This is a genomic window from Saccharopolyspora ipomoeae (assembly GCF_029952525.1).
Classification (GTDB): Bacteria; Actinomycetota; Actinomycetes; order Mycobacteriales; family Pseudonocardiaceae; genus Saccharopolyspora; species Saccharopolyspora ipomoeae.
This window is the reverse complement of record NZ_JASAOF010000017.1, coordinates 57,672-115,342: the sequence shown is the minus strand read 5'-3', so window position 1 is coordinate 115,342 and position 57,671 is coordinate 57,672. Positions and strand designations below refer to the sequence as shown.

Annotated in this window: 32 protein-coding genes and 1 pseudogene (2 of these 33 cut by a window edge); 16 read left to right on the top strand and 17 right to left on the bottom strand. The window is 71.7% G+C overall.

Features of this window, described 5'->3' with window-relative positions; all coding sequences use genetic code 11:
- The 5 genes from QFW96_RS22390 to QFW96_RS22375 form a co-directional block, all read right to left on the bottom strand.
- On the bottom strand, window positions 1–1,134 hold the 5' portion of the coding sequence (locus QFW96_RS22390; RefSeq protein WP_281457673.1) for an MFS transporter. It extends 414 nt beyond the left edge of the window; 1,134 of the gene's 1,548 nt are visible here — the first part of the coding sequence; its start codon is at window positions 1,132–1,134; its stop codon lies beyond the left edge, outside the window.
- A 6-nt stretch (window positions 1,135–1,140) separates the two neighbouring features.
- Window positions 1,141–2,319, bottom strand: coding sequence for an MFS transporter (locus tag QFW96_RS22385; protein WP_281457672.1), 1,179 nt, complete (start codon window positions 2,317–2,319; stop codon window positions 1,141–1,143).
- A gap of 160 nt (window positions 2,320–2,479) precedes the next feature.
- Complete coding sequence (locus QFW96_RS30240) at window positions 2,480–2,563, bottom strand: SapB/AmfS family lanthipeptide (protein WP_139274061.1); 84 nt, start codon at window positions 2,561–2,563, stop codon at window positions 2,480–2,482.
- Between the two features lie 306 nt (window positions 2,564–2,869).
- On the bottom strand, window positions 2,870–5,464 hold the full coding sequence (gene lanKC / locus QFW96_RS22380; protein WP_281457671.1) for a class III lanthionine synthetase LanKC: 2,595 nt from the start codon (window positions 5,462–5,464) through the stop codon (window positions 2,870–2,872).
- Window positions 5,465–5,486: 22 nt separating this feature from the next.
- Complete coding sequence (locus tag QFW96_RS22375; protein ID WP_281457670.1) at window positions 5,487–6,152, bottom strand: GNAT family N-acetyltransferase; 666 nt, start codon at window positions 6,150–6,152, stop codon at window positions 5,487–5,489.
- A gap of 557 nt (window positions 6,153–6,709) precedes the next feature.
- On the opposite strand from QFW96_RS22375, the gene QFW96_RS22370 reads away from it, so the two are divergent.
- From QFW96_RS22370 to fabI, 6 genes are read left to right on the top strand one after another with little or no spacing between them, the layout of a single operon-like run.
- Window positions 6,710–7,651, top strand: coding sequence for a ribonucleotide-diphosphate reductase subunit beta (locus QFW96_RS22370; RefSeq protein ID WP_281457669.1), 942 nt, complete (start codon window positions 6,710–6,712; stop codon window positions 7,649–7,651).
- Between the two features lie 49 nt (window positions 7,652–7,700).
- A complete protein-coding gene (locus tag QFW96_RS22365; protein WP_281457668.1) occupies window positions 7,701–10,376 on the top strand; it encodes an aldehyde dehydrogenase family protein in 2,676 nt (891 codons plus the stop codon).
- Entirely contained in the window at window positions 10,369–11,994 is a 1,626-nt protein-coding gene (locus tag QFW96_RS22360) for a thiamine pyrophosphate-binding protein (protein WP_281457667.1), read from the top strand. The genes QFW96_RS22365 and QFW96_RS22360 overlap by 8 nt, the downstream gene beginning before the upstream one ends.
- The gene (gene fabF / locus QFW96_RS22355) at window positions 11,991–13,253 is read left to right on the top strand and encodes a beta-ketoacyl-ACP synthase II (protein WP_281457666.1); all 1,263 of its coding nucleotides are present in this window, start codon (window positions 11,991–11,993) and stop codon (window positions 13,251–13,253) included. Before QFW96_RS22360 ends, fabF begins: the two co-directional genes overlap by 4 nt.
- A 3-nt stretch (window positions 13,254–13,256) precedes the next feature.
- A complete protein-coding gene (locus tag QFW96_RS22350) occupies window positions 13,257–13,952 on the top strand; it encodes an SDR family oxidoreductase (protein WP_281457665.1) in 696 nt (231 codons plus the stop codon).
- 26 nt (window positions 13,953–13,978) lie between these two features.
- On the top strand, window positions 13,979–14,743 hold the full coding sequence (gene fabI / locus QFW96_RS22345) for an enoyl-ACP reductase FabI (RefSeq protein WP_281457664.1): 765 nt from the start codon (window positions 13,979–13,981) through the stop codon (window positions 14,741–14,743).
- A gap of 52 nt (window positions 14,744–14,795) precedes the next feature.
- On the opposite strand, the gene scpC is transcribed toward fabI, so the two are convergent.
- From scpC to QFW96_RS22315, 6 genes and pseudogenes are all read right to left on the bottom strand, one after another.
- Entirely contained in the window at window positions 14,796–16,304 is a 1,509-nt protein-coding gene (gene scpC / locus QFW96_RS22340) for a succinyl-CoA:acetate CoA-transferase ScpC (RefSeq protein ID WP_281457663.1), read from the bottom strand.
- Between the two features lie 431 nt (window positions 16,305–16,735).
- Complete coding sequence (locus QFW96_RS22335) at window positions 16,736–17,125, bottom strand: hypothetical protein (RefSeq protein WP_281457662.1); 390 nt, start codon at window positions 17,123–17,125, stop codon at window positions 16,736–16,738.
- A gap of 146 nt (window positions 17,126–17,271) precedes the next feature.
- Window positions 17,272–17,685: a ribonuclease domain-containing protein gene (locus tag QFW96_RS22330; protein ID WP_281457661.1), complete on the bottom strand. Its 414-nt coding sequence runs from the start codon at window positions 17,683–17,685 to the stop codon at window positions 17,272–17,274.
- Between the two features lie 140 nt (window positions 17,686–17,825).
- Complete coding sequence (locus tag QFW96_RS22325; RefSeq protein WP_281457660.1) at window positions 17,826–18,023, bottom strand: hypothetical protein; 198 nt, start codon at window positions 18,021–18,023, stop codon at window positions 17,826–17,828.
- Between the two features lie 3 nt (window positions 18,024–18,026).
- Window positions 18,027–18,721, bottom strand: a pseudogene (locus QFW96_RS22320) (enoyl-CoA hydratase/isomerase family protein).
- Between the two features lie 59 nt (window positions 18,722–18,780).
- Window positions 18,781–19,704 (bottom strand): SMP-30/gluconolactonase/LRE family protein, encoded by a 924-nt coding sequence (locus QFW96_RS22315; RefSeq protein WP_281457659.1) that lies wholly within the window; start codon window positions 19,702–19,704, stop codon window positions 18,781–18,783.
- A 263-nt stretch (window positions 19,705–19,967) separates the two neighbouring features.
- Here QFW96_RS22315 and QFW96_RS22310 point away from each other — a divergent pair, with 263 nt between their 5' ends.
- Complete coding sequence (locus tag QFW96_RS22310; protein WP_281457658.1) at window positions 19,968–20,288, top strand: nucleotide pyrophosphohydrolase; 321 nt, start codon at window positions 19,968–19,970, stop codon at window positions 20,286–20,288.
- Window positions 20,289–20,393: 105 nt separating this feature from the next.
- Here the strand turns inward: QFW96_RS22310 and QFW96_RS22305 are convergent, their stop codons facing one another.
- Window positions 20,394–21,434 (bottom strand): NAD(P)-dependent alcohol dehydrogenase, encoded by a 1,041-nt coding sequence (locus QFW96_RS22305; protein ID WP_281457657.1) that lies wholly within the window; start codon window positions 21,432–21,434, stop codon window positions 20,394–20,396.
- A gap of 340 nt (window positions 21,435–21,774) precedes the next feature.
- On the opposite strand from QFW96_RS22305, the gene QFW96_RS22300 reads away from it, so the two are divergent.
- The 4 genes from QFW96_RS22300 (at window position 21,775) to QFW96_RS22285 (ending at window position 25,143) form a co-directional block, all read left to right on the top strand.
- Window positions 21,775–22,188 (top strand): hypothetical protein, encoded by a 414-nt coding sequence (locus QFW96_RS22300; RefSeq protein WP_281457656.1) that lies wholly within the window; start codon window positions 21,775–21,777, stop codon window positions 22,186–22,188.
- Between the two features lie 236 nt (window positions 22,189–22,424).
- Window positions 22,425–23,006, top strand: a complete 582-nt coding sequence (locus tag QFW96_RS22295; protein ID WP_281457655.1) for a hypothetical protein — start codon at window positions 22,425–22,427, stop codon at window positions 23,004–23,006.
- A gap of 199 nt (window positions 23,007–23,205) precedes the next feature.
- Window positions 23,206–23,736: a hypothetical protein gene (locus QFW96_RS22290; protein WP_281457654.1), complete on the top strand. Its 531-nt coding sequence runs from the start codon at window positions 23,206–23,208 to the stop codon at window positions 23,734–23,736.
- 78 nt (window positions 23,737–23,814) lie between these two features.
- Window positions 23,815–25,143 carry an HNH endonuclease signature motif containing protein gene (locus tag QFW96_RS22285; RefSeq protein ID WP_343231401.1) on the top strand — a complete coding sequence of 443 codons (1,329 nt, stop codon included), beginning with the start codon at window positions 23,815–23,817 and terminating at the stop codon, window positions 25,141–25,143.
- A 118-nt stretch (window positions 25,144–25,261) separates the two neighbouring features.
- On the opposite strand, the gene QFW96_RS22280 is transcribed toward QFW96_RS22285, so the two are convergent.
- Window positions 25,262–26,665: an MFS transporter gene (locus QFW96_RS22280; RefSeq protein ID WP_281457652.1), complete on the bottom strand. Its 1,404-nt coding sequence runs from the start codon at window positions 26,663–26,665 to the stop codon at window positions 25,262–25,264.
- Between the two features lie 270 nt (window positions 26,666–26,935).
- Between QFW96_RS22280 and tatA the strand changes: the two genes are divergently transcribed.
- The 4 genes from tatA to QFW96_RS22260 all read left to right on the top strand — a co-directional run bounded on the left by tatA (window position 26,936) and on the right by QFW96_RS22260 (window position 34,733).
- On the top strand, window positions 26,936–27,142 hold the full coding sequence (gene tatA, locus QFW96_RS22275) for a Sec-independent protein translocase subunit TatA (protein ID WP_281457651.1): 207 nt from the start codon (window positions 26,936–26,938) through the stop codon (window positions 27,140–27,142).
- A gap of 955 nt (window positions 27,143–28,097) precedes the next feature.
- Window positions 28,098–28,793 carry a LuxR C-terminal-related transcriptional regulator gene (locus QFW96_RS22270; protein ID WP_281457650.1) on the top strand — a complete coding sequence of 232 codons (696 nt, stop codon included), beginning with the start codon at window positions 28,098–28,100 and terminating at the stop codon, window positions 28,791–28,793.
- Window positions 28,794–29,052: 259 nt separating this feature from the next.
- The gene (locus tag QFW96_RS22265; protein ID WP_281457649.1) at window positions 29,053–31,941 is read left to right on the top strand and encodes an ATP-binding protein; all 2,889 of its coding nucleotides are present in this window, start codon (window positions 29,053–29,055) and stop codon (window positions 31,939–31,941) included.
- Window positions 31,938–34,733 (top strand): ATP-binding protein, encoded by a 2,796-nt coding sequence (locus QFW96_RS22260; protein ID WP_281457648.1) that lies wholly within the window; start codon window positions 31,938–31,940, stop codon window positions 34,731–34,733. Before QFW96_RS22265 ends, QFW96_RS22260 begins: the two co-directional genes overlap by 4 nt.
- 12 nt (window positions 34,734–34,745) lie before the next feature.
- On the opposite strand, the gene QFW96_RS22255 is transcribed toward QFW96_RS22260, so the two are convergent.
- The 4 genes from QFW96_RS22255 to QFW96_RS22240 form a co-directional block, all read right to left on the bottom strand.
- On the bottom strand, window positions 34,746–35,153 hold the full coding sequence (locus tag QFW96_RS22255) for a DoxX family protein (RefSeq protein WP_281457647.1): 408 nt from the start codon (window positions 35,151–35,153) through the stop codon (window positions 34,746–34,748).
- Window positions 35,146–35,952 (bottom strand): thioesterase II family protein, encoded by an 807-nt coding sequence (locus tag QFW96_RS22250; RefSeq protein ID WP_281457646.1) that lies wholly within the window; start codon window positions 35,950–35,952, stop codon window positions 35,146–35,148. The genes QFW96_RS22255 and QFW96_RS22250 overlap by 8 nt, the downstream gene beginning before the upstream one ends.
- A gap of 102 nt (window positions 35,953–36,054) precedes the next feature.
- Window positions 36,055–37,911 carry an ABC transporter ATP-binding protein gene (locus QFW96_RS22245; protein WP_281457645.1) on the bottom strand — a complete coding sequence of 619 codons (1,857 nt, stop codon included), beginning with the start codon at window positions 37,909–37,911 and terminating at the stop codon, window positions 36,055–36,057.
- Window positions 37,895–39,676 (bottom strand): ABC transporter ATP-binding protein, encoded by a 1,782-nt coding sequence (locus QFW96_RS22240; RefSeq protein ID WP_281457644.1) that lies wholly within the window; start codon window positions 39,674–39,676, stop codon window positions 37,895–37,897. The genes QFW96_RS22245 and QFW96_RS22240 overlap by 17 nt, the downstream gene beginning before the upstream one ends.
- A 232-nt stretch (window positions 39,677–39,908) precedes the next feature.
- Here QFW96_RS22240 and QFW96_RS22235 point away from each other — a divergent pair, with 232 nt between their 5' ends.
- A protein-coding gene (locus tag QFW96_RS22235) for a type I polyketide synthase (protein WP_281457689.1) crosses the window boundary here: on the top strand, window positions 39,909–57,671 show its 5' portion. The gene runs 9,549 nt beyond the window's last position; only the first 17,763 of its 27,312 coding nucleotides appear in the window; it begins with the start codon at window positions 39,909–39,911; its stop codon lies beyond the right edge, outside the window.

Sequence of the window (57,671 nt, the reverse complement as noted above, 5' to 3'; positions counted from 1 at the left end):
AGCCGGGGCGCTGAGGACCGTGTTGGCGATGCTGATGACCCGGCCGAACAACCGCTTCGGCACCCGTTCCTGCAGCGCGGCCATGTAGAGCATGTCCAGCGGGCTGGTCACCAGGCCCGCCGCGGCCATCACCGCGAACGCCGGAGCCACGCCCAGCTCCAACGACATCAGCAGCACCAGCGCCGAGAACGCGAGGTAGACGGTGAGGTAGGTGCGGCGCTTGGGCAGCTTGTGCCCGACGGCGCCGTAGCCGATCGTGCCCACCAGCGAACCGATGCCGAACGCGCTGATCAGGCCGCCGTAGAGGGCGGGCTGGTGCAGGACCTCGGCGGCGTAGGCGGTCAGCCCGATCGTGGCGAAGCTGGAGTCGAACGCCGCGAACACCATCGTGGCCACCACCAGCGTGCGCAGCAGCTTGTCCTGGAACAGGTAGCGCAGCCCGATGCGGAACCGCCGGTAGTAGCTCATCCCGTCCTCGTCGGCGCCGACCTGCTCGGTGGCAGCGGTGCGCGGGGCGCGGGCGAACAGCAGCAGCACGGTCGTGCCGAGCAGGCCGGTGACGGCGTTGAGCAGGATCGTCCACTCGCTGCCCGCGAACGCCGCGATCCCGCCCGCCGCCAGCGGTCCCACCAGGTTCGAGGAGGCCGTGACGGTGCGCAGCGTCGCGTTGGCGCGCTCCAGCGGCACCCCGGCCTGCCCGGCCAGCTGCGGCACGATGCCGAAGATCGCCACTCGTCCGGGTTCGTCGGCGACGCTCCGCACCAGCGCGAGCAGCAGCAGGAGCGGCGGCGTGAGCAGGCCGGCCACGTGCAGCAGGTACACCGACAGGGTCGTGGCGGCGGCGAAGACGCTGGAGAACAGCATGCTGGCGCGGAACCCGAGCCGGTCGATCAGCGGTCCCTGCAGCAGGCCGGTGACCACCGAGCCGCCGACGCTGACCGTCGCGATCCAGCCGGTCAGCGCCAGGTCGTGCGTGGTTTCCAGGACGAACAGCGGCAGCGCCGCGGTGCCGATGACGTCGCCGACGACGTTGATCGACGACCCGGTGAGCAGTCCCCGGTACGGTCCCCGCCTGAGCGGGCGCTCCCTCAACCGCACCGTGGGTGCGTCGGCGTGCGCGCGGTGTCGTCCCATCGGCCGCTACCCGCTGGTGTCCCGCAGCGCGGTGGTGGCGGTCAGCGAACGCCAGGCGACGGGCACGGCCGCGGCGGTGATGGCCAGCGCGACGGCCGCGACGGCGCCCGAGACGGCGATCCCGGCGGCCTGGTAGAGCGCGCCGATCGCGGCGGTGCCCGCGGCCACGCCCGCCAGCTGGGCGCTCTCGTAGTGGCTGAGGCGCGTGCCGATGCGGGCCCCGGCCCGCTCGGAGATGGCCGACTGCTCGGCGGGGATCGCGATGCCCAGCGCGGCCGCGGCGAAGATCCACACGACGCTGAGCACCCACGGCTCGGGCGCGGCGGCCAGCACACCGGTGACCAGGGCGCTGGCCAGCAGCGCGGCCATCACCGCGGTGCGCTTGCCGATCCGCGCGAGCACGCGGTGGGCGATGTTCGGGACCAGCACGAACGCGATGAAGCCCGGCGCCAGCGCGGAGGCGATCGCGTAGGGGCCGTAGTGGTGGGCGGTCTGCAGGTGCAGGAGCAGCAGCAGGCTCATCGCGGCCTCCAGCGCCGCGGTCACCCCGCAGATCACCAGGAACGGCAGCAGGTCTCGCGTCGAGACCGGGTCGGACGGTGCCGGGGGGCGCGGGTCGTCGCCGCGCGCGGTGAAGCCGAGCAGCACGGCGGCGAGGAGCGCGGAGACGGCGCCGAGCGCGAACACCGCGGGGTAGCCGAGGTCTTCGAGCATCGTGAAGCAGATGACGTAGGCGATGAGCTGGCCGGTTCCCTCGAACGACAGCAGCCGCCCGAAGCCGCGGCCGTCGTCGCCGCCGCTGCGGCCGCCGATCCAGCTGCGGACGCCGACCCAGAAGAAGGCGCTGCCGATGCCGGTCAGCGCCGCCATCGCGAAGGCCGCAGGCAGCCCGCCGCTCAGCGCGAACCCGGCCAGCGCGGCGGCGTGCAGCACCGCTCCGGCGGCGGCGACCACGAGCTCGTTGAGGCGGTCGGCCAGGTGGCCGCTCAGCGGCCGGGTCACCAGCGCCGCCAGCGCGCACACCGCGACCAGCGCCCCGGACTGGCCGGGGGCGGCGGCCAGCACGGCTCCGGCGTAGAGCGGCAGCAGGAAGTCCAGGACCTCCATCGGGCCGCTGGCGAACGCGGACGCGTGCAGCACTCGTTCTTCGCGGCCGAATCGCGGGCGGTCGGAGCTGGTGGTCATCGCGGTCCCGTTCCGTCATCGGGGGAAAAGATCAACTCGGGACAGTATCGCTGATCTTCCGGTCATCGGGTGGGAGGAAAGGGCGATTCCGCCGGTTCGGAACCCTGTGGCCGAACCGGCGGAACGCCTGCTGGTGCTCAGCGGGTCAAGGCGAAACGCCTCAGCAGCCGCTGCTCCAGGTGCTGCCCGGGACGTGGGCCTCGGCGGCCGCGGTCTCCAGGGCCTGCAGGTCGAGGATCGACATGGGAAATCACCTCCTCTCGCGTCGTCGCGCCGTTCCTTCGCCCTGTTGGGGAGGGCGAGGAGGTCAGCAGTTGGTGCTCGCGGTGCTGCCCGGCACGGAGGCCTCGGCCGCGGTGGTCTCCAGGGCCTGGAGGTCGAGGATCGACACGTCAATTCACCACCTAACTGTTCATCCGGATGTCCTCGCCGAACGGTCGACGGCGAAGTCTTCGGGAACCGAATCGCCCGGGAGGTGCTTTCGCGCAAGCGAATCCGTCGCCGAATTGGCGGGTGTTCTTCGCTTTCCCCAGGTTCGACTCGAATTCTATCAGGAATTGCTCCCCAGCAATGGGTTTCGATGATGACCAGGGGTTGGTAGTGGTTCCAGGAAGGGCATGAATCCGACCGGCTCGTCCAACGACGCCAGCGCCGCGAGCACGCCCGCGTTGCCGGTCGCGAAATCCATCGACAACCGGAAGTTGCCCTCCCCGGGGAACGCGAGGTGCCCGTGGTAGCCCAGCGCGTGCCAGTGCAGCACCGACAGGTGCGCCACCGCCGATTCCGGCAGCCGCTCACCGGGCGAGGACCGCGCCAGCGTCGCCAGCAGCCCGGCCCGGCCCGCGAACAACCCCGACTGCACCACCAGCGTGCTGCGGCAGCTGCGGTGCAACCCGGCCGAGCTGCCCGACAGCCGCTCGTCGGGCACGTGCCGCAGCACCTCGTCGGCCACCAGCGCGATGCCCGCCGAGCCGACGTCGAGGTACGGCAGGGTCCGGAAACCGCCGTCGACCTGCAGCGTTCCGTCCGGCCGGGACACGCACAGGTCCAGGTCGCGGTGCAGCGCGCGCACCGCCAGGTCCAGGTGGTGGCGCCGCCCGGTCGCCTCGTAGCAGCGCAGGAACAGCAGCGCCGGCCCGCTCCAGCCGCGCAGCAGCCCGCCGCGCGTGCCCGCGTCGCGCAGGCCGACCCGGCCGGCGGCGTCGATGCCGTGCGACCGGCCGCTCTCGACGGCCTCGGCGACCCGGTCGGCGATCTCCAGGGCTCGGGCCAGCTGCGCGGGGTCGCGCTCGCCCAGGTGCAGGTGGTTCAGCCCGATCCCGGCCAGCCCGCTGAACAGGCTCACGTCCTGGGTGCGCGCCACGTCCGGCGCGGCGCGGTCGACGAGCTCGGCCGCCCGCGCGGGGTGTCCCAGCAGGTCGAGGACGTGCGCGGTGCCGTGCGCGCCGTCGAAGAACCCGGGCCTGCCGGCGGACCGCTCGGCGCGCTCGGCCAGCCAGGCGACGTGCTCGGGCTCGACGTCGTGCCCGGCGGTGCGCAGCGCCCACAGCACCCCGGCCGCGCCGAACGCGAAATCGGTGCCGCCGTTGAGGAATCCCTGCACGTCGCCGGGGAACAGCCGGTCGTCGCGGTCGGGAGCGGCGGTGGCCCGGATCGCCTCGGCCAGCGAGTCCCGCGCGGCCCGGCGGCCGGGCTCGTCGGTGAACCGGACCTCGGGAGCCGCCGCGACCGACGTGGCCGGGGCGGGTCGGCGGACCCGGTCGAGGATGAGGGTGCGGACGTCGTCGGGCACGGTGAAGTGCTCCTCCACTGCGGCGAGCAGCTCGCTCGCCTTGCCGGGGTGCAGGGCGTTGAGACTGGTCAGCGGCAGGAACAACCACAGCGCGAGAGCGCCGAGCGCCTGCCGGTCGACCTCGGCGCCGCGCGCGTCGGGGTCGGTGAAACCGGCGTAGCCCATGTGCTGGCGCCGCTGGTCGCCGATGTCGGAGGCGGCCTCGAAGTCGACCAGCCCCACCCGGTCCTCGTCGTCGACGAGGACGTTCGCCGGGTGCAGGTCGCCGAAGACCACGCCGCGCTCGTGGATCCGCTCGATCACCGCGGTCACCCGACGCAGCACCCGCACCGCGCGCTCGGCGTAGTCCCGCGCGGCTCCAGGGCTGGTCTCGGGTCCGACCAGCGGGTGGTGCAGCGCGCCCCACGCCTGCAGAGTGCGGCCGGGAACCCGGTCCAGCACGGCGAACCGGTGCTCCCACACGTCGACGACCTCGTGCACCCGGGGCACTCCCGCGACGCCCTCCAGCGCGCGCAGGGCGGTGACCTCGTGCTCCAGCCGCGCCACGGCGTCCCGGCCGGACGAGTCCAGCCCGGCCAGCGGGCGCGCCTCCTTGAGCACGACCTCGGTGCCGTCGTCCTCGCGGCGCGCGAGGTAGACCCCGCCGCCGTTGGAGAAGTGCAGGGCCTCGGTGATCCGGTACCCCAGCGAGGCCGACTGCCCGGACCGCGCGTCCAGGTGCGGTGCGAGGAATCCCGGCGTCGAAACCCACTCGGGCGTGGTGAAGAACGGGCGACGATCGTCGGGAACCAGCTCACCGTCGGGGTTCTCGACGGCCAGGAGCTGCTCGCCGTCCGGGGTGAAGCAGTGCTTGACCGAAAAGCCGCCGTAGCGCACGAACACCGGTCCTCCGCCGATCCGCAGATCGGTGAGCACGTACGGGCCGCGTTCCCCGTCCAGGGCCGTCGACAGCGCCTTGACCGTCGTCTCCAGCTGGGCGTCGTCGACGGGGTAGAGCGTCAGCAGCTTCCCGCTCGCCGAGCGCGGCGCGTACTTCAAGCTGTAGGCGCGCACCAGGTTCCGGGTGCGCAGGAACTTGAACGCGACGCCCGCCGCGAAGCAGTGCCGCGACACCTCGGCCAGCACGCGCGAGGAGTTCTCCGGCGTCGCCGACACGTGGACCTTCCAGCCCTGGTCGGGCAGGTCAGGTCCGTCGGGCCGGACCATGCACCAGTCGCCGTTGCCGCCGCGCACCCAGCCGTCCGGGAGCGCGGCCTCGACCAGCTCGAAGGTCGTCGCGGCCGCCTCCCAGCGCGACGGCGCCTCGTAGAACACCCGGTCCGCCAGCGAGTACAGCTCCAGGTCCTCACGCATGCCCGCTCACCTCCCCGCCGCGTCAGTACGCGCGCGTCCGGCTGCTGCGCCGCTCGAAATCGCGCAGCGACGTGGGCGGGTCGTTGGCCAGGAACTTGCTCAGCAGCTCGCGCGCCTTCTCCTTGTCCTCGGCGGGGATCGCGTCGACCACCGGGAAGTGCTCGGCGCTGGCCGCGGCGTACTCCTCGAACTCCTCGCGCAGGATCGACCAGACGGTGCGGTCGTAGTACATGCCGTCGAGGTAGTGGTAGTCCCGCAGCACGCCCTCCAGCACGAATCCGCCCTTGGTCAGGATCTTGAGCGTCTCCTTGTTGTAGGCGGCCGTGGTGAACTCGACGCGGTGCGCGTTGAGCCCGTTGAACAGGTGCTCGATGACCAGGCCGAACGCCTCGGCCCCGTAGCCGCGGCTCCACTTCTGCCAGTCGCCGACGACACCGCCGAGGCTGTAGGAACCGGAGCTGTTCACCGGCCGGTAGTTGACCGCGCCGACGCGCTCGCCGTCGTTGGCCACGGCCATGAAGAACCGCACGTTGCCGTCCTCGTTGGCGGCCTTCACCTTCGCCGGGGTCAGGAACTCCCGGGTGTCGGCGGTCATCGCCGCGGCCGGCGACAGCGGCTTCAGCCAACTCGCGATGAGCTCGTAATCGTCCTCGGTGGCCCATTCGATGCGGACGAGTCTTCCCTGCATTGGCACCGTCTTTCGGTCAGCGTTCGAGAGCGCGACGAACCGATGTGCTCGTACGCGCTGTTGTCATGGGCTTTTCGGCCCGTGGAGTTCGGGTTTCCCCGCGATGCCTTGCTCGCTTCAGTCCCCAGTCCGACGTGGCTCGGCGTTCCCCGGTTCCCGCGAATTCATCACCGTATTCCCGGAATTCACCGCGCCCCGTCGTGCAAGGCCCTTCGGTCGGCGCGAACGCTAAGTACGCCCTGGTGAAGTGTCAAGCAAAACGATCAGATTCGGTCGGGCTGCGGAAAGGCGTGAGTCTGTTCGGCGCAGCGCTGACCATTTCCCGCCAGATAGGGGTAGGGGTGCCCCAACCCCACATTCCCCCGATTCCCTTGACCCGCCTCAGAACGGCTGTTTCACTCGGGCCCTCTCCGGCGATTCACGGCTCCTTCAGTCTCTCCACACCGGTGGTCGGTGCGCCTTCACCCGCCTCCGGAACCCGTGTCGAACTCCGGCGATCCGCGCTGCCGCAACCACTCTCGCGCGGATCGGCCACTGTGGTGCGAAGGACGTGAGAGATGAGTCGGTGGACGCCGCTGCTCATGGACGAGGCCTCGCTGAGCGAGCTGCCGAAGGTCCCGTTGAGCGAGGTGATGCAGCACGCGCACGTGATGGCCGCGCAGCGGCTCAAACCCCGGGAGCTCTACGAGCGGTGGGACCGCCAGCAGTGGTCCGCCGCCGACGTCGAGCTGGGACCGGACAAGGAGAACTTCGACCACGCGATCACGCCAGGCTTCCGCGCGATCGTCGCCGAGTCCATCGCGACGTTCATCATCGGCGAGTACACCGGGCTCGACATGCTCGGCCCGATCATCAGCGGTTCCCCGGACGAGCAGTACTCGGTGTTCCTCGGCACCCAGATCGCCGACGAGACCCGGCACACCCACCTGGTGTTCCGGCTCGGCGAGGAGATCCTGGGCATGGACCCCGATCCGAAGCGGATGCTCGCCGAGAGCTGGAACCTCGCCGCCCCCGCCCACCGCGAGCTGAGCGTGCTGGAGGCCGGGATCGTCCGGGACCTGCACCGCAGGCCGTTGGACTACGGGCAGTGGCTGCGCGCGGTCACCCTGTTCCACATGATCACCGAGGGCGTGCTGGCGCTGGTCGGGCAGCGGGTGCTGGTCCAGGCGCTGCGCGACGTCGGCGGGCTCGACGGCATCAGGACCGCCTTCACCGCGATGTGCCGGGACGAGTCCCGCCACGTCGGTTTCGGCATGCACGCCCTGCGCACCGGGGTCCTGGAGGGACACCACGACGACATCTGCGAGGTCCTGGAGCAGGCGGTGCCGTTGGCGTTGCGCGTCGACCAGGAGACCTCGGCGGTGGGCAACCGCGGCTTCCGGCGGATGAGCCTGGACATCCTGCGCCGCCACATGCGGCTCATCGGCGTCGACGAGGGGTTCCAGGAACACCTGATCACCACCGCGTCGGCGACGGCGGAGCGCGCCGGTGCGCGCTGACCCGGCCACCACCACTGTTCGCGCATCGACTTCAGGAAGGCGAGGAAACATGGGGGACAACGGACGCGGTGGGCTCATCACCACCGAAGGCGTGGTCGGCCGCGACCAGGTCGCCTGGGACTCCGCGCTGCTGGCCAACCGGCTGCGCGGCAGGGGCGTGCGGCCCGGGGACCGGGTCGTGCTCTCGGCGGCGAACTCAGCGGAGTTCGTGGTGGCGCTGTTCGCGCTGATCGCGGTGGACGCCTCCATCGTGCTCGTCGACCACCGGCAGTCGGCCAAGGAGCACCGCCGCGTCATCGATCACGCCAGGGCGAGATGGCTGCTGCGCGACCGCACCGTGCCGGCCGAGGACCTCGGCGCCGAGGTCATCTCGCTGGAGAACGCGCTCAGCGAGGTGCGGCTGGCCCGGCCGGTCGACGCGTTCGCCGACGTGCACGACGCGCTGTCGTTCGACGCCTGGTACGAGCGAGCCGACGGGCTGGTCCTGTGGTCCTCGGGCACCACCGGCGCGCCCAAGGGCATCGTGCGCTCCGGTTCCTCGGTGCGCGCCAACATCGAACGCACCCAGGACCGGATGCGCTACGTCGCCGACGACGTGCTCATGCCGCTGCTGCCGTTCTCCCACCAGTACGGGCTGTCGATCATCCTGCTGTGGTGGTGGTCGGAGTTCACGCTGGTGGTGAACTCGTCCCACCGCCTCGACCAGGCGCTGGACCGGATCAGCGAGCACGGCGTGACGGTCGTCGACGCCACCCCGTCGAGCTACGACACGATGCTGTCGATCTACGGCAGGCGCAACCGCTACCACGGGTCGCTGGCCAGCGTCCGGATGTGGTGCGTGGGCGGGGCGCCGCTGTCGGCGGCGCTGAGCGGCCGGTTCCGCACCGTCATCGGCAAGCCGCTGCTGGACGGCTACGGCAGCAGCGAGGCCGGCAACATCGCGCTGGCCGTGGAACCGGACCCGCGCGGCGTGGGTCGTGCGCTCGACGGCATCGACATCCGGATCGTGGACGCGCACGGCGATCCGCTGCCGCCGGGCGAGCGCGGCGAGGTCGTGGTGCGCACCCCCGACTACCTCAACGCCTACCTCGGCGAGGACGGCGAACCGGTGCCGGTCACCGACCGCGAGTACCGCACCCACGACCTCGGCTGGCTCGACGACCAGGGCAACCTGACCCTGATCGGCCGCAAGCGGGCGGTGCACCGCCTCGGCCACACGATCTACCCGGACGCGCTGGTCGAGAAGGTGGAGCGCTGCGGCAACCCGGTGCGGGTGGTCCCGTTCGACCACGAGAGGCTGGGCAGCGAGCTGGTGTTCGTCGTCGCCGACGAGCAGGACCGCAGCCCCGCGCACTGGCGGGCCCGCTTCGCCGCCGAACTCGCCGAGTACGAGCGACCCAACCGGGTCGTGGTGGTGCCGGAGTTCCCGCTCAACCTCAACGGCAAGGTCGACACCGAGGCGCTGCGCGAAATGGCCCGCGGCCGGACCCGGGCGACCCCGTCGATCCCGCACCCGGAGCGGCTGCAGGCGTTGCGCGCGGTCGTCGAGTTCCTGCAGTCCCAGCGAGCCCAGGTCCACGAGCTGCTCACCGAGGTCTCGCACCACGCGACGGTCAACGGCGAGATCGACCTGTGCATCCGGACCCTCGAAGGCGCCCAGGAGGAGGTCCTCAAGCACCGGCCCCGGCCGGTCGAGGGCGCGGCCGTGTTCATGCCCTCGAACATCCCGCTGTACTCGTACGTGCTGTACCTGCTGATCCCGAGCCTGTACTGCGATCACGTCAGCTTCCGCGCCTCCAGCAAGATCGCCGACGTCACCCGCAAGCTGCACGAGATGCTCTCGCCGGCGCACAAGCTGCCGATCCACGACTGCTCGATGGCGCAGCGCGAGTTCATCGCGGGGCCGGTCGCCGAGTCGGAGCTGGTGGTGTTCACCGGCACCTACCACAACGCCGAGAAGGTGCGCGGGCAGCTGAGCTCCGAGCAGCTGTTCGTGTTCTTCGGGCAGGGCGTCAACCCGTTCGTCCTCGGCCCGGACGCCGACCTGCGCAGCGCGATCCCGGCGCTGATCGACGTGCGGATGATCAATTCCGGGCAGGACTGCTTCGGGCCGGACCGCATCTTCGTGCACGATTCGCTGGCCGACGTGTTCGTGCCCGCGCTGTGCCACTACGTGGCCAAGCTCCGGCACGGCGACAACCGCGACACCACCAGCGACTACGGGTCGATGTACTACCTGGAGGCCTTCGCCGACTCCTTCGACTACCTGCGCAAGCACTCGCAGCACATCGTCTCCGGCGGCGAGGTCAGCATCATCGACATGCACCTGCGGCCCACGGTGCTGGACCTGCCGCTGGACCCGAAGGAGAAGGCGACGGAGATGTTCGCGCCGATCTTCAACGTGGTGCGCTACTCCGACGAGCAGGAGCTCCTGTCGGTGCTGAACTCGCCGTTCTACATCGACCGCGCGATGGGCGCCACGGTCTACGGCGACCTGCCGGAAGTGGTGTCGTTCCTGCGCAAGCGGCACCAGGTCACGGTCAACAGCACCCTGGTCGACCACGACGACGGCAACGAGCCCTTCGGCGGCAGGGGCATCGTCGCCAACTACGCGGCCGTGGGCACCAAGCGGGTGGCCGAGCCGCTGCTGCTGTCCAAGGCCGTCGCCGATCACCTCGGGACCGGGACGCGACGTCGTGAGCTGATCGGTGCCGCCGATGTCTGATCACCTCGAAGGAGCCTGGACGGCGGTCCTGGAAGTGCTGCGGCAGCACGGCGTCAGCACCCTGTTCGGCCTGCCCGGCGACGACCTGAAGCTGCTCGACGCGCTGGAGCGCGCCGAGGACCCGCCGAGGCTGGTGCTGTGCCGGGACCAGCGCAACGCCCTGTTCATGGCCACCGGCCACGCCCTGCACACCGGTTCGGCCTCGGTCGCGGTCGTGGGCAAGGGGCCCGCGGCCACCAACGCCACCACCGGCCTGCTGGAGGCCCGGTGCTCCCGCGCTCCGGTGGTCCTGATCGGCGCGGGCACCGATCCGCACCACATCGGTGCCCGCGCTTTCCAGGAGCTGGACCAGGTCGCGGCGCTGGCGCCGCTGACGAAGTGGGCGCACCGCGTCGAGCACGCCGACCGCCTGGTCCCGGCCCTGCGCCGCGCGATGCTGGTGGCGGCGCGCGGCGCGCCGGGCCCGGTGTACCTGGAGGTCCCGGACCACCTGCCGGCGGCCGAGATCCCGCTGCGCGGTAGCGGTGTGGAGCTGACGACCGGTGTGCCGCAGCAGGTTCGGGACGCACGTCGGCCGATCCTGCTGGTCGGCGGCGGGATGCGGCACCGCAACGCCGAGCGCGTCGTGGAGCGCCTGGCCGAACGCCTGGGCGCGGCGATCTTCACCACCGCCTCCGGGCGCGGCGCCGTGGACGAGGACCACCCGCACTTCCTCGGGCTCTCCGGTCTCTACGCGGCACCCGCCACCGCCGAGCTGTGGTCCACGTCGGACTGCGTGATCGCCCTGGGCAGCAGGCTGGAGGAGACCGCGACCCTGGAATGGCCCGAACCCGTGGGGGATTCGGTCCCGGTGGTGCAGCTGAACATCGCCGCCGAGGAGCTCTCCACCGAGCACTCGGGCCCGTGCGTCGTCGGCGACGCCGCCGCGACGGTCGAGTCGTGGCTGGCCGGTGACCTCGGCGGCGACCGCGCGGCGTGGGCCGACCTGGTCACGACCACGCGGCTGGCGCTGCGGCCCCGCACGTCCGGCATCCCCGACCTGCTCGCCGCCGTCCGGGAGATCGTGCCCGAGGGGCGAATCCTGGTGCAGGAGAACGGGTTGCAGGACATGTGGTCCTACTTCTTCCCGAACTACAGCTGCGGCCGCCACGGCGGCTCGGTGGTGCCCTCGGAGCAGACCAGCCTCGGCTTCGGCGCTGCCGCGGCGGCCGGGGTGAAGGCCGCCGAGCCGGACCGCCCTGTGCTGGCGCTGGTCGGCGACGGCGCCTTCGGCCTGTTCGCCAACGAACTGCGCACGCTGGTCCGCGAGCGCCTCGGAGTCTGCTACCTGGTGCTGCGCAACGGTGGCTACGGCTGGCTGCAGCAGCAGGCCGACCAGCACGAACCGCCCCTCACGCGGCACCGCTTCACCCGCGACGACGAACCGCTGGTGCGCACACCGGGCGCGCACCACGCGCTGGCGCGGCACCGCGACGAGCTCACCGCCGCCCTCACCGAAGCCCTCCGGCTCACGGCCGAGGGCGTCCCCTGCGTGATCGAGATCCCGGTGAGCCTCGACGACTCCGCCCTGCGACCCGAAGGCGACTTCGGCAGCCCCCAACCCGAGGAGAACCCGTGATTTCCGAGAACCTCCGCTCCCTGCGCCGCCGCGTGGTCGTCACCGGCGTCGGCGCCGTCACCCCCGTCGGCCTGACCTTCGAGAACACCTGGGAGGCGTTCCTGGCCGGGCGCAGCGGTGTCGCCGAGATCAGCACCTTCGACGCCTCCGACCTGCCGACCTCGATCGCCGGGCAGATCGAGGGCTTCGACCCCGCCGAGCACATGCCGCGCACGCTGGCCCGACGCATGGACAGCTACGCCCAGTACGCGATGGCCGCGGCGACCCAGGCCACCCGGATGGCCAAGCTGGACGTCGACGACGACAACGCCGACCGGGTCGGCGTGCTCATCGGAAGCGGATACGGCGCCGTCAACTCCATCGACGGCTTCTCGGTCACCATCCGCGAGAAGGGCCCGCGCGCGATCAGCCCCTACGCCCCGATCACCGGTGCGATCGACAGCGCCGCAGGGGAGATCAGCATGGCCTTCGGGGCCCGGGGCCCGAGCCGCGCGATCAGCAGCGCCTGCGCCACCGGCACGGACGCGCTCGGCGAGGCGGCCCGCTGGATCCAGTTCGGCATCACCGACGCCGCGATCGTCGGCGGCGCCGACAACTGCGTCACCCGCGTCGACCTCGCGGGCAGCGGCAACGCCCGAGCCCTGTCCCGCCGCGTCGACGACCCGCAGGCCGCGTCGCGCCCGTTCGACGAGGACCGCGACGGCTTCGTGATGAGCGCCGGAGCCGGGGTCCTGGTCCTGGAGGACGCCGAGCACGCCGAGCGGCGGGGAGCCACGATCCTCGCCGAGGTCCTCGGCTACGGCTGCTCCTCCGACGCCCACCACTGGACGGCCCCGCAACCCGAGGGCCTGGGCGCCAAGCGCGCGATGCGCGCGGCCCTCGCCGACGCCGGGGTCGCCCCGGAGCAGGTGGATCACGTCAACGCCCACGGCACCAGCACCAAGCTCAACGACGCCTCCGAGATCGCCTCGCTGCGGGAGGTCCTGGGCTCGCGGGTCTCGGAGATCCCGATCTGCTCGATCAAGTCCATGACCGGTCACATGATCGGCGCGGCCGGTGCCGTCGAGGCGATCACGACGGTCCAGGCGATCCGCACCGGCATCGTGCCGCCCACGATCAACTGCCACCGGCCGCTGGCCGACGACATCAACTTCGTCGCCCACGAACCGCAGCAGCACGAGGTCCGGGTGGCCATGAGCAACTCGTTCGGCTTCGGCGGTCACAACGCGGTCGTCGTCCTCGGCGCCTGGGAGGGCTGAGCGGTGGCGGCGCTGGTGACCGGCGGGAACCGGGGGATCGGCCTGGCGATCGCCCGCGAGCTGCGGGCCCGGGGAGAGCCGGTCGCGATCACCCACCGCGGCACCTGCCCGGACGACCTGTTCGGCGTGCCCTGCGACGTCACCGACACCGCCCAGGTGGAGGAGGCGTTCGAGAAGGCGGAGGCCGAGCTGGGCCCGATCACCACGGTGGTGGCCAACGCGGGCATCACCGACGACGGTCTCCTGCTGCGCATGGACGAAGCGCAGTTCAGCGGGGTCCTCGACGCGAACCTGACCGGCGCCTACCGGGTCGCCCGGCGAGGCGCGCGCAGCATGCTGCGGCAACGCCGCGGACGGCTGATCTTCGTGTCCTCGGTGGTGGCGCTGCGCGGCGAGGCGGGCCAGGCGAACTACGCCGCGAGCAAAGCGGGCCTGGTCGGGCTCGCCCGCTCCCTGGCCCGCGAACTCGGCTCCCGGGGCATCACGGCCAACGTCGTCGCACCCGGCCTGATCAGCACCGACATGACCGACGAGCTCGGTGAGACGCGCAGGCGGCAGATCCTCGACGGGGTCCCGCTCGGTCGTCCCGGCGAGGCGGCCGAGGTCGCCGCCGCGGTCGGCTGGCTCGCCTCCGAGCAGGCGGGCTACGTCACCGGCGCGGTCATCCCGGTCGACGGCGGCGCCGGAATGGGCCACTGAGCATCACTACGAACGAGGAGCAGCAGATGGGATTGCTGGCGGGCAAGCAGGTCCTGATCACGGGGGTCCTCACGGAGTCCTCGATCGCCTTCCACGCGGCCAAGGTCGCCCAGCAGCAGGGAGCCCGGGTCGTGCTCACCGGATACGGCCGACTCAGCCTGGTGCGGCGCATCGCCAACCGGCTCCCGGACCCGCCCCCGGTGATCGAGCTCGACGTCACCGACCAGGCCATGCTCGACGACCTCGCCCCGCGGTTGCGCGAGCACGTCGACCGCCTCGACGGGGTGCTGCACTCCATCGCCTACGCACCCCCGAGCTGTCTCGGCGAGGACTTCCTCGACACCCCGTGGCAGGACGTGGCCACGGCCGTGGAGGTCTCGGCGTACTCGCTGAAATCCCTGGCCACGGCCTGCCGTCCGCTGATGGGCCGAGGCGGCTCGATCGTCGGCGTGGACTTCGACGCCCGAGTCACCTGGCCCGGCTACAACTGGATGGGAGTCGCCAAGGCGGCCCTGGAATCGACGACCCGCTACCTGGCCCGAGAGCTCGGCCCCGACGGCATCCGCGTCAACCTCGTCGCTGCGGGCCCGCTGCGCACGGTCGCCGCCCGCTCCATCGGCGGCCCGGACGACCTGGAGGAGGCCTGGAAATCCCGCGCCCCGCTCGGCTGGGACACCACCGACCCGGAACCGGTCGGCAGAACGATCTGCACCCTCCTCTCGGACTGGCTCCCCAGCACCACGGGCGCCCTCCTGCACGCGGACGGCGGCCTCCACTCCACGGGCCGGTGAGCCGGTCGTCGAAGGCGGGCAACGGCTCGGTCGTCCCAGGCCGCGGACCGACTCACCGCATCGAACCGGTCCGGACGTAGCGCTGGTGCCAGGACAGGGACTCGTCGAGCAGGTGCGGTGTGTGCAGGCCGAACGCCGAGCGCTGGGACCGCTCGAAGTAGTCGCGCAGCGCCGGGCGGAAGTCGGGGTGCGCGCAGTGCTCGATGACGCGCTCGGCGCGCTGCTTCGGGGACAGGCCGCGCAGGTCGGCCAGGCCCTGCTCGGTGACGATGACGTCCACGTCGTGCTCGGTGTGGTCGACGTGCGAGACCATCGGCACGATCGTCGACACGTCACCGCCCTTGGCCTGCGACGGCGTCACGAAGATCGACACGTAGGCGTTGCGGGCGAAGTCGCCGGAGCCGCCGATGCCGTTCTGGATGCGGCTTCCCATCAGGTGCGTGGAGTTGATGTTGCCGTAGAGGTCGGCCTCCACGATGCCGTTCATCGCCAGGCAGCCGAGCCTGCGCACCACCTCGGGGTGGTTGCTGATCTCCTGCGGCCGCAGCACGATCTTGTCGCGGAAGGCGGCGGCGTCCCGGTTGAACCGCTCCACCGCGGTCGGGCTCAGCGAGAACGCCGTCGCGGACGCCATTTCCATCCTGCCTGACTCGATCAGCTGCAACATCCCGTCCTGGATGACCTCGGTGTAGGCGGTCAACCCGTGGAACGGCCCGTTCTCCAGCCCGGCGAGCACGGCGTTGGCGACGTTGCCGACGCCCGACTGGATCGGCAGCAGTTCCCGGGGCAGCCGGCCCGCGGCGACCTCCAGTTCGAGGAAGTCCAGGACGTGCCCGGCGATCTGCTCGGAGATCGCGTCGGGCGGGGTGAAAGCGCCGTTGCGGTCGGGAGATTCGGTCTCCACCACCGCGATCACCTTCTCCAGCGGGCAATCCAGGTGCGGCACGCCGATCCGGTCGGCCGGGTGCGTGATCGGGATCGGCCTGCGGTGCGGCGGGAGCGCGGTCCCGTAGTAGACGTCGTGCATGCCCTCGAGGTGCTCGCTCTGCCAGGAGTTGACCTCGACGATCACCCGGTCGGCCTGCTCCAGCCAGGTCTTGTTGTTGCCCACCGACGACGACGGGATCAGCCTGCCGTCCTCGGTGATGCCGCTGACCTCCACCACCGCCACGTCCAGGTCGCCGTAGATGCCCTGCCAGACGCGCTGCGCTACGTGCGAGAGGTGGATGTCGGTGTAGTCCAGCCGGCCCTCGTTGATCTTCGCCCGGCTCACCGGGTCCGACTGGTACGGCAACCGCAGGTCGATTCCCTCGACCTCGGCCAGCGCCCCGTCCAGCTCCGGTGCCGTCGACGCCCCGGTCCACAACCCGACTTTCATCGGCTCACCGTGCTCGTGCGCCACCGCGACCCGCTTCGCCAGGGCCCCAGGCACCTCCTTGGGATACCCGGCCCCGGTGAAGCCGCTCATGCCCACGTTCTCGCCCGGCCCGATCAGCCCGGCGGCCTCCTCGGCCTCGACGACCTTCGCCGCCCACTGGCGATTCCGAATCCTGCCGGACATCCACGACCTCCCGCTCACCGTTGAGACCACCGCGCCACCGGCGCTTCGTGTGACGCGGATCCTAAGCACGGGTCAGAGCGGGATTAACTGTGACGCGGGGCACGAACACCCCGGAACGGACCTCGCGAGGGGGCTCGGCGAGCGGCCTCATCCTCGCTGCTGACCAGCCACGACGGCGCTCGCGCCGAGCCCGCTGGGAAGCCGCGCACCGACCTGCGGGAGAGCTCTCCGGAAGTTCACCCAGCGACCGGGACTGTCGCCAGGCGAACGAACCCGCACACGCTCTACCCCGACTCGACCCCGGCCTCCCGGGCTCCAGAGGGGGCAGTTTTCATGAAAACTGTCCCCACCTACGGAACGTTGGTTCCTGGGTGTCGGACTACTGGGGTGGGGAAGTTTTCATGAAAACTTCGCTAGGTGAAAGGCCGTGGTCAAGCGCGGTTTCGGAGCGCGAGAGCGGTGGTCGCGGCGAGGACGATCACCCCGGCCGTTTCCACGACCAGCGAAGTGGGAGCGAGCTGGTAGTCGAGGCTCGACCTCAGCCCGAACAGCGAGACGGGGCTCAGCGCGATCACCAGCGACAACAACGTCCCCAACATGAACAGCAGGCTCATCGAGCTCACCAGCACCAGCCGTCGCCCGGACATCAGCGCCACGGCCAGCGCGACCGACCCGACCGCGTTCACCACGAACAGCACACCGAGCAGGCCCCCGGTCCCGGCGAACACGAGGAACAGATGAATCCCGCCCATGATCAGCAGGAATCCGGCGCTCAACCCGCGCCAGGCCACCAGCGGGGACTTCGCAGTCGACTTGTCCACGCCCGCCTCCCACGCCGGTACGGAACGCTTCGAAGCCCAGTCGAGCACACCTCGCGGACTGCCGCGCAGGTCTTTCGCCCCGTGGGAGCCCCGGCGCGCCGGTTTCAGCTGGAACCGCGCGGCTCCAGCTGAAACCGGCCGGTGCCTCAGAGCAGGTGGAAGGTCTCGTAGTGGTCGGGGGAGAAGTAGACCTCGTTGGTGGTGGTGTCCACGACCAGGCGGTAGGCCTGGCGCTGGGCCCCGCACTCCCGCGGGGTCACGTCGAACTCCAGGTAGCTGTGGCCCTCGGGGAGTTCACCTTCGTAGTTGTTGTAGGTGCCACCGGCGAAGTTGCACTGCCCGTCCGGCCAGTCCACCCAGCCGCGCTCCGACGGGTAGTTCAGCGACGCCCAGGTCGCGTTCGAGCTGATGGCCTCGTCGCAGCCCTTGACCTCGCAGGCCTGCGCGACCGCGGCCGTGGCGTTCGGCGCGATGACGGCGCTGCCGCCGCCGAGCAGCCCCAGCACGGCGAAAGCGGCCACGAGCAGCTTGATCACCGGGTTCATGCGGTTGTGCTTCACACGTCCTCCCGAAAGGTTGTCGGCGCCCGAAAGGTCGTCGGGGTCCCCGGAATCTAGAAGCGCCTCAGCTTCTCGGGGCGGATCTGCGACAACTGGACAGGCAGATCACCACAACGTGAACATCAGTGGTCCGCACCATTTCACCGGACGGCGACCTGCGCTGCGGGAACGCGACGACGTCCTCGGCGTGGTCCTCGGGCGGCGAAGCGCTCCGGAAACGCCTCCCGCGTGTCGGTCACGTGCCCCGCCACCGACGGTTCCCCGGCGTAGACGAGGCTCTTGATTCGCCGCGTGGAGAACGGGGACGTGGCCGCGATGCGCCCGGCGGGCTCGAACATCGCTCACCTGCCGCGGTAGTGGGGTTCGCGCCTCTCCAGGAACGACCGCACGCCCTCGCGGCGGTCCTCGGTCGCGAACAGCTCGCCGAGCGTCGTGCTCACCCACGCCCCGAGGTCGTTCCAGTCCGGGTCCAGCGCTCGCCGCAGCCCGCGCTTGAGCGCGGCCACCGCCAGCGGGGGATTGGCCGCGATCACCTGAGCCCGCTCCACCGCGGTCGGCAGCAGCTGCTCGTCGTCGACGACCCGCCCGACGAGCCCGATCCGCTCCGCCCGCTCGGCGTCGATCACCTCGCCGGTGAGCAGCAGTTCGGCGGCGCGTTCGCGTCCGACCAGCTGCGCCAGCCGAGCGATGCCCGCGACGTCGCTGCACAGCCCGCGCTTGACGAACAACTCCCCGAACCGCGCCCGCGTCCAGGCGATCCGCAGATCCGCCATGAGCGCCAGCTCCATGCCCCAACCCACCGCCGGCCCGTTGACGGCGGCGATCACCGGGACGTCGCTGCGCAGGAGCGCACCGGCGGCCGGGGTGAGCCGCGGTTCCGGCCGGGGAGGGGCGTCGCCGCCGTGCATCAGCTCGCGGACGTCATCCCCGAGCAGAACGACCGACCGGCCCCGGTGATCACCAGGACCCGCTCCGACGTGCCGCGCACCAGCTCGGTGAGCTCGTCGTAGGTCTGACGGCGAAGCGCGTTGTGCACGTCGGGACGGTTCAGCGTCACGACCCCGACGTATCCGTCGACGACGTAGTCGACGTCGCTCACGCCGAGAACTCCAGATCCAGCCCGGGTGAATCCCACTCCACCGCGTAGAGCAGACCCCGGCCCGAGGAGGTGACGAACGCGGTTCGCGAATCCGCGCCCGCGAAGCAGATGTTGGTGACGAACGGATCCGGCTCGGGCACCGCGACCTGCCGCAACAGCGTCCCGTCCGGCGCGATCGCGCTCACCGCCCCGGTGACCAGCGTCGCCACGCACACGTTGCCGTCCCCGTCGACCGCCAGCGAATCCAGCATCTGCAGCCCCGAGAACCCGTGCAGCAACTGCGCGCGGCCGTCGACGCGACCAGGTCCGGCCAGATCCCAGAACCACACCCGCCCGGGCCCGGTCTCCGCGACGTACAGCCGAGTTCCGTCCGGTGACAAGCCGACGCCGTTGGGCTGCACCAGCGGGTGCACGACCTCGGTGATCGAGGAGCCGTCCGGCTGCGCGTAGTACAGGGCACCGGTGTCGCTGTCCCGCTCACGGGACTTGCCGAGGTCGGTGAACCAGAACCCGCCCCGCTCGTCGAAGACGAGGTCGTTCGGCCCGCGCAGCGGCCGACCGTCGCACTCGGTGTAGAGGTCGGTGACGTCGCCGTCCACCGACACCCGCTGGATCCGGCCGCCGATGTAGTCCGCCGGCTGATGCCCCGGCGCGGTGATCCCCTCGCGGTCGTGCCACTCGAAACCACCGTTGTTGCACACGTACACGGCCCCATCAGGGCCGATCGCGGCCCCGTTCGGCCCGCCGCCCAACTCCGCGACGACCGACACCCGACCGTCCGGGCTCACCCGCGACAACCGCTGCCCGCGGATCTCCACCAGCAGCACCGAACCATCGCTCAGAGCGATGGGCCCCTCCGGGAACTCCAATCCCGAAGCGACCAACCGCATCCGGGACCCCACCGCAGGCCCGACGGCCATCTCACGCCCCCTCGTCACCTTTGACGAACGATCGCTAACCAACGTATGCCGCAGGGCCACCGCGGTCAACGAAGCAGAAGCGTACAAAGCCTTTCGGCGGAACGGTGCTGATCACGAGGTGTCGCGACCAGCGGCGGAGGGCGGCGCTGCGAGGGGAGCGAATGTGCTGGCCGAACCCGACTTCGCCAGCCCTCGACCGAGCGGCCTGACGGTGTGAGCACGGGTCCGGCGAGTCGTGCTGCAGTGCTGGATACGGTGGGCTGATGGACAGTGTTGCGAGGCTTGGTGAGCGGCTTCAGGAATTCGCGGCAGCTCGGGACTGGGAGCAGTACCACACGCCGAAGAACCTGGCGATGGCGCTGAGCGGGGAGGCCGGGGAGCTCGTCGCCGAGCTGCAGTGGCTCAGCGACGATGAGACGAAGGCCGGGCTCGCCGAGGGACCGCTGAAGGAACGGCTCGCCGACGAGGCCGCGGACGTGATGCTGAACCTGGTGCGCCTGACCGACATGTGCGGCATCGACCTGATCGAAGCGGCCAACGCGAAGATCGAACGCAACGAAACCCGCTTCCCACCGAAGACCTGAGCACTGGGCGTTGAACTTGCCCGGAGCACGCGAAATGCGCTTCCGATTCGGTTCGGGTGCCTTCCTTCTCGGTTCCTTCCTCACCGGAAGGTAGCGGGAGTCGCGTCACCCGTGCGGTAGCACGACTGCTCGGCCGTTGACCGTGCCGTCGTGGAGGCGTTCGTAGGCTCGGGGTGCGTCGTCGAGGGAGTACGTCTCGGTGTGCACGGAGATCGCTCCGGCTCGGGCCAGTTCCAGGACCTCGTGGAACTCGCTTCGGCTTCCCCAGTAGGGCGCGGTGACGGAGGCTTCGAAGGGGAGTGCGCCGAAGCCGACGGGGAGGGTGCCGCCGGCGATGCCGACGATGGTGATGTCGGCTTCGACCGAGGCCACTGCGCCGGCGGTGGTCACCGTGGGCTGGGCGCCGACGAAGTCGAAGACGGCTTGGGCTCCGCGGCCGTCGGTGAGGTCGCGGACCTTGGCGGCGGCCTGGTCGTCGGACAGCAGGGTCTCGTGGGCGCCGACGGTGCGAGCGAGGGCGAGCTTGTCCTCGTTGACGTCCAGGGCGATGACGCGGGCGCTGGTCAGCGCGCGCAGGATCTGGACGGCGATGTGGCCGAGCCCGCCGACGCCGATGACCACCGCGGTCGCGCCCGGCACGAGCTTGGGGAGCGTCGGCTTGATCGCGTGGTACGGCGTCAGGCCGGCGTCGGTGAGCGGGACCGCGTCGACCGGGTCCAGGCCGTTCAGCGGGGCGAGGTGCCGCGGGTCGTCGACGATCATGTACTCCGCCATCGAGCCGGGGGAGCCGAGTCCGGGCGGGTTGATGTCCAGGTCGGCGGCGCGCAGGCAGTAGTTCTCCTTGCCCGCGGCGCAGTTGAGGCAGATCCCGCAGCCCCACGGTCCGTAGACCGCGACCGCATCGCCCTCGGCCAGGCCGCTGACTCCCGCGCCCAGCGCGGCCACCGTGCCGACGCCCTCGTGGCCCAAGGTCATCGGCAGCGCGTACGGGAAGCCCTCGGCGGGCCAGCTCATCACGGCGATGTCGGAGTGGCACGCCCCGGCGGCGGTGACCTTCAGCAGCACCTGCCCGGGGCCGGGTTCCGGATCGGGGACGGTGACGACCTCGGGTGCGGATCCGATCTCCCGGTACTGCAACGCCTTCATCGCCCGCTCCTCACCTGCGACACCGGTACGTCCCGCATCGTAAGTGAGCGAACCGGGGTTCGTGGTTTCAGAGATCCGTGGCCGAGACGGTCCCCCTTTGAACACTTGTGCGGCACCCCGTGTGCGCATTGGCTTTGGTCAAAGAAGCCTTGTGCGAAGCCGGGTGGGCGGGTGCCCGCGTTGGTAGCGTCGCCCTGGAAGTTGCCGGTAGGACGCGGAGCGAATTCGCTTCAGCGAGATCTGAGGGCCGCCGGAACTCTCTTCACCGCGATGGGCAGTGCCGTGGATCAACGGTTCCTGCCCGGTCCTCGCGTGTTCACGACGAGAACAGGAGATGCAGATGCGGAAGAACCTGGTTCGCGCGATTCCACTGCTGGGGGCGCTGGTCCTGCTCGGGCCGGCTGCAACGGTGGCCCAAGCGGACCCCGTCCAGGCCATGGGAGAGGACGGTGGAGCCGTCACCCTCGACGACAACCCCGGCGGGAAGGCGATCTTCTTCCACGACGGTGACGTCCTCGAGGTCTGCGACATGCAGGAGGACGGGCTGCGTGCCTGGGGCTCGGTGAGCTGGAGCGACTCCAGCGGCAACCATCGCGTGCAGGCCGAGGACACCGACGGGGCCAACCCTCCCGACCGGTGCGAGTTCAAGAACGTGAACATCCCCGAAGGCAAGAGCGTCACGATCGAGGCGTGCCTGAAGGACGGCGCGGACGGTGCGCGACGCTACTGCTTCACCGGAAAGGGCGTCGCGTAAGCGACATCGGTGCGGATGCGCGGGGTGGGCGCTGAGAGCGAAGCGAATCTCCGGGCTCAGGTTGTGGCGTTCGGGTGATCCTCCTGCGTTATCCGGACGCAGCGTGCGGGTCTTAAGACCATCGGGTCGATCAGTGACTCGATGGAGGGGAGATCCTGCCTTTGAATCCCAATCAGCCTCGCGACAGCAAAGGCAGATGGACCAAGACCGCCAGCGGGACAGTGGGGGCTGCGGTAGTGGCAGGGCTGATGTTCTCCACCGGTGGTGGCGGGACCACCGCGTCCGTCGGTACCTCGGTGGAGAGCGCAGCCGGCCAGCGCGCGGTCCAGGCCAAGAACACCAGTAATGGCCGGAACGCCGCTCGCAAGGGAAACGAGCGCGAAGCCTGGAAACGGATGGGGCTCCGACGGATCAAGAACGAGGTGCGTCGTGACCTTTCGTGTGTCGCGCAGTCCTACGGCGAAGTGCAGGAGTACTTCCTGAGCCATCCGTGCAAGAAACTGCAGCAGAAGCTCTTCCCGGTCGCCGACGCGGAGGGCAACGTCATCGCTGTATCGGTCATGTGGGTGCGAATGCCGTCTCGCGCGACCGCTTCGGGTTTGAAGCGGGTCGAGGACGAGTACGGGACGGGTGACGTGACGCCGGTCGGAACCCAGCTCCTGGGATTCGGCGGGTTCCGGTTCACCGGCGAGCACTACGACTCCGACCAGGACGGGACGCTGCTCACCATCGCCGAAACCGAACCGGTGAGCGGACACCCGACGGACACCCTCCTAGATGGAGTCGCGTCCGTTGCGGTTGCGCTACCACCGCCGTGAGCGGAGCGCCGACCGCCTCGGTCACCGCGTGGACGTGTGGTGGTGGGGGTGGGGCACGGCTCGTCGAGAGTTGTACGCAGGTAGGCGTACGTGGGGTGACGTGCTGGTGAGGACGACGTCGTGGGGTTGGCGTCGCACGATCTCCGGTGTCAGACGAGCACCCGGGCGCGGCTCGGTTGCCGACTCACCTGGAGACTCGATGATCACGATCAAGAAGGCCCAGCCGAAGTCCCGGAGTCGTCGACTCTCCGCGCGGGCTCGGCGGGCGGTGTTGCTGGTGCACGTCGTCGCGGGTGTCGGGTGGTTGGGCATTGCCGCCGTGACGTTCGCGCTGACCGCTGCGGTGCTGGTTGAACCCGAGCTCGGCGTCGTCCGGGCCGGTTACGAGTTCCACGAACTGCTCATCGGATGGTTGGCTCGGCCCGCTTCGCTGCTCACGCTCGGGACCGGGCTGATCCTCTCCGTCGGCACCAAGTGGGGCGTCGCGGCGCACCACTGGCCGTTGATCAAGCTGGTCTTGGTAGTGGTGACGATCGCGATCACCGCCAGTCTCGCGCCCGGCTGGATCGCAGCCGCCCAAGCCTCCGGATCGCAGTCCGTCGGGGCGCAGGTGAATCTCATCGGCATGGCCGTGTTCCACGTCCTCACCATCGGGGCGGCCACCTGGCTCTCGATCTACAAACCGGGTGGTCGCATCCGGTGGAACCTGCCGTATCCCAGAAGAATCTGAAAAGTGCTTGTTTCTCCCGTTTTTGGTCGTTCGATCACCTGATCTAGCGATGGTGCGCGCGGCGGGGCGGCGGGCACAATGGGGAACATGAGTTCGATGACGCAGGTTTTTGCCGATGCCGTTGCCACGGCTCGGGCCGCTGTTGCGGAAGCCGTGGCGTCACCGAGGCGTGCCGGTGAATTGGCCGGTGCCATAAGAGAATTGGAGTCGCTCGCGCGGTACGTGCACTCGGTGCAGAGCGAGTTGATCGCCGAGGCCGAGCGGTACGAGGTGGCGCGTGCCCACGGGGCGCGCAGCACCGGTGCGTGGTTGCAGGACGTGCTCGGGGTTGATCCGGGGCAGGCGCGTGGTCGTGTCGAGGTCGCCGTCAGCAGTGGGGCGAGCGAGGCGCGACGCGCGTTGTCCGAAGGGGCGATCAGCGTGGAGCACGCCCAGGTCATCGCCTCGTGCGTGAAGCGGCTTCCCGATCACGCCGCAGGTGAGGCGCCTCGGGTGGAAGCGGTGCTGGTGCAGCGGGCTCGGCGGTGTCGGCCCCGGGATCTGCGGCAGCTGGCCAACGGGATCAACGCCCGTTACGACCGGAAGGCCGCGGTGTCGGAGGAGGCCGCGCAGCACGAGTCGCGAGAGCTGCACTACGTCACCACCGACGACGGGAGCGTGGTGGTCAAAGCACGGCTGGACAAGGAGGTCGGGCGGAAGTTCATCGCCGCGCTGCGGCCTCTGTCCAAGCCGTGTCCCGCCTACGACGGGACTCCTGACCCGCGCACTCCTGCTCAGCGGCACGCCGACGGATTGGCGACGTTGGTGGATCTCGCGGTCGGCTCCGAGGGGATGCCGAGGGTGGGCGGCCAGCGGGTGCAGGTCCAGGTCACCGTCGGCTACGACGACCTGGTGCGCAGTCTCGACCCCGACGCCGAGGGAGTCGTGCCCGGGATGTTCGCCGACGGGGAGCCGATCAGCGCTGACGCGGTGCGCCGCCTGGCGTGCGATGCGGGGATCCTGCCCGTCGTGCTCGGAGGCGACGGTGTCGCGCTCGATTACGGGAGGGAGGAGCGGACCGCACCGCCTCAACTGCGGGCCGCGCTGTTCCGGAGGGACGGGGTCTGCGCGTTCCCCGGATGCGAGCACCCGCCGGGGACCTCGCAGGCACACCACATCGTCGAGTGGTTCAACGGCGGAGTCACGCGCCTCGACAACATGGTGATGCTGTGCGGGTTCCACCACCGGACGGTCCACAGTGATCACTGGAGCATCGCCGTCGACGAAGGGAGAACGCTGTTCACGCCACCCCGACGCATCGATCCGGATCAGACGCCACGGCCCGGGGGAACCGCTCGGCCGAGCGTTCACCAACAGCTGGTCCGGGAACTCGTCCCCGAACCTCGACAACCCGAACCCGTCACCTGAACCGGCCCGCGGCCGGGTGTCCCAACACGCCCTCGTGGCACTTGCTGTTTGACAACTCCATCTGCCGGGGAACCACGTCGGGTGCCGGACAACGGCTCCGGTACCCGACGCGCCCGCACTACCGGGATGCGGAGATCTCCTCGTCCGGGGCCGCCGAAGCGGGGGAACCCGGGAGGGGCCGTCCTGCGGACTCCTGGGCGAACCAGATCCCGATCGCGCCGATGACGCCGGCGCCGATCAGGTAGTAGCCCGGCCACATCAGGTCGCCGGTCGCGGCGATCAGGGCCGTCATCACCGTGGCCACCGTGCCGCCGAACAGGGACACCGAGATGTTGAACGAGACCGACAGGCCGCCCTGGCGGATGTTGGTCGGGAACAGGGCGGGCAGGGTCGAGGGCATCGTGGCGCTGAAGACCACCAGCATCAACCCCATGATCATCAGACCGGCGAAGACCGTCGGGACCGTGTTCTGCTGGATGAGCAGGACCGACGGGACCGACAGGACCACCAGGGCGATGCAGCCGGTCATGATGACCGGTTTGCGGCCGAAGCGGTCGCTGGCGCTGCCGATGAACGTGATGACCACGAGCATCACCGCCATGACCACGATCTGCAGCACCGACGACTCCGTGTCGCTGATGCCGGGCGGCAGCTCGTCCGACAGGTAGGTCGGCATGTAGGCGGTGAGCATGTAGTTGGTCACGTTGAACACCAGGACCAAGGCGCCGCAGATCAGCATCGCCGGCCAGTGGCGGACGAAGATCTCCCGGAACTCGGTCTTGGCCGACTCGGCCTCGCGCCTCTCGTGGGTCTCGACGAGCTGGGCGAAGGCCGGGGTCTCCTCCAGCTTCAGCCGCAGGTACATGCCGACGACGCCCAGCGGCCCCGCGATCAGGAACGGGATGCGCCAACCCCACGACAGCAGCGCGTCGTCCGACATCGTTGCCGTGAGCACCGCGACGATCACCGCGCCGAAGATGTAGCCGGTCAGCGTGCCGAACTCCAGCCAGCTTCCCAGGAAACCGCGCCTGCGGTCCGGGGCGTACTCGGCGATGAACGTCATCGCGCCGCCGTACTCGCCGCCGGTGGAGAAGCCCTGGACGAGCCGGGCCAGCAGCAGGAGGATGGGGGCGGCCAGCCCGATGGTGGCGTGGCTGGGGATCAGGCCGATGCAGAACGTGCCGGCCGCCATCATGATCATCGTGGTGGCCAGCACCTTCGTGCGGCCGATGCGGTCGCCGAGCGGACCGAAGAACATGCCGCCGATGGGGCGGACCAGGAACGCCGCGGCGAAGGTGCCGAACGTCGCCAGCAGCTGGGCGGTGGGGCTCGACGACGGGTAGAAGACCTTGCCGATCGTGGTCGCCATGTAGGCGAAGACGCCGAAGTCGAACCACTCGGTCACGTTCCCCACCGCCGCGGCGGCGACCGCGCGTCGCACCAGGGAGGGATCGACGACGGTGATGCCGCCGACGGACCGGACGCCGGGGGAGAGTCCGGGTTCTTTCGTCTTGCCGGTCACCACGACCACCTCCTCGTTCGGAGGGTCGCGGATTCGCAATGCGCAGATGCCTTCGTGCGGAGCGTGAGCATGGCGAAGGACGGTAGTGGAAGAAAGCGTGGCTGCCCAATCCGGCGAAAACGAAACAGGTCAGCATGCAATCAAAGCGGGCAAACCATTCATTTGGTGTGAGGAAAGCGGAAGTTCGCACCGCGAAAGATCGCGATCGCGCGGTCGGTAGACTGTGTGAGCGGTTGTGGGCGGTAATGGCAGTAGCGGAAGGACGCGGGCATGGGATCGTTGAGCGCATGGCACTGGTTGATCGTGCTGATCGTGGTCGCTCTGCTGTTCGGTTCGAGCAAGTTGCCGCAGGTCGCGCGCTCGCTCGGGCAGTCCGCGCGGGTGCTCAAGGCTGAGGCGCGGGGCCTGCGCGAAGACGAGGAAGCGGCCAATCAGCGCGAGTCCGAAACCTCGCGGCCCGCTTCCGATGAGAACTGATCGCCTCATGCGCTGAACCCGGTGGGGCCCGTGCGTCCTAGTGATGGGACCGCGTGGTGAAGGTCGCGCGATGATCGCCGGAAAGAGGGCGTGCGGGGCAACCACGGGGGGATGGGCGCAATTGTATTCATCGTCGCGTGCGGCGGGATTTCCATTGTTCGGTGCGATCGTCGCGATTGTTCACCTCGCGGTGAAAGGGCGGGTCCGGACGGCCGATCACGTCAGGCCGTCCCGAGCGGCCGCACCTCTCGTCGGCGCGGTCGCGGCGGTCCGGACGGCGGGACACGTCGAGCGGGACGGACCGGGCTCGCATCCCGGCGCGCTCGTGGTGGAGCCGCGGAGCACCACCCGGATCCGGCTCCGGGCTTCAGCCGCGGGTTGACGGGCGGTTGCGGGCTGAATTGATCGAGCGGGTTCAATTCGTTACCGCGATGGAATGAACCGTTTGGCCGCTGCGCCCAATCGCGAATATAAGGATTCCTGCTCGTCGCTCGGTAAAATGGGAATTCTGTGAAGTCTGGGATTTACACGCGCTCAGATGAGCACGAATGGCTACGCGGCTCATTTGAGCAATTGCTCTGAGTGTTCGGTCTTGTCCGGCTCAGAACGGCGGGCTTTGGGCGACTAAATACTCTCCCCGGGTGCCAGTGGCGCGGATCACGCGTGTATGGATGCGCTGTTCTCAGCATGATGAGATTGGCCCGAACGGTTCAACGTGAGGAGCCCGTTCGGGCCGCACCCCTCCGATCGTCGCAGGTGGTGGGCGGTTCAAATTTTTTTCTGAGAGAGGTGCACGAACTGCTGGTGTCGGCAACCACAACATTAGGGAGCGGGCTCTCCGTCGCGTTGACCTCATAAGAGCGCGCTTCATACGATCGGAGGTGTCTCCGTGCGGAGACAAACAGATCTTCCCGGCAGTCGGGATTCCTCAGGATTCGAGAGAGGTACACCGTCAATGCCCCCTGTTGCCGCCGATTCTCGCCTCTTCGACAACGCGTGTGGCGATGAATTGAGAAATGATATCGCCGACGCGGACGTGTTCCAGTCGCTGCTCGAGCGATCAGGGCTCCACTTGGCGAGTTTGGATCTGCAGATGCGGATCACCCAAGCCAACGACGCCTTTGTCGATCAATTCGGCCGCTCCCGCGAGTCGGTCGTGGGACGGAACTTCTGCGAGCTGCTGCACCCCGGCGTGCGGGAGCCGATCAGCCGGAACTTCGAGCGACTGCTCGACGGACGCAGCCAGCGGTTCTCCGAGTACTTCGTGGGCGTCGGCGCTGATCAGACCGCCTTCACCGGCGACATCACCGGGGTCGCCGTGCGCGGTGCCTCCTCCGGTGAGCTGACCCAGTTCGTGGTGCTGCTGTCCCCGGAGAAGCTGAACAAGGCCAACGTGGTCGTCGCCGACCGCAAGAGGGTCCTGTCCGAGCTCAACGCCCGCATCCTCGAAGGCATCGCCACCGGGGAGTCGACCGTGCGACTGGCCTCCCGGCTGTTCCTGAGCCGGCAGGGCGTTGAGTACCACGTGGGTGCGATGCTCAAGAAGCTCAAAGCGCCCAACCGAGCCGCGCTGGTGTCCCGTGCCTACAGCCTCGGGTTGCTCAGCGTCGGAAGCTGGCCTCCCCGGGTTCCGCGCGACTACGTGAAGTAGGGGAGTTCCCGGTCACTTCTCGGTCGCGGAGTGCGGCGGGAACGGCTGCGACGGTCCGATGTGGACGGGCAGCCCGGTCCGCGGACCACGATCTCCGCTACCGCAGGGGAACTAGGGATTCGGCTGGTTTCCGAAAATGATCAATGGTTGCGCTCCCAGGCGGGCCGGTGGTGGACTGCGCAGGGTCTACCGGCGGACGAACCCCGCGAGCGCGGCTGGGAAATCCCTGGTCGGAACGTGTAAGTCGGGGTGAGTTGGGTTGCGGGGTGACCAACAGCGCATCGCCGAGCCGATCCAGCCCTGGGTTGGTCGCTCTCGTGAGTGCGCCGTGCTCGCGGAGGCGTTCGCGGACGCCCGGGCGAGTCGTGCGCGCTGCGTCGTCGTCCGGGGGCCGAGCGGAGTCGGCAAGAGCCGTCTGCTGAGCGAATTCCGGCGGCGCGAGCAGCTGAGGGCCTGCGCCGTCCTGCAGGTGCGCTGCCCGGACACGCCCCGTCCACCGCGCTACGACGCGGTGCGGCGGATCTTCGAACCACTGGAGCTCGGCGCCGACGACGTCGCCGACTCCGCGGTCCCCGCGCTGTTCCCCGACCTGCCGGTGGCCCGCAACTCCAGCGACTACGCCACGCTGTCGGCCCTGCACTCCCTGGCCGCGAACCTGATGGCCACCCGTCCGCTGGTGCTCGTCGTCGACGACGCCCACCACTGCGACGCCGCGTCGCTGCGCTGGCTGGACTTCCTGCTGCGCCGCGCCGCCGACCTGCCGCTGCTGGTCGTGCTCGGCTACCGGTGCGACGAGCTCGACGGCCCCGCCCGGGCCACCATGTCCGACCTCGTCGCCCAGCGGACCACCACCGTGATCGAACCGGCCCCGCTGAGTCGCGACGACGTCGCCGAGGTCGTGACGGCGACGCTGCCCGTCGTACCGGAAAGCGATTTCGTCGACACCTGCGCCCGCACCTCCGGCGGGAACCCCGCGCTGCTGCACCGGCTGATCGACGCCCTGGTCAAGGCCGGGGTCCGGCCCGACGAGACGGGTGAGCTCTCGGCCGAGCAGATCGGGCGGGGCGTGCTTGCGGCCTCCGTGCGGAGCCGGTTGGCCGGGCTGCCCCGGCGCATCGCCCGGGTCGCCGCGGCCGTGGCCGTGCTCGGGCCCGGGGCGGGCGTGGAAACCGTCGCGGCGATGGCTGGGGTGACCCGCTGGCAGGTCACCGAGGCGCTCGAGGTGCTGCGGAGGCGCGATGTCGTGGCCGAGTCCGGTGTGGACTTCGCCCACGACGGGATGCGCGCCGCGGTGCTCGACGTCGTCCCGGTGTCCGAAGAGGACAGACTGCGCGCCGCCCGCATCCTCAACGACACCGGTCGGCCCGCCATCGAGGTCGCCGAGCACCTGGTGCAGCTGGCCGAGCTGAACCAGCCGTGGATGGCGGGCGTGCTGCGCGACGCCGCCGCGCTCACCGAGCAGCAGGGCGCTCCTGAGATCGCCGTGCGGTACCTGCGGCGGGTGCTCGACGTCGAGACCTCCGAGCCGCAGCGAATCCGGGTGCGCGCCGACCTCGGCCGGGTCCTGGCGCAGCTCGACCCGTACGCGGCGCTGCCGATCCTGCGGAAACTGCTCGACCAGGTCACCGACCCCACGGTCTACGTGTCGTTCGTGCTGAACTTCGCGATGACCGCCGTCACCGCCCAGCGCCACCCCGAGGCGGTCCGGGCGCTGGGCGAGGTGCTGGCGATGCTGACCCTCAAGGCTCGCCACGACGCCTCGGCCGCGTTGCGCGAGCTGTGCCTGTCGGTCGAATCGATGCTGCTGATCATCGGCAGCGGTGAGAAGTCGACCTTCGGCCTCGTGCAGGACCGCATCGCCGAGCGCCCGCTGCTCTCCGGCGGCACCCCGGCCGAGCGCCGCATGCTCGCCGCGACCGCGTTCGTGCAGTCGTTGCGCGGGGAACCGTCGGCGCAGGTCGTGCAGCACGCGCGCACCGCCCTGAACTTCCAGGCCAGCGACGCCGACCCGTGGACCGAGCGGTGCGCGCTGTTCGCCCTGCACCTGGCCGACGCCACCGAGGACCTGCTGCCCGCGGCGCAGCGCGCGGTGGAGCTGGTCGAGAGCATGGGGGCGCGCTGGGACTACTCCTACTCGCTGTCCTGCTACGCCCGGGTGCTGCTGCACTTCGGCGACGTGCGAGGTGCAGCGGAGGAGGCGCGAACCGCGGCCGACATCTGCGCGCAGACCGTGTGCGCCGACTCGACCGCCGCGCAGTACACGGCCTGGGCCAGCGCGCTGGTGGAGCTCGGCGACGTCGATCAGGCCGACGAGGTGCTCGGACGCATCGAGCGGGACTGGTTCGACGAGGCCACCCTCGAATGGCACTACTTCCTGCACGCCCGGGCGCGCGTGCACTGGATTCGGGGGGAGTTCACGGCGGCCGCGGAAGTGCTGCTGGGCTGCGGCCGGAGCATGACCGGTGCGGGCATCACCAACCCGGTGTTCGTGCCGTGGCGCACCGATGCGGCCATCCTGCTGGCCGGTCTCGGACGTCGCTCGGAAGCCGCGGACCTGCTCGATCAGGACGAGGAGGCGGCCCAGCGCTGGGGCACCGCGCGGGCGCTCGGCCGGCACCTGATGACCCGCGGTGTGGTCGCCGAGGACCCGGTGCGCGCGGTGGGCTCGCTGACCGAGGCCGTGGAGGTGCTCTCCGGCTCGCCGGCCTGGCTGGACGAGGCCCGCGCCCACTTCCGGCTCGGTGAGGTGCTGCTGCGCACCGAGGACGAGCGGGGCGCCCGCAAGCACCTGCGGCGCTGCATCGACCTGGCCACCCTGTGCGGGGCCAAGCCCATCGCCGACCACGCCCGCACGCTGGTGGTGACCGCGGGCGGCCGGGTCGGGCAGCCGCTGCGCTCGCCGGTTGACCTGCTCACCGGCAGCGAACGCCGGGTGGCGACGATGGCGGCCGCCGGTGCCAGCAACCGGGCGATCGCCGAGGCGCTGTTCGTCACGCTGCGCACGGTCGAAACCCACCTCACCAACGCCTACCGCAAGCTGCGGGTGTCCAAGCGCGCGGATCTGGCCGCGGCGCTCGGCGGCGCGCGGACCCGTCGCCAGCACCGCGACGACGAGGTCGAAGCGGAACCGCTCGCCGGAAGACCATGACGACGATCGAGGGGGCGATGCAGATGACCGGGACGCGCGGTGCGGCACCGGACCTGGACCGGTCGGCGTCGAGGGCAGGGGCGACCGCGAGCGCAGCGGGGGAGCCGTGGGCGCTGTGGGAGCGCGAGCACGAGCTCGACACCGTCGACGCGGCGCTGGCCGCCACCCGGGCGGGAAGCGGATCGCTGCTGGTCATCAGCGGCCCGCTGGGCATCGGGAAGTCGGAACTGCTCAGCGCGTGCGCGCCCCGGGCCCGTCGCAGCGGGCTGCGCGTGCTGCGGGCCTCGTGCGCGCCGCAGGAGCGGGACTTCGAGCTCGGCGTGGTGCGCCAGCTGCTGGACCCGGCTGCTGTTGATCCGGGACCGGCAGCGGTGCCGTCGCACATCGCGGGGATGAGCGCCGAGAGCCCGCTGCTGATCCTGGTCGACGACCTGCACGCCGCCGACAGCGCCTCGCTGACCTGCCTGGACGAGCTCAGCGGACGGGTCGCGAGCATGCCGGTCACGCTCGCGGTGACCGTGCTCGACGGTGATCCCGGGGCCGAGCTCCCGCAGGTCCGGCGGATCAGCGACGCGGCCACCCAGGTCCTGAGACCGGGGCTGCTGTCGGCGGCCGCGGTGCGCGCGCTGGTGCGCGGCGAGCTCGGGGAGCGCGTCGGTGAGGACCTGGTGACCGCGTGCCGGGACGGCTCGGCCGGCAACCCGCTGTTCCTCATGTCGATGCTCTCGGAGGCCAGGACCGCCGGTCTGCCCGCGATCGAGGCCGCGCCGCGTCCCGCCGGTCTGCGGGAACGGCTCGTGTCGTGCCTGCGCGAGCAGCCGCCGGCGGTGCACCGGCTGCTCCAGACCGCGGCGGTGCTCGGCGAGAGCGCCGACACCGAGCTCGTGGGCCGCGTCGCCGGTCTCTCCGAGTGCCAGCACGTCGACGCCGTGCGGGTGGTGCGTCAGCTGGGCCTGCTCAACTCCGAGTCGTGCCTCGGGCCCGCGAGGCAGGTCGTGCGCGCGGCCGTCGAGGAGCTCGCGGCCGGCGAGGGGCGCGAGGAAGTGCACCTGCGCGCCGCGAGGTGGCTGCACCACCAGGGGCACTCGCCGCGCGAAGTGGCCCGCTACCTCGTCGAGGTCGCGGGACCGGTCGACGACTGGGCGCTGCGGGTGCTGCGCGACGCCGCTGAAGACGAACTGGACTGCGGCGCACCGGAGACCGCGGCGACCTACCTGCGCCGGGCGCTGCTCGACAGCGCGCCCGACGGGGAGCAGCGCGCCGGCCTTCTCGTCGAACTCGCCACCGCGGAGCGGGCTTTCGACCCGTCGGCATCGGTGCGGCACGTGTCGCAGTCGGTGTCGATGCTCGACTCCAGCCACGAGCGCGCCGCCGCGCTCTCGCGCCTGTCGCCGATGATGCTGGCCACCTCGCCCGCGCCGATCACCGAGATGATCCGCGAGGTCGTCCAGGACTTCGGGGAGGAGCAGGACCTGTCGTCGTCGGACCGGGTGCTGCGCATGGAGGCGCGTCGGCGCTACCTCATGATCGAGGACCCGCTGGGCCTGGCCGACAACGTGCGCCGGTTGCGCTCGCTCGGCGCGAACCCGCCGCTGGACAGCGCGGCGCAGCGCGAACTCCTGGCGGTGCTGCTCTACGCGGCCACCGTCGCCTCCGAGATCGGTGCGTCCGAGGTGGCCCGGCTGGCCAACCGCGTCCTGGAGCGCGAACCGGCCCGCACCACCCACGTCCACACCGGACTGCCGCTGCTGGCGAACGCGCTCGTCGCCGCCGACGCCCCGGGCAAGCTCTCGGCGTGGCTGGACCGGGCTCGCGAGCGGCAGCAGCGCAACGGCGACCTCGTCGCGCGCACGCTGCTGTGCACCGAGAAGGGCTTGGTGCTGATGTCCACCGGTCGGCTCGACCAGGCGCTGTCGGTGACCCGGGAGGCCATCGAGCTCGGCGGGTTGGGCTGGGAGCACGGCAATTCCGCGACCCTGCTCACCGTGGCGTTCCTGGCGCTGGAGACCGCCGACCACGACCTGGCGGGTCGCGTGCTGGAAGGCGGTGCGGCGTCGAAGAACAACGTGTGCGTCACCGCGGCGCTGCGGCTGCTCAAGGGCTCGGTGGCCACCGAGCGCGGCGAGGTCGGTCCGGAGCTGCAGAGCATCCTGGACCTGGGGCAGCAGCTCGACCACTGGGGCATGCGCAATCCGGCGCTGTGCCCGTGGCGCGGGATGGCCGCGATGATGCACCACCGGCTCGGCAACGTCGACGAGGCGAACGAGCTCGTGGAGCAGGAGTACGAGCTGGCGCAGCAGTGGGGCGCCCCGGTCGCCATCGGGCGGGCGCTGCGCACCCACGCCGTGCTCAGCGACGGCGGCAAGGAGCTCCGGCTGCTGCGGGAGGCGATCTCGGTGCTCGGCCGGTCCGCCAACCGCGTGGAGCTCGCCCGCGCGCACCTGCTGTACGGGCGGCGGCTGCGCGCCACCGGCCGCTCGGGTGCCGAGAAGCACTTCGAGGAGGCGCGCAACCTCGCCATCGAGTGCGGGGTGCAGCGGATGATCGACCGCACCAACGCCGAACTGGGCGGGCAGGCCGCTGCGATGCCGGCCAGGGCTCCGCTGCTGACGCCGTCGGAGCACCAGGTGGCGATGCTGGCGCGCACCGGCCGCACCAACGACGAGATCGCCCGCGAGGCCCGCATCACCTCGCGCACGGTGGAGAAGCACCTGACCAGGATCTACCGGAAGCTGGGCGTCGCGGGCCGCGCTGAACTGGCCGACGTGCTCCCGGCGGGGCCGGTCGGGTGACTCCCGCCGGTCTCAGCGCCCGAGCAGCACGCGGACGCTGGACCAGCGGCGCCAGGCGACCAGGGCGAGCAGCGCGCCCAGCACGACCGTCACCACCGCGATCGGCGGGGCGGTCAGCAGGTTCGTCACCGTCGCCCCGATCATGACGCCGACCAGCCCCAGCGCGGCCGGGCCGGTGAACCGCGGCACGAGCAGCCCGATCGCGCCGGCGATCTCCACGACCCCGGTGACGTAGCGCAGCCACTGGCCGACGCCGACGGCCTCGAAGGTGGCCACCATCGTCGGGTCGCCGAGGAACTTCGGCACCGCGGCCATCACGAACACCACCGCGAGCAGCGCCTGCAGCACCCACAGCACGATGGTGCCGGCAGTGCCGATGCTGCCCCGGTTTCCGGGATTCTCGGCTCGGGTCTCAGCCATGCTCGCCAGCCCTCCGCGCTGCGGCGAGCTCGGTCTCGATCTCGCGGTTGACCTCGACCTGGTGCTCGGTGAGGAAGAAGTGCCCGCCGGTGAACTCGCGGAGCCGGAACGCGCCCTCGGTGTGCTTCTCCCAGGCCTCGGCCTCGGCGCGGGTGGTCTTCGGGTCCTGATCGCCGGTGAGCACGACGATCGGCGCGCGCAGCGCCTTGCTCTCCTCGCAGCGGTAGGACTCGATGGCGCGGTAGTCGTTGCGGATCGCCGGCAGCGCCATCCGCAGCAGCTCCTCGTCGCCGAAGATCGCCATGTCGGTCCCGTTGAGCTTCTTCAGCTCGGCGATGACGCCCTCGTCGTCGCGCTTGTGCACCTCCTCGTCGCGCACCGTCGCCGGACCCCGGCGGCCGGAGGCGATCACCGAGCGCGGTGCGCGGGTGCCGCGCTGTTCGAGCCGGTGCGCGGTCTCGAAGGCCAGTGCCGCGCCCATGCTGTGCCCGAAGAAGACGGTGGGCTTGTCGCTGAGCGCGGCGATCTCGTCGGCCAGGAGGTCGGCGAGGGACTCGATGTCCTCGACGAACGGCTCCTTCCGCCGGTCCTGGCGCCCCGGGTACTGCAGCGACACCACGTCGGTGTCGGGGGCGAAGCGCGGTGCCAGCGGGTGGAAGAAGCTCGCCGATCCGCCCGCGTGCGGGAAGCACACGAGCCGCGCCGTGCTCGTCGCCGACGGCCGGTACCGCCGGATCCACGCGGTGGTGACGTCGTCCTCGATGGTGTTCAACTGGTTCGACTGATTCGCCTGGTTCAACTCGGTCGCCGATCCTTCCGGTCGTGGCCTCGTCCGCCCACCATCCAACCCGACCCGGTACTCGCGAATCCCTAGTTTCCCAGGGAGATCAGGACACCGGGCTCAGGCCGCGTACAGCCGGGCGTAGTGGCCACCGGCCTCGAGGAGCTCGTGGTGGGTGCCGCGCTCGACGACCCGGCCGGAGTCCATGACCAGGATCAGGTCGGCGTGGCGGATGGTCGACAGCCGGTGGGCGATGACGAAGCTGGTGCGCCCGGCGCGCAGCGAGGCCATCGCCTGCTGGATGAGGACCTCGGTGCGGGAGTCCACGGAGCTGGTGGCCTCGTCCAGCAGCAGGATCGACGGACCGGCGAGGAAAGCCCGGGCCAGCGTGATGAGCTGGCGCTCACCCGCGCTGACGGCCGACGACTCGTCGTCGAGGACGGTGTCGTAGCCGTCGGGCAGCGAGCGCACGAAGCGGTCGACGCACATCGCCCGGGCCGCGTCGACGACCTCCTGGCGGGTCGCGCCGGGCCGTCCGTAGGCGATGTTGTCGGCGATGGTGCCGGAGAACAGCCACGAGTCCTGCGAGACCAGGCCGATCTGGGACCGCAGGTCCTCGCGGGTCATGGTGGCGACGTCGACGTCGTCGAGCAGGATCTTGCCCTCGTCGACCTCGTAGAACCGCAGCAGGAGGTTGCCCAGGGTCGACTTGCCCGCCCCCGTCGGGCCGACGATCGCGATGAGCTGCCCCGGCACGGCGGTCAGCGTCAGGTCCTCGATCAGCGGCGCGTGCGCCTCGTAGCGGAAGTCGACCCGCTGGAACTCCACCCGCCCGCGCACCCGGCCCGGCCGCACCGGTCGGGGTGGCGCGGGCCGCTGCTCGGGTTCGTCGAGGACCTCGAAGATCCGCCGGGCGGAGGCCATGCCGGACTGGAGCTGGGCGGAGAAGTTCGCCATGTCGATGATGGGCTGGGTGAACATGCTGGAGTACTGCATGAACGACTGCACGCTGCCGATCGACATCGAGCCGCCGGCCACCTGCAGCGCCCCGACCACGGCGACCATCACGTAGTTGAGGTCGGTGACGAACCGGGTGACCGGCCCGATCATCCCGGACAGCGTCTGCGCTTTCGACGATGCGTCGGAGAGGCCGTCGTTGTGCACGTCGAAGACGCGCTCGACGAACTCGCGGCGGCCGAAGGCCAGCACGGTCGAGTGCCCGGTGTAGATCTCCTCGACGTAGCCGTTGAGCGTGCCGGTGCGCTGCCACCGCTCGGCGAAGCGCGGTCGCGCCCGCCTGCTGATCCGCAGCGCCACGGCGGCCGCGACGAGCACGCTCACCAGCACCAGGCCCGCGAGCATCGGCGAGAGCCACACCATCACCGTCATCACGCCGACCACCGCGAACACCGAGTTGACCATGTGCCCGAGGGTCTGCTGCAGCGTGCGCTGGAGGTTGTCGACGTCGTTGGTGACCCGGCTGAGGACCTCGCCCCGCGAGTGGCGGTCGAAGTAGCCCAGCGGCAGCCGGGTCAGCTTCGCGCTCACCCGGTCCCGCAGCGCGAACATGGTGCGCTGCGCGATGAACGCGACGAGACGCCCCTGCCCGAGCATGCACAGCCCGCTGGCCACGTAGAGCGCGAGGATGACCAGCAGCAGCTGGAACAGCGCTTGGAAGTCCACGCCGTGGCCGGGGACGATGTCGGCGGTGCTGAGGACGTTCGCCAGCGTGTCCTCACCGCGGGCGCGCATCCCGGCGATCACGTCCTCCTTGGACGCTCCCAGCGGGAGCCCCCGGCTGACCACGCCCGCGAAGGCCATGTCGGTGGCGTTGCCGACGAGCTTCGGCCCGGCGAGGTTGAACGCCGTCGCCGCGGTGCCCAGCACCGCCACCAGCACCAGGCGGAACCGGTGCGGCCGCAGCAGGCCGAGCAGCCGCGTCACGTTCGACGACGGTCCGCTAGCCGCGCTGACCATGCAGGACTCCTCGGATGACTCGGCCGTCGCGGGGCGGGACCTCCTGCGGGAGCGCCTGGGAGTGCGCGATCTCCTGGTAGGTCCGGTTGCGGTGCAGCAGTTCGGCGTGCGTGCCGGTGCCCACCACGCGGCCCTGGTCGAGGACGACGATGCGGTCGGCGTTCTGCACGGCGCTGATCCGCTGCGCGACGACGATCATGGTCGCGTTCGGGACGGCGCGCCCCAGCGCTTCGCGCAGCCGCGCCTCGGTGGTGCGGTCCAGGGCGGAGAAGCTGTCGTCGAGCAGGTAGATCTCGGGGCGCAGCACCAGGGCTCGGGCGATCGCGAGGCGTTGCCGCTGCCCGCCGGAGAGGTTCGAGCCGCCTTGGGTGACGCGTGCGCTGAGCATGCCGGGCAGCCGCTCCACGAAGTCTCGCGCCTGGGCGATCTCGAGGGCGTGCCACAGCTCGCGGTCGCGGGCGATGGGTCTGCCGTAGCAGAGGTTCGAGGCGATGGTGCCGCTGAACATCTGCGGTTCCTGCGGCACGATGCCGATCACCGAGTGCAGCGCTTCCGGGTCGTACTCGCGCACGTCGATGCCGTTGACGTGGACGCTGCCGCTGGTGGTGTCGTAGAGCCGCAGCGCGAGGTTGAGCAGGGTCGTCTTGCCGCTGCCGGTGCTGCCGACGATCGCCACGGTCTGGCCGGGTTCGGCGACGAGCTCGACGTCGTGGAGCACGGGTGCCGACGCGCCGGGGTACCGGAACCCGGCGGCCCGGATCCGCAGCTGCCCGTGCAGCCGGGAACCGCGGACCGGGTGCTCGGGCACCGGCACGCTCGTCCCGGTGTCGAGGACCTCCTGGACGCGGCGCACCGACACCGCGGCGCGCGGCAGGTCGGCGAACACGACGGTGGCCATGATGATCGCGGTGATGATCAGCGTCACGTAGCCCAGCAGCGCCGAGATCGACCCCAGTTGGGCCTGGCCCGCGTCGATGCGCTGGGTGGCGAACCAGATGATCGGCAGCGTCGCGGTGTTCATCAGCATCATGACCACCACCGGGATCGTGGCCATCATGCGCCCGACCTTCATCCCGACGCCGAACAGCTCGGTGTTGGCCTCGCCGAACCGGGCGCGCTCGTGGTCGTCGCGGACGAAGGCGCGGATGATGCGGATGCCGGAGATCTGCTCGCGCAGCAACCGGTTGATGCTCTCCACGCCCCGCTGCATCCGCCCGTAGGTGGGGCTGATGCGCACCAGGATCACCGTCAGCCCGACCACCAGGACCATCACGAGCGCGACGATGATCAGCGACAGCGACACGTCCTGCACCAGCGCCATCACCACGCCGCCGACGCAGGTGATGGTCGCGGCGACGGCGATGTCGAGCAGGGTGACCACCAGCGCCTGGACCTGCTGGACGTCGTTGGTGGTGCGGGTGATCAGCGACGGGGCGCCGAACCGGGCGACCTCGCGGGCCGAGACGCCCATGACCCGGCGGAACACCCGCGAGCGCAGGTCGCGGCCGAGCGCGGCCGCCACCCGCGCGCCCAGCGCCGCCGCACCGATCGCGGCGAGGATCTGCAGCAGCGCCACCCCGATCATCGCGGTGCCGAGCGTGCGGATGGCGTCGATGTCGCCGCGCACCACGCCGCGGTCGACGACCAGCGAGTAGAAGGTCGGCTGCAGCAGCGTGGCCATCGTCTGAACGACCTGCAGCACCAGCAGGACCAGCAGAGCGCGCCGGTACGGCCGGAGATGGGTCTTCAAGAAGGAGATCAGCAATCGGCACTCTCCGATGGCGGTCAGCGGGCCTCGCGCCAGGAGACCTCACCCCGGTGCCGGGGAATCCCTAGATTTCGCGGCGCTCGCGCCGATCCCCGAGCGGCCAGGCGAGAACTAGGGGTTTCTGAGCCATTGCTGCACAACACTTCCCGGCGGGTCGATCCTCCTGCGTGATCGCGTCCTGGCCCGGTGGGCCGTGACAACGGGCGTCGTCGAGATGGGTTTGGTGGAGATGGACAACGAGCAGAAGCTCCGGGACTACCTGCGGCGGGCCAGCGCGGACCTCCAGCGGACCCGGCGGCGGTTGCGCGACGTGGAGGCCGCGGCGCAGGAACCCATCGCCGTCGTCGGTATCGGCTGCCGCTACCCGGGCGGGATCACCGGCCCGGAGGACCTGTGGCGCATGGTGTCCTCCGGCGAGCACGGCGTGGGGGAGTTCCCCGACGACCGCGGCTGGGACCCGGAACTGCTCGCGATGTCGTCCACCGACCAGGGCGGTTTCCTGCGCGGCGCAGGTGATTTCGACGCCGACTTCTTCGGCATCTCGCCGCGCGAGGCGCTGGGCATGAACCCGCAGCAGCGGGTGGTGCTCGAGGTGACCTGGGAGGCGCTGGAGCGCGCCGGGATCGACCCGCACACCATCAAGGGCACCGAGACCGCGGTGTTCATCGGCGCGATGAACCAGGACTACCAGGTCGCGCCCGGCGAGGGCGCCGAGGGCGCGGCGCTGCTGGGCAGTTCGCAGAGCGTCATCTCCGGCCGCATCGCCTACGCGCTGGGTCTGGTCGGCCCGGCGGTCACGTTGGACACGGCGTGCTCGTCGTCGCTGGCGGCGATGCACATGGCCGCGCACGCGCTGCGCCACGGCGAGTGCTCGATGGCGCTGGCCGGTGGTGTGACGGTGATGTCGAACCCGGCTACGTTCATCGAATTCAGCCGCCAAGGCGGGTTGTCCTCGGACGGCCGCTGCCGCTCGTTCGCCGATGCCGCGGACGGCACCGGCTGGGCCGAGGGCGCCGGCGTGCTGGTGCTGGAGCGGTTGTCCGACGCGCAGCGCAACGGCCACGAGGTCCTGGCGGTGATGCGGGGTTCGGCGGTGAACCAGGACGGCGCGTCCAACGGGCTCACCGCGCCCAACGGTCCGTCGCAGCAGCGGGTGATCCAGCAGGCGCTGGTCAACGCGCGGCTGACCGCCGACCAGATCGATGCCGTGGAGGCGCACGGCACGGGCACGACGCTGGGCGATCCGGTCGAGGCGCAGGCGCTGCTGGCCACCTACGGGCGCCAGCGCGACGCGGACCGGCCGCTGCTGCTGGGCTCGGTGAAGTCCAACATCAGCCACACGCAGGCCGCCGCCGGTGTGGCCGGCGTGATCAAGATGATCATGGCGATGCGGCACGGGATCGTGCCGAGCACGCTGGGCGTCGACGAGCCGTCGTCGCACGTGGACTGGTCCGCGGGCGCGGTGCGGCTGGTCACCGAGAACACGCCGTGGCCGGAGACCGGTGAGCCGCGTCGTGCGGCGGTGTCCTCGTTCGGGCTCAGCGGCACCAACGCGCACACCATCATCGAGCAGGCCCCCGAACCCGAGGAGCAGGGCGGGGACGGGCCGGAAACCCCGTCGGTGCCGGACGTTCCGGTGGTCCCGGTTCTGGTGTCCGGCCGCAGCCCCGCCGCGCTCCAGGAGCAGGCCGCGCGTCTGTCCACTGTGGATGAAGATTTGCTGGACCTCGGGTTCTCCACGGCGACGACCCGGTCCAGTTTCGAGCAGCGGGCGGTCGTACTGGCTGATAACACTGAGAGTTTCACCGCTGCGCTCGACGAGCTGGCTCGCGGCGAGGCCGGGTCCCGGGTGGTGCGGGGCGTCGCGCAGGGCCGCGGCAAGCTGGCGCAGCTGTTCACCGGCCAGGGCGCGCAGCACCCGGGCATGGGCCGCGAGCTGCACGCCCGGTTCCCGGTGTTCGCCGAAGCCCTGGACGAGGTCCTCGACCAGCTCGACCCGGCCGTCCGCGAGGTCATGTGGGGCACCGACGCCGACCGGCTGGCGCGCACCGAGTTCGCCCAGCCCGCGCTGTTCGCCGTCGAGGTCGCGCTGCACCGGCTAGTCGAATCCTGGGGGATCAAGCCCGATTTCGTCGCGGGCCACTCGATCGGCGAGATCGCCGCCGCGCACGTCGCGGGCGTGTTCTCGCTGGCCGACGCCGCGAAGCTCGTCACCGCGCGCGGCAGGCTCATCCAGGCGCTGCCCCCGGGCGGCGCGATGCTGGCCGTGACCGCGACCGAAGCCGAGATCCAGCCCCACCTCGACGCGGTCCCGGCCGACGCCGCGTCGATCGCCGCCATCAACAGCCCGCGCTCGCTGGTCGTGTCCGGTACCGAGGACGCCGTCGCCGCCGTCGAGGCCGCCTGCGCCGCCGAGAACCGCAGGACCAGCCGCCTGCACGTCTCCCACGCCTTCCACTCGCCGCTGGTCGAACCCGCGCTCGACGAGTTCCGCGCCGTCCTCGAAGGACTCTCGATCGAGGCGCCGAGAATCCCGCTGGTGTCCACGGTGACCGGTGAGCAGGTGCGGCTGGAGCAGGTCACCTCCGTCGACTACTGGGTGGACCAGGTCCGTCGCGCCGTGCGCTTCGCCGACGGCGTGGCCTGGATGCACGACCACGGCGTCACGACCTTCCTCGAACTGGGCCCCGACGGGGTCCTGTCGGCGATGGTGCAGGAGTGCGTGGACTCCTCCGCCGTGCCCGCGCTGCGCTCCGGCCGTCCCGAGGTCGAGACGATCACCGCCGCGCTGGCGTCCGCGCACGTGCGCGGCATCGCCGTGGACTGGGCCGCGTACTTCGCCGGGACCGGCGCACGTCGCGTCGACCTGCCCACCTACGCCTTCCAGCGCAAGCGGTTCTGGCCGAAGAGCGGCGGTTTCGGCTTCGCCGACCCGCGGCTGGCCGGGCTCGGCACCGCGCACCACCCGCTGCTGTCGGCGGCGGTGTCGCTGGCCGACTCCGACGGGGTGCTGCTCACCGGCAGGCTCTCGCGGCAATCGCACCCGTGGCTGGTGGACCACGTGGTCGACGGCGCGGTGCTGCTGCCGGGCACGGCGTTCGTCGAGCTGGCGATCCGCGCCGGTGACGAGGTCGGCTGCGACCGCGTCGACGAGCTCACGCTCACCGCGCCGCTGGTGCTGCCCGAGCGCGGGGCGGTGCAGGTGCAGCTGTGGATCGGCAAGCCCGACGCCGCCGGGCAGCGCTCGGTGACGGTCTACTCGCGGCCGGAGTCCGAGGACGAGCAGCCGTGGACGCAGCACGCGAGCGGCACGCTCGCGGCGGGGGCGACTGGGGCGGGGGCGACTGAGACAGGGGCGACCGGGGCGGGGATGAGTGGGGCCTCGTTCGACGCCGAGACCTGGCCGCCCGCCGACGCCGCAGCGCTCGACGTCGACGGCTGCTACGAGCGCTTCGCCGAGCGCGGTTTCGCCTACGGCCCGGCGTTCCAGGGCTTGCGCGCCGCGTGGCGCGGCGCCGACGGCGAGGTGTTCGCCGAGGTCGAGCTGCCCGAGGACGTCGAGCTGTCCGAGTTCGGCCTGCACCCGGCGCTGCTGGACTCGGCGCTGCACGCCGCCCAGGTCGCGGGCCTCGGCGAGTCCGGTGTCCCGTTCTCCTGGGAAGGCGTGTCGCTGCACGCCTCCGGTGCCACGACGTTGCGCGTGCGCCTGACCCTGGGCGACGACGGAGCCCTGGCCGTCGCGGCCGCCGACGGTGCGGGCGCGCTGGTCGCCACGGTGGACTCCCTGGTCATCCGCCCGGCCGCAGGCGCCCCCGCGGGCGCGCAGGACCGCGACTCCCTGTTCAGGATCGACCTGGTCCCGGTCGCGGACCGGTCCCCGGAGGCCGCAGGTGTCGCGGTGCTGGGGGAGGACGTCTTCGGGCTGAGCGAAGGCTCTCCCGACGGGACCGACGGGGCCGGCGGGGCCGACGTGGTCGTGGTGCCGGTCGTGGGCGGCGACGACGTCGCGGCCTCGGCGCACGAGGCCGCCGCGCGGGCGCTGGAGATCGTCCAGGAGCACCGGGCCGAGCGGGTCGTGTTCGTGGCGCGCACCGGAGACCTCGCGGCGTCCACCGTGCGAGGGCTGGTCGGCTCGGCGCAGGCCGAGCACCCCGGCGCTTTCGGGTTCGTGGAGCTCGACGGCACCGAGGAGTCGCGGGCCGCCCTGCCGCGAGTGCTGCTGTCCGAGGAACCGCAGCTGGTGCTGCGCGAGGGCGAGATCCGCGCGCCCCGGCTGGCGCGTGCCGAGTCGGTCCCGACCAGTGCTCCGACCTGGGAAGGCACCGTTCTCATCACCGGTGGGACCGGAGGCCTGGGCGGGGTTCTCGCCCGGCACCTGGTCATCGAGCACGGGGTGCGGGACCTGCTGCTGGTGAGCCGTCGCGGTCTGGCCGGCGAGCTCGTCGACGAGCTGACCGGGCTGGGTGCCCGGGTGCAGGTCGCCGCCTGCGACGTCGCCGACCGGGACGCGCTGGCCGCGCTGCTCGACCAGCACGAGATCGGCGCCGTGGTGCACGCCGCCGGCGTGCTCGACGACGGCGTCGTCGACGCGCTCACCCCCGAACGCCTGCACGCCGTGCTGCGGCCGAAGGTCGACGCCGCGTGGAACCTGCACGAGCTCACCCGCGACGAGGCGCTGTCGGCGTTCGTCCTGTTCTCCTCGGCCGCCGGTGCTTTCGGCAACGCCGGTCAGGGCAACTACGCCGCGGCCAACGTCTTCCTCGACGCGCTCGCCGAGCACCGCCATGCCCAGGGCCTGCCCGCCGTGTCGCTGGCGTGGGGCGCCTGGCAGCAGGACGGCATGCTCTCCGACGCCGAGGCCGAGCGCATGGCCCGCGTCGGCATGCCGCCGCTGCCCGTGGACGACGGCCTGCGGCTGTTCGACTCCGCGATCGCCGGGGACCGGCCCGTGGTGGTCCCCGCCAAGCTGGACCTGGCCACGATGCGCGGCCGCGGCGAGGTTCCCGCACTGCTGCGCGGCCTCGTGCGCACCCGCACCCGTCGTCGCGCCGCCGGGTCGCAGACCGCCGACACGCTCGTCCAGCGGCTGTCCGGCATGTCCGAGGACGACCGCGGCAGCGCCGTGCTGGACCTCGTGCGGGGCCGCGTGGCTGCCGTGCTCGGGCACGCGAGCGCCGACGACGTCGATGCCGAGCGGCAGTTCCAGGACCTGGGTTTCGACTCGCTGACCGCCGTCGAGCTGCGCAACCAGCTCACCGCCGTCACCGGGCTGCGACTGCCCGCGACGATGGTGTTCGACTACCCGACGCCCGCCGCGCTGGCCGCGCACCTGCTCGGCGAGCTGCTCGACGAGCAGGTCGAGGCCCGCCCCGGCACCGTCGCCCGCGCCGCCACCGAGGACGACCCGATCGTGCTGGTCGGCATGGGCTGCCGGTACCCGGGCGGGGTCGGTTCGCCGGACGAGCTGTGGCGGCTCGTCGACGAGGGCGGCGACGCGGTCTCCGGGCTGCCCACCAACCGCGGCTGGGACTTGGAACGGCTGTACCACCCGGACCCGGACCACCCGGGCACCTCCTACGCGCGGTTCGGCGGGTTCCTGCACGACGCGGGCGAGTTCGACGCCGGGTTCTTCGGCATGTCCCCGCGCGAGGCGCTGGCCACCGACGCGCAGCAGCGGTTGTTGCTCGAAACCACCTGGGAGGCCATCGAGCACGCCGGGATCGACCCGCGTTCGCTGCGCGGCACGCCGACCGGTGTCTTCGCCGGCGTCATGTACAGCGACTACGGCGCGGGCCTGGGCGGGGAGGCCGAGGGCTTCCAGGGCAGCGGTACCTCTCCGAGCGTCGTCTCCGGCCGCGTCTCCTACGCGCTGGGCCTGGAGGGTCCGGCGGTCACGGTCGACACCGCGTGCTCGTCGTCGCTGGTCGCGATGCACTGGGCGATGCAGGCGCTGCGCGCGGGCGAGTGCTCGCTGGCGCTGGCCGGTGGTGTGACGGTGATGTCGACGCCGACCGCGCTCATCGAGTTCTCCCGGCAGCGCGGCTTGTCCCCGGACGGCCGCTGCAAGGCCTTCTCCGACTCCGCCGACGGCGTCGGCTGGTCCGAGGGCGTCGGCGTCGTGGTGCTGGAGCGGCTCTCCGACGCCCGCCGCAACGGCCACCGGGTCCTCGGCGTGGTGCGGGGCAGCGCGGTCAACCAGGACGGGGCCTCCAACGGCCTGATGGCGCCGAACGGTCCCGCGCAGCAGCGCGTGATCCGCGCCGCGCTGGCCGGCGCGAACCTCGAACCGTCAGATGTGGACGTCGTCGAGGCGCACGGAACCGGCACCTCGCTGGGCGACCCGATCGAGGCGCAGGCGCTGCTGGCGACCTACGGCCAGGACCGGGACGAGGCCCTGCTGCTCGGTTCGGTCAAGTCGAACATGGGCCACACGCAGGCCGCCGCCGGTGTCGCCGGGGTCATCAAGATGGTGCAGGCGATGCGCCACGGCGTGCTGCCCAAGACCTTGCACGTCGACGCCCCGTCGTCGCGTGTGGACTGGTCCGAGGGCGCGGTGGAGATCCTCGCCGAGCGCGCGGAGTGGCCTCGGAGCGACCGCCCGCGCCGGGCCGGGATCTCGTCGTTCGGCATCAGCGGCACCAACGCGCACCTGATCATCGAGCAGCCGCCGGAAGAGCCGGAGAAGCCCGCGCCGGACGAACTCGGCGCCGTTCCGGTGCTGCTGTCGGCGCGGACCCGCCACGGCGTGCGCGCGCAGGCCGCGCGGCTGCGCGCCCACCTGGATTCCCAGGACACCGCGCTGACCGATCTGGGCTTCTCGCTGGCCACCTCGCGCACTGCGTTCGAACAGCGCGCCGCCATCGTCGCCGACGACCGCGAGGTGCTGCTGCGCGCGCTGGACGCGCTGGCCGCCGACCGCTCCGATCCGGCCGTGGTCACCGGCGATGCCGAGACCGGCCGCACGGCGTTCCTGTTCTCCGGCCAGGGCTCGCAGCGCCTGGGCGCGGGCCGCGAGCTGCACGCCCGGTTCCCGGTGTTCGCCGAAGCCTTCGACGAGGTCCTCGACCGGTTCGACCCGGGCGTCCGCGAGGTCGTGTGGGGCGAGGACGCGGACCTGCTGAACGAGACCGGCCACGCCCAGCCCGCGCTGTTCGCGATCGAGGTCGCGCTGTTCCGCCTGGTCGAATCCTTCGGCGTGCGGCCGCGCTCCCTGGCCGGGCACTCGGTCGGTGAGATCGCCGCGGCGCACGTGGCGGGTGTGCTGTCGCTGGACGACGCCTGCCGGATGGTGTCCGCGCGCGCCTCGCTGATGCAGGCGCTGCCCACCGGTGGCGCGATGGTCTCGGTGCAGGCCGGTGAGGCCGAGGTGGCCCCGCATCTGACCGAGGGCGTGTCGATCGCGGCGGTCAACGGCCCGGACGCGGTGGTCATCGCGGGTGTCGAGGCCGAGGTGCTGGATCTGGCGCAGCGCTGGAAGTCCAAGCGGCTCAGGGTGTCCCACGCGTTCCACTCGCCGCTGATGGATCCGGTGCTGGACGATTTCCGGGCTGTCGTGGAGGGTTTGGAGTTCCACGAGCCGCAGATCCCGCTCGTCGTGACCGGCGATGTCACCTCGCCGGAGCACTGGGTGCGGCACGTCCGGGAGACCGTGCGCTTCGCCGACAACGTGGCTTCGCTGCGCGAGGACGGGGTCACGACGTTCCTGGAGATCGGCCCCGGGGGCGCGCTGTCGGCGCTGGTCGAGGACTGCGTGCCGGTGCTGCGCGCCGACCGCGACGAGCCGGCGTCGCTGCTCACCGCGCTGGCCCGCGCGCACGTGCGCGGGGTGCGGGTCGACTGGGCCGCGCACTTCGCCGGAACCGGTGCGCGGCGCGTCGACCTGCCCACCTACGCCTTCCAGCACGAGCACTACTGGCCGGTCCCCACCGGCGGCCCCGCCCTGACCGGCGGGCTCAGCCAGTCCGACCCGAGCGACACGCGGCTGTGGGCCGCGGTCGAGCGCGGTGACGCCGCCGAGCTGGCGGCCGTGCTGGGCCTGGACCTCGACGACCGCTCGCAGCTGGACGCGCTGCTTCCGGCGCTGTCGTCGTGGCGGAAGGGCAACCAGGACAAGGCGCTGCTCGACACCTGGCGCTACCGGGTGCTGTGGGCCCCGTTGCGCGCGGCGGACGCCCCCGCGCTGGAAGGGCATTGGCTGCTGCTGGCCTCCTCGGCCGCCCAGGAGGGACTGGTCGGGCCGGTGCGCGAGGCGCTCACCTCAGCCGGCGCCGAGGTGTCGGTGGTGCTGCTCGACGAGACCTGCCTGGATCCGGAGGTGCTGGCCGAGCGGCTCACCGACTGCGCCGGAGCGGTGTCGCTGCTCGCCCTCGACGAGACCCGTTGCGCCGAGAACCCCGCGCTGTCGGTCGGTCTCGGCCTCACCCTCGCGCTCGCCCAGACCCTCGACGCTCCGCTGTGGACGGTCACGCGGGGCGCGGTGAGCACCGGCCCCGCCGATGAGATCGCGTCGGTCGCGCAGGCCGCGATCTGGGGCTTCGGCCGGGTCGCCGCCCTGGAGCACCCCGAGCGGTGGGCGGGCGTGATCGACCTGCCCGAGGTCGTCGACGAGCGCGCCGCCCAGCGCCTGGTCGCCGCCGTCGCCGGACTCGGCCGCGACCGCACCGAGGACCAGGTGGCGATCCGCCCTAGCGGCCTGCTCGGCAGGCGCTTGGCGCGGCGCACCGTCGACGCGCTGCCGTCCCGCGACTCCTACGCCGGGCGCGGCACCGTCCTGATCACCGGCGGCACCGGCGCGCTCGGCGCCGAAACCGCCCGCTGGCTCGCCCGCAGCGGCGTCGAGCGCCTTGTGCTCACCAGCCGCCGGGGCGCCGAGGCGCCCGGAGCCGCCGAGCTGCGCGCCGAACTGGAAGCCCTCGGCCCGCGCGTGGACGTCGTGGCCTGCGACGTCGCCGACCACGTCGCCGTGTCGGAACTGCTCGCTGACCTCGACGACCCCGACCTCCCCGAGCTGACCGGTGTCGTGCACGCGGCCGGGGTCGGTCAGGCCGCTCCGCTGGCGCAGACCTCGTACACCGAGTTCGCCGACGTGCTCTCGGCGAAGGTCCTCGGCGCGCTGCACCTGCACCACCTGCTCGGCTACCGCGACCTGGACCTGTTCGTGCTGTTCGGTTCGATCGCCGGGGTCTGGGGCAGCGGCGGGCAGAGCGCCTACGCCGCCGGGAACGCGCTGCTGGACGCCCTCGCCGAGCAGCGCCGGGCGAGCGGCCTCACCGCGACCTCCGTGTCGTGGGGCCCGTGGGCCGAATCCGGGATGGCCACCCACGAAGCGGTGGCCGACGACCTGTCGCGCCGCGGCCTGGCCCCGCTGCCGCCGCAGCAGGCGATCACCGAGCTCAACCGCGCCGCGGTGCAGGGCGACACCACGGTCACCGTCGCCGACGTCGACTGGGAGCAGTTCCACCCGGTCTTCACCGCGATGCGGCCCAGCGCGCTGCTCGCCGACCTGCCGGACGTGCGCGCGCTGGCCGAGACCGCCGAGACCGGCGGGTCGGCCGACGACTCCGACCTGGCCCGGCGACTGCGCGAGATGGCCTCGGGCGACCGGGAGCGCCACGTCCTCGACCTGGTGCGCGCCGAGGCCGCCGCGGTGCTCGGGCACAGCTCCGCCGAGGAGGTGGGGGAGCAGCGCGCCTTCCGCGACATCGGCTTCGACTCGCTGACCGCCGTGGAGCTGCGCAAGAAGCTCGCCACCGCGACCGGCCTGTCGCTGCCCGCGACGCTGGTGTTCGATCACCCGACTCCGAAGGTGCTCGCCGAGCACCTGGTGGCCGAGCTCATCGGGAGCGGGGCCGACGACCTGGCGCGGCGGCCGCAGCTGGACGGTTCCACCGACGAGCCGATCGCGATCATCGGCATGAGCTGCCGCTTCCCCGGCGGCGCCGGCACTCCCGAGGAGTTCTGGGAGCTCATCAAGAACGGCACCGACGCGATCACGGAGTTCCCGAACGACCGGGGCTTCGACATCGCGGCCCTGCACGATCCGGACCCCGACCACCCCGGCACCACCTACACCACCGCGGGCGGCTACCTCGACGACGCCGCCGAGTTCGACCCGGGCTTCTTCGGCATCTCCCCGCGCGAAGCCCTCGGCATGGACCCGCAGCAGCGGCTGCTGCTGGAGTCCACGTGGGAGGCCGTCGAACGCGCCGGCATCGACCCGGCCGCGCTGCGCGGCACCAGCACGGGCGCGTTCATCGGCTCCAGCTACATCGAGTACGGCGGCGGGGACGGTGCCTCCGAGGGCTACCAGGTCACCGGCAGCAGCCCGAGCGTGCTGTCCGGCCGCGTGTCCTACCTGTTCGGCCTGGAGGGGCCCGCCGTCACCGTCGACACCGCCTGCTCGTCGTCGCTGGTGGCGCTGCACCTGGCCTGCCAGTCGCTGCGCAGCGGCGAGAGCAGCTTCGCGCTGGCGGGCGGCGTCACGGTGATGCCCAACCCCAAGCCCCTCATCGCCTTCAGCCAGCAGCGCGCGCTGGCCGCCGACGGCCGCTGCAAGGCCTTCTCCGACTCGGCCGACGGCATGATCCTCTCCGAGGGCATCGGCGTGCTGCTGGTGGAGCGGCTCTCCGACGCCGAGCGCAACGGGCACCCGGTGCTGGCCGTGGTGCGCGGCTCGGCGATCAACCAGGACGGCGCCTCCAACGGCCTGTCCGCGCCGAACGGTCCCTCGCAGCGGCGGGTCATCGCGCAGGCGCTGGCCAACGCGGGCGTCGAACCGTCCGATGTGGACGTCGTTGAGGCGCACGGCACCGGCACCGCGCTCGGCGACCCGATCGAGGCGCAGGCGCTGCTGGCGACCTACGGGCAGCACCGCGACGCCGACCGCCCGCTGCTGGTCGGGTCGGTGAAGTCCAACATCGGCCACGCGCAGTCCGCCGCGGGCGTGGCCGGCGTGATCAAGATGGTGATGGCGCTGCAGGAGGGCGTGCTGCCGCGCACGCTGCACTGCGACACGCCGTCCTCCCACGTCGACTGGGATTCCGGCGCGGTGTCGCTGCTGCACGACGACCAGCGGTGGCCGGAGACGGGGCGGGCGCGGCGCTGCGCCGTGTCGTCGTTCGGGATCAGCGGGACCAACGCCCACGTCGTGCTGGAGGGTGCGGGGGAAGTTTTCATGAAAACTTCCCCCACCACCCACCCCCAGAACGAGACCCCGGAGACCCCGGAGACCTCGGAGACACCGGTCCTGTGGACGATCTCGGCGAAGACGCCGCGTGCGCTGGACGCCCAGATCGAGCGGGTGCGGCGGGTCGAGGCCGATCCGGCTGATGTCGGGTACTCGCTGACGCTGCGGTCGCAGCTGGAGCAGCGGGCCGTGCTGCTCGACGGGGCCGAGGTCGCACGCGGTGTCGCCGACGTCGACTCCAAGGTGACGTTCGTCTTCCCCGGTCAGGGCGCGCAGTGGGTCGGCATGGGCGCGCAGCTGCTCGACGAGTCGCCCGCGTTCGCCGACCGCTTCTACGAGTGCGCCGCCGCGCTCGCCCCGTTCACCGACTTCTCGCTGGTCGACGTGGTGCGCAACGGCGAATCGCTGGACCGCGTGGACGTCGTGCAGCCCGCGACCTGGGCCGTGATGGTGTCGCTTGCCGAGGTGTGGCGCGCCCACGGCGTCGAACCCGACGCGGTCATCGGCCACTCGCAGGGCGAGATCGCCGCCGCCTGCGTGGCCGGTGCGCTGTCGCTGCAGGACGCCGCGCGCGTCGTCGCGCTGCGCAGCAAGGCCATCGCGGGCGCACTGGCGGGGCGCGGCGGCATCGCCTCCGTCGCGCTGCCCGCCGCCGAGGTCGAACCCCGCCTGGCCGCCTGGGACGGTCGCGTGTCGCTGGCCGCCACCAACGGCCCGCGCTCGGTGGCGATCTCGGGCGACCTGGACGCGCTCGACGAGCTGTGCGCGACGCTGGTCGAGGAGGGCGTGCGGGTCCGCCGCATCGAGGTGGACTACGCCTCGCACTCCCGGCACGTCGAGGACCTGCACGACGAGCTGCTGCGCGAGCTGGCGCCGATCCGCCCGCAGCGGCCGGACGTGCCGTTCTTCTCCACGGTCACCGGCGAACGCCTCGACGGCGCCGACACCGACGCCGAGTACTGGTACCGCAACCTGCGCCGGACGGTGCGGTTCACCGAGACCGTCGACGCGCTGCTGGAGACGGGGCACCGGGCGTTCGTCGAGGTCTCCGCGCACCCGGTGCTCACGCCGGGCGTGCAGGACGCGATCGACGACGCCGAGGTCCGCGCGGTCGCCTGCGGCACGCTGCGCCGCGACGCGGGCGGCACCGACCGGGTGCTGACCTCGCTGGCGGAGGCGTTCGTGCGCGGCGTCGCGGTCGACTTCTCGCCGCACTTCGAGGGCGCCCGGCGGGTGGACCTGCCGACCTACCCGTTCCAGCGGGAGCGGTTCTGGATCGAGCCCGCGGTGCCGGGTCGGCACGGCCAGGCCGGGGGAGGAGCGAACGACCCGGCCGACGCCGAGTTCTGGGCCGCCGTCGAGCAGTCCGACCTCGCCGCACTGACCTCCAGCCTGCACGTCGACGAGGAATCCCTGGCCGCCGTGCTGCCCGCGCTGCACTCGTGGCGCGAACGCAGCCGCGAGAAGTCCACAACGGACTCCTGGCGCTACCGCGTCACCTGGAAACCGCTGCGCGGGCTGCAGGACGCGACGCTCAACGGGACCTGGCTGCTGGTCGGCGCCGAAAGCGGCCCGGAGAACAGCCCGGAGAACAGCCCGGAGAGCGGCCCGGAGAGCGGCGCCGCTGACGACGTGCGCTCCGCGCTGGCCGAGAACGGCGCCGACGTGCGGAGCCTGGTCCTCGACGAGACCTGCGCGGACCGCGCGGTGCTGGCCGAGCGGCTCGGCGAGCTCGACGGGATCGAACTCGCCGGTGTCGTGTCGGTGCTGCCCTCGGCCGAGGAACCGGCCGAGACCACCGCCGAGCTGCCGCTGGGACTGGTGCTCACGGTCGCGCTGATCCAGGCCCTCGGTGACGCCGGGATCGACGCGCCGCTGTGGAACATCACCCGCGACGCCGTCGCCACCGGCCGCGCCGATGCGGTGGCGCACCCGACGCAGGCGCTGGCGCTGGGTCTGGGCTGGTCGGCCGCGCTGGAGCACCCGCAGCGCTGGGGCGGGTCGATCGACCTGCCCGTCGAGCTCGACCCGCGCGCCGCCCGCCGGTTCGCCGCCGCGCTCGCCCGGCCCGGCGACGAGGACCAGATCGCCGTGCGCGCCAATGGAGTCCTCGCCCGCCGCGTCGTCCACGCCCCGGCCCGCGCCGACCGAACCGACCTGGCCGACCGCGCCGACCGCGCCGACCAGTGGACGCCGCGCGGCACCACGCTGATCACCGGCGGCACCGGCACCCTCGGCCCGCACGTCGCCCGCTGGCTGGCGCACCTGGGCGCCGAGCACCTCGTGCTCACCAGCCGCAGCGGCCCGGACGCGCCCGGCGCCGCCGAACTCGCCGCCGAACTGCGCGAACTCGGCACCCCGGCCACGGTCGTGGCCTGCGACGTCGCCGACCGCGACGCCGTGGCCGGGCTGCTCGACGACCTGCGCGCCGACGGTCACCAGCTGCGCGCGGTCGTGCACGCCGCCGCCACCATCGGCCTGTACCCGATCGAGGACGCCACCGTCGAGGTCCTCGACGAGGTGCTGCGCGCCAAGGTCCACGGCGCCCGCAACCTCGACGAGCTCGTCGAGCACGACCTCGACGCGTTCGTCCTGTTCTCGTCGGTGTCGGGCATGTGGGGCAGCGGCGACCACGCCGCCTACGTCGCGGGCAACGCCTACCTCAACTCGCTGGCCTGCCACCGCCGCGCCCGCGGCCTGCGCGCCACCGCGATCTCCTGGGGCATCTGGTCGGACGACCTGGGCCTCGGCCGCGTCGACCCGGAGCAGATCCGGCGCAGCGGCCTGGAGTTCATGAAGGCCGAGCTGGCGCTGGGCTCGCTGCAGCGGGCGATCGAGGACGACGAGACGGAGCTGGCCCTCGCCCACGTCGCCTGGGACCGCTACCACCCGGTGTTCACCGCGGCCCGGCCGACGACGCTGTTCGACGAGATCCCCGAGGTCCGCGAGCTCACCGCCGCCGAGCAGACCCGGGCCGCCGACGGCGGCGCCGCGGCCGCGCTGCGCGCGCTGCCCGCGGTCGAGCGCAGGCAGGCCGTGCTGCAGCTGGTGCGCGCCGAGGCCGCGAAGGTCCTCGGCCACAGCAGTCCCGACGCGCTGCCGGAGGACCGCGCGTTCCGCGAGGTCGGCTTCGACTCGATCACCGCCGTCGACCTGCGCAACCGGCTGGCCACCGCCACCGGTCTGCGGCTGGCCACGACGATGGTCTTCGACCACCCGAGCGCGCTGGCGCTCACCGAGCACCTGCTGGCGCAGATCGGCGGCGGCGAGACCCGCCGCGACACCCCGGTGGTCGCCTCGGTCACCGACGACGAGCCGATCGCCATCGTCGGCATGGCCTGCCGCTACCCCGGGGGCGTGAGCTCACCGGAAGACCTGTGGCGGCTGGTCTCCGACGGCGTCGACGCCATCTCCGGGTTCCCCACCGACCGCGGCTGGGAAGGTCTCCTGCACGACCCGGACCCGGACCGGGCCGGCAGCACCTACTCGGTGCAGGGCGGGTTCCTGCACGACGCGGCGGAGTTCGACCCCGGTTTCTTCGGCATCAGCCCGCGCGAGGCGCTGTCGATGGACCCGCAGCAGCGGCTGCTGCTGGAGACCGCGTGGGAGGCCATCGAGCGCGCGGGCATCGACCCGCACCGGCTGCGCCGCAGCCTCACCGGCGCGTTCATCGGCGCCAGCTACCAGGACTACTCGGCCGGGCGCGGCGGCGCGTCCCCGGACGAGGGCCACATGATCACCGGCGCGCTCTCCAGCGTCCTGTCCGGCCGGATCAGCTACCTGTTCGGGCTGGAGGGCCCGGCGGTCACGCTCGACACCGCGTGCTCGTCGTCGCTGATGGCGCTGCACCTGGCCTGCCAGTCGCTGCGCGGCGGCGAGAGCTCGCTGGCCCTGGCCGGTGGTGTGAGCATCATGTCGACCCCGGGCGCGTTCGTCGGCTTCAGCAGGCAGCGCGCGCTGGCCGTCGACGGCCGCTGCAAGGCCTACTCCGAGGACGCCGACGGCATGACCCTGGCCGAGGGCGTGGGCCTGGTGCTGCTGGAGCGGCTCTCCGACGCGAAGCGCAACGGTCACCCGGTGCTGGCGGTGGTGCGCGGCAGCGCCGTCAACCAGGACGGCGAGTCCAACGGGCTCACCGCCCCCAACGGTCTCGCGCAGCAGCGCGTCATCCGCCAGGCCCTGGCCAACGCCCGCCTGGAGGCGTCCGATGTGGACGCCGTGGAGGGGCACGGGACCGGGACGGCGCTGGGCGACCCGATCGAGGCCGACGCGCTGCTCGCCACCTACGGCCGGGACCGGCAGCGTCCGCTGCTGCTCGGGTCGATCAAGTCCAACATCGGCCACACCCAGATGGCTTCGGGCGTGGCCGGCGTCATCAAGGTGGTGGAGGCGCTGCAGCGCGGCGTGCTGCCCCGGACGCTGCACGTCGAGCAGCCGTCGACGAAGGTCGACTGGGTTCCCGGCGCCATCGAGCTCCTCGCCGAGGAGACCGCGTGGCCCGAGGTGGACCGCCCGCGCCGGGCGGCGGTGTCGTCGTTCGGCCTGTCCGGTACCAACGCCCACGCCATCCTGGAGCAGGCCCCGGAGACGCCTGCAGCCGACGACGAGCCGGTCGGCGGGCCCGTACCGGTGCTGGTCTCGGCACGTGCCGACGGGGCGCTGCGAGCGCAGGCCGCGCGCCTGCTCGCGCTGCTCGACGAGCGTCCCGACCTGCACCTGACGGATCTCGCGGCGGGGCTGGCCACGGGGCGCTCGACGTTCGAGCACCGCGCCGCGGTGATCGCGGCCGGCCGCGACGAGGCGGTGGCCGGGCTGACCGCGCTGCGCGACGACCTCCCCGACCCGGGCCTGGTGCGCGGAATCGCGACGCGCGGCCGCACGGCGTTGATGTTCTCCGGCCAGGGCTCGCAGCGCCTGGGCATGGGGCGCGAGCTCTACGAGCGGTTCCCGGTGTTCGCCGACGCCTTCGACGAGGTGTGCGCGCACCTCGACGGCGAACTGCCGATCCCGCTGCGCGAGGTCGTGTGGGGCGACGACGCGGACCTGCTCGACCGCACCGGGTTTGCCCAGCCCGCGCTGTTCGCGATCGAGGTGTCCCTGTTCCGGCTGGTGGAGTCGCTGGGCGTGACGCCGGACCAGCTGGTCGGCCACTCGGTCGGTGAGATCGCCGCGGCGCACGTGGCGGGTGTGCTGTCGTTGGAGGACGCGTGCCGGATGGTGTCGGCGCGTGCTTCGCTGATGCAGGCGCTGCCGGAGGGCGGCGCGATGGTGGCTGTGCAGGCCGGTGAGGCCGAGGTGGCCCCGCATCTGACCGGGGGCGTGTCGATCGCGGCGGTCAACGGCCCGGACGCGGTGGTCATCGCGGGTGTCGAGGCCGAGGTGCTGGAGCTGGCGCAGCGCTGGAAGTCCAAGCGGCTCAGGGTGTCCCACGCGTTCCACTCGCCGCTGATGGATCCGGTGCTGGACGATTTCCGGGCCGTCGTGGAGGGTTTGGAGTTCCACGAGCCGCAGATCCCGCTGGTGGTCTCCGGCGATGTGACCTCTCCGGAGCACTGGGTGCGGCACGTGCGGGAGACCGTGCGCTTCGCCGACAACGTGGCGCAGCTGGCCGAACGCGACGTGCGCGCGGCGCTGGAGATCGGCCCCGACGGCACGTTGTGCGCGCTCGCCCAGGAGATCCTCGGCGACGACGCGGTGCTGGCGCCGTCGCTGCGGGCCGACCGCGACGACGTTCCCGCGCTGCTCGGCTCGCTGGCCCGCGTGCACGTGCGCGGCACCGGCGTGAACTGGGCGGCGCTGTTCGACGGCAGCGGCGCGCGGCCCGTCGACCTGCCCACCTACCCGTTCCAGCACGAGCGCTTCTGGCCCGACACCACTCCGGCCGAGCCCGAGACCTCGGGTTCGGTGCCGCTCGACGAGCAGTTCTGGGACGCCGTCGAGCGCGAGGACTTCGCGGCCCTCGCCGAGTGGCGGCGCAGCCATCAGCTGTCCACGGTGGACTCCTGGCGCTACCGCGTCAGCTGGCGTCCCGTCACCTCCTCGGCCGCGCTCACCGGCCGCTGGCTCGTGCTCCACGCCCCCGGACAGGACGAGTCCGAGCTGGTCGACGGGCTCGGTGCCGAGGTCACGCGCCTGGAGGTCGCCGACCCGTCCGCGCTCGCGGATTCCCTGCGGGACTTGGACGTTCCGGTCGACGGGGTGCTGTCGCTGCTCGCCCTCGACGCCGACCTGCACGCGGGTCTCGCCGACACCACCACCGCCGTGCAGGCGCTGGCGGGCAGCGGCATCGACGCCCGGCTGTGGGTCGCGACCCGCAACGCGGTGTCGGTGACCGACGGCGTGCCGAACCCCGATCAGGCCGCCGTGTGGGGTCTCGGCCGGGTCGTCGCGCTGGAGCACCCCCAGCTCTGGGGCGGTCTGGTCGACCTGCCCGAGCGGCTCGACCGCAACGCGGTCCGCCGCCTGGCCGGGGTCCTCGCCGGGGGCGGTGAGGACCAGGTCGCGGTGCGGCCCTCCGGTGTCCACGGCCGCAGGCTGGTCCGGGCCGGAGCAGCCCTGGACAGCACCGGTCGCGAGTTCTCGCCCGGTACGGTGCTGGTCACCGGCGGCACCGGCGCGCTCGGCGCGCACGTCGCCCGGTGGCTGGCCGATGCCGGAGCCGAGCACCTGCTGCTGGTGGGCACGCGCGGCGCGGACGCGCCCGGTGCCGCCGCGCTCGCCGAGGAGCTGGGGGAGCGGGTCACCATCGCCGCGTGCGACGTGGCCGACCGCGACGCCCTGGCGGCGCTGCTCGCCGAGCACCGGGTC

Excerpts from the sequence above, each read along its gene's own strand:
- QFW96_RS22365 (WP_281457668.1), top strand. The coding sequence starts at position 7,701 with ATGGGGGACAACGGACGCGGTGGGCTCATCACCACCGAAGGCGTGGTC.
- QFW96_RS22375 (WP_281457670.1), bottom strand. The coding sequence starts at position 6,152 with ATGCAGGGAAGACTCGTCCGCATCGAATGGGCCACCGAGGACGATTAC.
- QFW96_RS22385 (WP_281457672.1), bottom strand. The coding sequence starts at position 2,319 with ATGACCACCAGCTCCGACCGCCCGCGATTCGGCCGCGAAGAACGAGTG.
- QFW96_RS22260 (WP_281457648.1), top strand. The coding sequence starts at position 31,938 with ATGACGACGATCGAGGGGGCGATGCAGATGACCGGGACGCGCGGTGCG.
- tatA (WP_281457651.1), top strand. The coding sequence starts at position 26,936 with ATGGGATCGTTGAGCGCATGGCACTGGTTGATCGTGCTGATCGTGGTC.
- QFW96_RS22315 (WP_281457659.1), bottom strand. The coding sequence starts at position 19,704 with ATGGCCGTCGGGCCTGCGGTGGGGTCCCGGATGCGGTTGGTCGCTTCG.
- fabI (WP_281457664.1), top strand. The coding sequence starts at position 13,979 with ATGGGATTGCTGGCGGGCAAGCAGGTCCTGATCACGGGGGTCCTCACG.
- scpC (WP_281457663.1), bottom strand. The coding sequence starts at position 16,304 with ATGTCCGGCAGGATTCGGAATCGCCAGTGGGCGGCGAAGGTCGTCGAG.
- QFW96_RS22300 (WP_281457656.1), top strand. The coding sequence starts at position 21,775 with ATGCGGAAGAACCTGGTTCGCGCGATTCCACTGCTGGGGGCGCTGGTC.
- QFW96_RS22370 (WP_281457669.1), top strand. The coding sequence starts at position 6,710 with ATGAGTCGGTGGACGCCGCTGCTCATGGACGAGGCCTCGCTGAGCGAG.
- QFW96_RS22245 (WP_281457645.1), bottom strand. The coding sequence starts at position 37,911 with ATGGTCAGCGCGGCTAGCGGACCGTCGTCGAACGTGACGCGGCTGCTC.
- QFW96_RS30240 (WP_139274061.1), bottom strand. The coding sequence starts at position 2,563 with ATGTCGATCCTCGACCTGCAGGCCCTGGAGACCGCGGCCGCCGAGGCC.
- QFW96_RS22325 (WP_281457660.1), bottom strand. The coding sequence starts at position 18,023 with ATGTTCGAGCCCGCCGGGCGCATCGCGGCCACGTCCCCGTTCTCCACG.
- QFW96_RS22290 (WP_281457654.1), top strand. The coding sequence starts at position 23,206 with ATGATCACGATCAAGAAGGCCCAGCCGAAGTCCCGGAGTCGTCGACTC.
- QFW96_RS22305 (WP_281457657.1), bottom strand. The coding sequence starts at position 21,434 with ATGAAGGCGTTGCAGTACCGGGAGATCGGATCCGCACCCGAGGTCGTC.
- QFW96_RS22360 (WP_281457667.1), top strand. The coding sequence starts at position 10,369 with ATGTCTGATCACCTCGAAGGAGCCTGGACGGCGGTCCTGGAAGTGCTG.
- lanKC (WP_281457671.1), bottom strand. The coding sequence starts at position 5,464 with ATGCGTGAGGACCTGGAGCTGTACTCGCTGGCGGACCGGGTGTTCTAC.
- QFW96_RS22285 (WP_343231401.1), top strand. The coding sequence starts at position 23,815 with ATGGGGAACATGAGTTCGATGACGCAGGTTTTTGCCGATGCCGTTGCC.
- QFW96_RS22310 (WP_281457658.1), top strand. The coding sequence starts at position 19,968 with ATGGACAGTGTTGCGAGGCTTGGTGAGCGGCTTCAGGAATTCGCGGCA.
- QFW96_RS22255 (WP_281457647.1), bottom strand. The coding sequence starts at position 35,153 with ATGGCTGAGACCCGAGCCGAGAATCCCGGAAACCGGGGCAGCATCGGC.
- QFW96_RS22270 (WP_281457650.1), top strand. The coding sequence starts at position 28,098 with ATGCCCCCTGTTGCCGCCGATTCTCGCCTCTTCGACAACGCGTGTGGC.